A 46,246-nucleotide genomic window follows, 5' to 3' on the forward strand; every position below is an offset into this window, starting at 1 on the left:
CCCCGAACGACCCAGAAGATGGGTGCCGAAACCCCCCCCCAACCCCCACCCCCCCCCCCCCCCTCCCCCCCTCCCCCCCCCCCCCCCACACCCCCCCCCCCCCCCCCCCCCCCCCCCCCCCCCCGGCGCATTCCTTTACGGCTTCGCAATCCCCCCCATGTTTAGCTGAACCCGGCGCGACGGTTGCGACGGCCACGACGTACCCCCACGCACGCCGTACGCCCCACGCACGCCGTACGCGGCACGCGTGCCGTGCGGCCTGCGCCGGGAGAGCATCGCGGCCGACGTGGTGCACGGCGACCCGACCGCCGCCCTGAGCGGCTGAGGGCAACGACCGCTCGGGGCGCGGGAGTCGAAACCCCCGACGGGACGGGGAGTGCGCGCTACGCCAGCCGGGCCGGGAAGCCGCCGGTGGCGATGGGGCCCCACCGCTCCGGGGTGACGCGGATCAGGGACTTGCCCTGCCGCACCATCGCGGAGCGGTACTCGTCCCAGTCGGGGTGCTCGCCCGAGATGTTGCGGAAGTACTCGACCAGCGGCTCGACGGACTCGGGGCTGTCGATGACCTCGGCGGTGCCGTCGACCTGCACCCAGGGGCCGTTCCACTCGTCGGAGAGGATCACGACCGAGGCGCGCGGATCGCGGCGGGCGTTGCGCGTCTTGGCCCGCTCGGGGTAGGTCGACACGACGATCCGGCCGGAGTCGTCGACCCCGCAGGTGAGCGGGGACGCCTGCGGGCGGCCGTCGGAACGGGTGGTGAGCAGGATCGCGCGGTGCCGCGGGCGCACGAACTCCAGCAGCTCATCCAGCGTGACGGACGTATTCGTGGCGATGTTGGGAGCCATGCCAGCACCCTACGTCGGGCACCTGCGGATGCGGCCGCAGGCGCCTGCGGCCTTACGCCGAAACGGCGTCCGACGAGAGGGGGCGGGCCGCCGTGCCGTGACATCGGCTCCGGCGGCACGCCCTCCGTGCTGGGTCCCGGTGGACGGCCTCGGCCGTCCCCTGCTCCGGCCGTCCTCCGGGACCCGGTCCCGTCCGCCGCCCTGGACCTCTCCGCTGTGGGAACAGGACAGTCGGCCGGGAGTTCCTGCGGGCCGGGTGACCGGCCCTCCCGGTTACCGGGTCTGGTCGCCCGACCGGTCCCGGACGGCTTCCGCCTCGGGCGTACCCGTCTGGGTGGCGGCGATGTCCGCCGCGCCGGTCTCGGCCGCCGCCAGCTCCGCGACGGCGACTTCCGCCGCCCGGCCCGTACCCGCCTCAGCCTGCTGCAAACCGCTGCGGGTGCGCAGGGCGGTCTCCTTGACGAAGATCACCAGCAGGAAGGAGAGCAGGGCGAAGGGCGCGGCGTACAGGAAGACGTCGCCGATGCCGTGGCCGTACGCGCTCTCCACGATCCCCCTGACAGGGGCGGGCAGTTGCTCGACGTCCGGGATGCCGCCGCCGGTCCCGGCGCCGGTGATGTGGTGGTCGGCGAGGCCCGTGGTGACGAAGTGCGTGACGCGGTTGCCGAGCACCGCGCCGAGCGCGGTGACGCCGACCGCGCCGCCCAGCGAGCGGAAGAAGGTGACCAGGGAACTGGCCGAGCCGAGGTCCGCGACGGAGACCTGGTTCTGCACGGCGAGCACCAGATTCTGCATCATCATGCCGACGCCGAGGCCCAACAGGGCCATGTAGACGGCGACTTCCCAGTACGGGGTGTCGTTGCGGATCAGGCCGAGGGTCGCGGAGCCCGCGGTGAGCAGGACCGCGCCGGAGACCAGGAACGCCTTCCAGCGGCCGGTGCGTGTGATGATCTGGCCGGAGACGGTCGAGGCGATGAACAGGCCGCCGATCAGCGGGATCGTCATGATGCCGGACATCGTCGGGGTCTTGCCGCGGGCGAGCTGGAAGTACTGGCTCAGGAAGACCGTGCCGGCGAACATCGCGATACCGACGAAGAGGCTCGCGATCGAGGTGAGGGTGATCGTCTTGTTGCGGAACAGCCGCAGCGGGACGATCGGTTCGGCCGCACGGGTCTCGGTGTAGACGAACAGCGCGCCGAGCACGAGGGACAGCGGCACCATCACGTAGCTCTGCCAGGACACCCACGCGTAGCTCTCACCGGCGAGCGAGATCCACACCATGAGCAGCGAGACGGCCGCGGTGATCAGGAAGGCGCCGGTCCAGTCGATCCGCACCTTCCGCTTGACCACCGGCAGGTGCAGCGTCTTCTGGAGCACGACCAGCGCGGCGACGGCGAACGGCACACCGACGTAGAAGCACCAGCGCCAGCCGAGCGTGGAGTCGACGATGACACCGCCGATCAGCGGGCCGCCGACGGTCGCGATGGCGAAGGTCGCGCCGAGGTAGCCGCTGTAACGGCCGCGCTCCCGGGGCGAGATCATCGCGGCCATGATCACCTGCGACAGCGCGGACAGACCGCCCGCGCCGACGCCCTGGACCAGGCGGCAGGCGATCAGCATGCCGGGGTTGGTGGAGAAGCCGGCCACGATCGAGCCGACCACGTAGATCACCAGCGAGAGCTGGATCAGCAGCTTCTTGCTGAACAGGTCGGAGAGCTTGCCCCAGATCGGGGTGGTCGCGGTGACCGCGAGAAGCGAGGCGGTGACCACCCAGGTGTACGCGCTCTGCCCGCCGCCGATGTCGGCGAGTATGCGGGGCAGGGCGTTGGAGACGATCGTGGACGACAGGATCGCCACGAACAGGCCGAGCAGCAGCCCGGACAGCGCCTCCATGATCTGCCGGTGCGACATGGGCGCGGATTCCTGGCCGCCGTGGCCCGGTTCCGGTGCCTGCCCGTCCCGCTTGCCGGCCTGGGTTGTTGTTGCCATCTTCAGTCCTCTTCAGCCCGTCTGGGCGCGCGATATGTGGTGGGCGCCGCCGCGCGAGGCGGCGGAGCGGCAGTCGCCGAAGCTGTCACGCAGCCGGGCGAGCAGTTCGGAGAGCCGGGCCACGTCGGCGTCCGGCCAGTCGGCCAGATGGTCGGCGACCACGGCGGCGGCCCGGTCGGACGAGGACCGCAGTGTCCGCGTGCCGTGTTCGGTGAGCCGCAGCAGCCGTGAGCGGCGGTCCAGCGGGTCGGGGGCCCGGTCGATCCAGCCGCGCTCGACGCCGAAGGCGACATGACGGCTCGTCACGGACATGTCGACGTCGAGGAGTTCGGCGAGCCTGCTCATCCGCAGCTCGCCGTGGCGGTCGAGGGCGCCGAGCACCATGACCGCCGTGAGCGGGGTCTCGGGCGGCAGCCCCCGGGCGATCTCGCGGCTGACGACGAAGGTGGTGCGGAGCTGGTGTGCGAGTTCCACGCACTGCTCGCGGTCCGCCATGCGACGGTCACCTGTCCTTCCGCTGCGGGAGCTGCCTGTGAGTCCGCTGTGATCTTTGGTTGCCTGAAGCAACTGTAAAGTAGTTGGTTGTGCCAGACAAATTCTTTGCCCGGAATCGCGGCAAAGATTCAGCAAAGGAAACGCCTGTATCCGCCCAAGAGGTACGTGTCCGGGTTGCCTGAACGGCTCGGGCCGGAGGCCGTGTGGCCGCCGGGCGGGCCGGGGGTGCGGGCCCTTCCGTCGAGACGCTAGGGTCAGGCGGCATGTCGAACCCTGAGAACAACTACGACCCGGCCGGCAACACCCAGATGTTCCGTGCCTTCGTCGACGAGCAGCCGCCCGCCGCCGAGGTGCAGCGGGCGCAGGGCCGCAGCAAGGTCGGCCTGGTGATCGGTGTGATCGTGGCGGTGGCCGTGGTCATCGGAGTGGTCGCGCTCGCGATGCGCTGACCGCCCGGCCTGCCCGTCCCTACGCAGCAGGATGTGCCAACGGGGGCATATCGCCACGGATGTCCGTGGACAGGTCGGCAGGCAGGTCGGTGGGCAGGTCCGTGGACGGGTCTTGACGGGTCCGTTGTCGGGGCTGTCACGGGGTCCACGGGCGGATCGGGGGACAGGCCGGGACCCGGGTCGGCGCCAGGAGGCGCCGGTCAGGACAGCGTGACGTCCCTGGTCTCGATGTGCATGCCCAGCGGCACCCGCCAGGCGTCCACGCACAGGTCCCAGGAGGCGGTGCGCGACGCCCCGCCCGCCAGCGGCACCGGCACGGGCTTCGCCGTCTCCACGGTCGCCCAGTCGATGCCGAGCCCGCCGATGATGTGGGTGCCGAAGGTGACCGTGCCCGCCGTCACCGGCAGACCCCCGGCGTTGGTGAAGGTGACGGCGACCTTCTCGCACCAGCGGTCCGCGTCCGCCGTACGCGTGGGCGCGCTCACGGTGAGCCGCGCGGCCGTCGGCGGCGCCGTCGTGGCCCTGCCGGACCCGCCGCCCGAGCCCGTACCGCCCGGTCCCGTACCCCCTGAACTCGTACCCCCTGAACCCGTGCCGCCGCCCGTAGCCGAGCCCGGTCCCGTACCGGAGTCCGTGCCGCCGCCCGCTTGGGCCGTCGAGCCGCTGGCCGGTCCGCCGGGGGTCGTGGGGGTCCCGTGGGGCGAGGAGGGTGTCCGGGGCGCTCCGGAGGAGGGTGTACGCGGCCCCGTGCCGGTGTCCGTGCCCGAGGGCGTACGGGACGGCTTCGCGGCGCCGGGGGCCGGGCCGTCGAGCGGGACCAGGACCACGTCGCCGTCCGGGGGGGCGTCGTGGGGAGCGCTCGGGGAGGGGCCGACGCCGCCGATCGCGACATGGCCGGTGGTGCCGCCGCCCGCGCAGCCGGTGGCCATGACGAGCAGGCCCAGCGCGGCGAGCGCCGGAGCCGTGGTGCGCAGCAGTGCTTGGGTCTTCCTCAACGCGACGTACGAGACCAACGCGACCATCACGTCAGTTTACTGACGGGGTGTCAGGTCGTCACCACCCCGTCAGTGCCACCTCATGCCTCTGCGGTGAGGCCGTCACGGAGCTGTGCGAGGGTGCGGGTGAGCAGCCGGGAGACGTGCATCTGGGAGATGCCGACCTCCTCGCCGATCTGCGACTGCGTCATGTTCGCGAAGAACCGCAGCATGATGATCTGCCGTTCGCGCGGCGGCAGTTGGGCCAGCAGCGGCTTGAGCGACTCGCGGTACTCGACGCCTTCGAGCGCGGTGTCCTCGTAGCCGAGGCGGTCCGCGAGGGTGCCCTCGCCGCCGTCGTCCTCGGGCGGCGGGGAGTCCAGCGAGCTGGCGGTGTACGCGTTGCCCACCGCGAGGCCGTCGACGACGTCCTCCTCCGACACCCCGAGGCAGACCGCCAGTTCGGCGACCGTCGGCGACCTGTCCAGCTTCTGGGAGAGGTCGTCGCTGGCCTTGGTGAGCGCCAGCCGCAGTTCCTGGAGGCGGCGCGGGACCCGGACCGACCAGGAGGTGTCGCGGAAGAATCGCTTCACCTCACCGACGATCGTCGGCATCGCGAAGGTCGGGAACTCCACCCCGCGCTCGCAGTCGAAGCGGTCGATCGCCTTGATCAGGCCGATCGTGCCGACCTGGACGATGTCCTCCATCGGCTCGTTCCGACTGCGGAAGCGAGCGGCTGCGTACCGCACGAGTGGCAGATTCAGCTCGATGAGCGTGTCACGTACATAGGTGCGTTCCGGGCTGTCCACCGGCAGTTCCGCGAGGCGCAGGAACAGCGATCGGGACAGCGTGCGGGTGTCGATGGCCTCGCCGTGAAGAGCATCGTGCGGTGCGGTCGCCGTGTCGGGCTTGAGCACCTTGGGACTGCCCACCTGTACGGACATGCCACCCCCTTGAGGTCGCGGACGGGTGTCGCGAGCGACGGTTGTTCCTCCACTGGAATACCGGAGGCCGGCTCGCGACAAACGCGGTACCCGCAGAATGTCACATGTCGGCAACACGCTGTAGCGCCATGTCGACATATCCGTGCAGGTGACTTAATCCTCTTCAGCTACGCTTCGAGCTGGTTTGCGGACCTCAGCCGCGCGAAGCTCCGGGACAGCAGACGGGACACGTGCATCTGCGAAACCCCCAGTTCCGCACTGATCTGGGACTGCGTCAGGTTGCCGAAGTAGCGGAGCAACAGGATGCGCCGCTCCCGCTCGGGAAGCTGGACCAGAAGATGGCGGACGAGGTCGCGGTGCTCGACCCCGGACAGCGCCGGGTCCTCGTAGCCGAGCCGGTCGAGCAGCCCCGGCGCCCCGTCGCCCTCCTGCGCCGCCTCCAGTGAGGTCGCGTGGTAGGCGCGGCCCGCCTCCAGGCACGCCAGCACCTCCTCCTCGGCGAGCTTGAGCCGCTCGGCGATCTCGGCCGTCGTCGGCGACCTGCCGTGCAGCACGGTCAGGTCCTCGATCGCGCCGCTCACCTGGACCCACAGCTCGTGCAGGCGGCGCGGCACGTGCACGGTCCGCACGTTGTCCCTGAAGTAACGTTTGATCTCGCCGACGACGGTCGGCATCGCGAAGGTCGGGAACTGCACGCCGCGCTCCGGGTCGAACCGGTCGATTGCGTTGATCAGGCCGATCGTGCCGACCTGGACCACGTCCTCCATCGGTTCGTTGCGGCTCCTGAAGCGGGCCGCCGCGTAGCGCACCAGCGGCAGATTCACCTCGATCAGCGCGGCCCGCACCCGTGCGTGCTCGGGGGTGCCGGGCTCCAGCTTGGTGATCTGCTCGAAGAGCACCTGGGTGAGCGCTCTCGCGTCCGCCGCGTTGGCACTGGGCGTACGGGTTCTGCCTCGGGGATACGTTGTTGACGCCGTATGGGCCGACACCGGCACACCACACCCCTTATCGGTCCACTCATCCGGCAAAAGCGGTCATAGCATCACAATTCATGTCCGCTTTGTGCAAGCACCGCATATTGCCGTGTTGTACGAACCGGCGGCCCGGAAGTCCCCCGTCCGGCGGTGTGAATCCGGAGCGAAGGGTGCGCGGAGGTGGCGCGCGAGGGGGCTCAAAGGGCGCAAAAACGCCCCCCGCCGGTCGGCGGGGGGCGCGTGAACGCTCGTCGTGCGCTCGGCCGGGAGGTCAGATCTCCAGGTCCGCGATCACCCAGGTGGCGAACTCCGACCAGAGCGCGACGGCCGCCCGGTGCTCCGGGTGTTCGAGATACGCCGTCAGCGCCGCCGCGTCCGCGACGGTGGAATTGATGGCGAAGTCGTAGGCGATCGGGCGGTCCGTGATGTTCCAGCCGCACTCCCAGGAGAGCGTTTCCGGCACCTTCTCGCCGAGCTCGGCGAAGGCCCGCGCGCCCGCCTGGACACGCGGTTCGTCCTGCCGCACGCCCTCGTTGAGCCTGAACAGGACCAGATGCCGGATCATGGGACTCCCTCGCCGCCGGCATGCCGCCGCGTGCCGCTGGGTACTGGTGGTGCGCCGCCGGAGCGGCCGGGACGGCCCGCCGGTCAGTTGGCCAGGTCGTGCATGAACTTCCCGATGCTCTTCGCGGCGTTCGATATGCCCTGGAAGCCTACCTGGACGAGATCAGCGGCTCGGGCCGGCTGATTGATGATCGTGTAGAGGATGAAGATCACCAGTACGTACATGGTGATCTTCTTCGCCTGCGCCATGCGCCTTTGCCCTCCCCAGCCCGCAGCCCGCACCGACGGTCACAAGTGTGCAATCACGGAAGTCTATCCATCAGATGGCGTAATCAGACGGCCTGTTGTCCCAATCATCCTCTTAGAAGATGAAGGTCGGGCTCGGGTTCGTGGCAGGTCCGGAGCGTGGGATCGGCCTGTCGGCACCGCTTGCCGCCGCTTGCCGCGGCTTACCGCCCCTTGACCTCGCTTTGCCGTCGCTTTGTTTCCGCCCGCCCGCTGTCACGTCCTGCGGCGCCGGAGCAGCAGCAGCCATGTGCCGCCGGCCGCCGCCAGCAGCACCACCAGGGCGGACCCGCCGGCGATCTCCGTGCCGGTCAGCCGGGCACCCGGCCCCGAGGCGGCGGGCGCGCCCGTATCCGGTCCCGCCGTCGTGGCGTCCGCGGCCGACGCCGCGCCCCTGCTCGTACCGCTGCTCGTACCCGTGGTCGTACCGCTGCTGGTACCGCTACTGGTACCCGTGGTCGTACCGCTCGCCGTACCGCCCGACGCGCCTTCCGGGAGCGGGGTCCTGCGGCCGGGCGCCACTCGTACCGGCACGGTCTTCGCGACCGAGCCGTCCGCGTTCAGCAGCACCGCGCGCTGCTGGGGCCGGGCGAAGTCGAACATCGGGTCGAGCGGGTGCGCGGTCGCGTCGAAGGAGCCGTCGCCGATCCGGCCCGTACCCCAGTTGTCCTCGATGAAGCGCAGGACGGACGACTGGGTGGTCAGCGCGTGCTCGACGTGATCGCGCCGGGTGTAAGGGGACACGACCAGCAGCGGCAGCCGGGGTCCCGGACCGCAGCGGTCGAGGTAGCCGCCTGCCGCGGGCGGGCCGTCGGCGCACATCGCGGTGTCCGCGCCCGCGTCGGTGGAGCCGTTGGTGATCGCGGCGGCGACCTGGTCGTACCAGCCGTCGGAGTCGTCGTACGCCACGATCACCGCCGTGCTCGCCCACTGCGGCGACCGCTGGACCGCGTTGATCTCGCGGACCAGGAAGTGCTGCTCGTCCAGCGGGTCGGAGTAGCCCGCGTGCCCGTCCTGGTACTCGGCCGCCTTCAGGAACGACACCGCGGGCAGATTCCCGGCCGCGAGCGCCGTGTCGAAGTCGGTCAGGTCGTACTGGTGGTTGGCCCGGTCCTGGCGGCCGATCATCGCGGCGGACGTCGGCGGCAGGTGGTGCGGATTCGCCGTCGACTCGTAGTACTGGAACGGCTCGTGGTGCGGCGAGTAGTCCACCGACGCGTTGCCGCCGACATTGGCGTGGGTCGCGCCGCAGACCGCCGTGCCGCCCGGCGAGGACGTCGGCGCGAAGCCGCCCTGGAACCAGCCCCAGGTCACGCCCTTGTCGTTGAGCAGGTCCCCGACGTTGCGGCCGCGCATCGCGGTGAGCTGGCCGCTCGCGGTGTGGTTGTTGTCCGAGCAGTCGTCGTACGCCGGGTCCGGGTCGGTGACGACCGTGCCGACCCCGGTCGTCGGGTCGGGGCTGCGTACGGTCGTGGACCGCTCCACCGGGACCTGCTCGCCGGTCTTCGGGTCGATCGAGACGCCGCCGTGCGTCTGCCCGGAGACCAGGCCGAGCGCGCCGGGAGTGGACGGGCCGAAGACGTCGCCGAAGCTGTTGTCGCCCAGCGTGTAGTTCTGGGCGTAGTTCCACAGCGCGGTGACGGTGTTCCCGTCGAAGTAGTCCATCGTCAGGCCCGGACTCCCGTACAGCCCCGAGCACTTGTCGCTGCTCGTGTGCTGCACGAATTGGTCCATCGCGCCGCCGTCGTACGCCTGCTGCTCGGGCGTGTAGCTGTGGTTCTGGTCGCAGGTGAGCGCCTGTGACGGGCTCAGGCGGCGCGGCTGGTACTGGTTCGGGTTGTGCGTCAGCAGCCGGGAGCCGTCGCTGAGCAGATTCACCGGGGCCGGGGTGCCGGGGGCGGCCGTGAAGCGCGTGCCGTCGGTGTTCGCGGCCTGCGGATACGTACCGAAGTAGTGGTCGAAGGAGACGTTCTCGTCGAAGATGACCACGACGTGTTTGACCGGCGTGGCCGTCGCGGCCTCGGGTCCCGGAGCGCCGGACGCCCCCGGCGCCACGGCCAGCACGGCGGCGGCGGTCAGGGCCGTCGCGGCCAGCGCGATCCGCCCCCGGTGGGCGTGTCCGCGGTGCGCGTACCCCTGGTGTACGTACCCCTGGTGTGCGTGTCCCTGGTGTACGTGTCCGCGCCGGACCCGCCCTCGGCTCCTCGTCCGCTCAGCCAGGTCCATGCTCCCGATCCCACCTTCGCTCTCGTGCCGCCCACACCAGACATATCAGGACACACCGACCGGCGCGCCGTCTTCGTCGATCCGCCCTTCGGTGAACGCGACCCCGACTCCGTACGAACGTACGGAGTCCGCCCCCCAAGGGGAACGCCCCCGCCCGCCCCGGCCGCCCCCCGCGCGACGAGATCAGGCCACCCCGGCCAGCCCCGCGAGGTAGGTCGCGTTGAGGGACGGTTTGACGTATTGACGGGATGATGGTGTCATTGCGTCATGTTGTATGAAACGCCTGGCCTGGACGACGTGGATGAGCGGGTCCTCGGTGAGATCGAGGGGATGCGCGACCGGCTCCGGCTCCACCTGCGGACGCCGCGCCGTTGGGAGGGGCAGCTCCGCCGCAATCTGACAGCGCGGGCGATCGCCGGCTCGAACACGATCGAGGGATACGCGGCGAGCGTCGCCGATGTCGAAGACATCATGCTCGGCGAGGCGCCGATCGAGGCCGACCAGACGGTCTCCGCCGAGATCGAGGGCTACCGGCAGGCCATGACGTACATCCAGCGACTGACGGACGCCGGGCCGGACTTCGCCTACGGCAAGGGTCTGCTCAACGGTCTGCACTTCATGATGCAAGGCCACCACCTGCTCAAACGTCCGGGCTGGTGGAGGTCCGGTGCGGTGTACGTGACCTCACCCGAGGACCCGACCATCGCGGCCTACACCGCGCCTGACGCCGACTCGGTGCCGGATCTCATCGCGGAACTGGTCGTCTGGCTCAACGAGGGCGACCTGGAAGCGCCCGCTCTGGTGCGAGCCGCGATGGCGCACCTCAATCTCGTCGCGATCCACCCCTGGGCGGACGGAAACGGCCGGATGTCCCGCGCGCTCCAGACCTTGGTCCTGGCGCGGGAAGGGATCGTCGCGCCGGAGTTCTCCAGTATTGAGGAGTGGCTGGGCCGGGCCCGCAACACCTATCGCTACTACGACGTACTGGCGGAGGTCGGCGGCCCGGTCTGGACGCCGGACCGGGACACCCGCGCCTGGGTCCGGTTCTGCCTGCGCGCCCACCATCAACAGGCCCAGGCCGTACAGCGGCAGGTCGAGACCACCCGCACGGTGTGGTCCGCGCTTGAGGAGGCCGTCGAGCGACAAGGGCTGCCCGAGCGCACGCTGTACGCCCTGTACCCGGCCCTGATGGGAAACCGGGTCCGGCGGGCGACGTACCAGGCGGACGCGGAGTTGAGCGAGCAGCAGGCCCAACGTGACATCCGTGAACTCGTCAGGGCGGGATGGCTGTCGGCCCACGGTGAAGCGCAGGGGCGCTACTACGCACAGGGCCCCGGGGTGCCGGAGGAGATCGTTCGCGGAGTACGTGATCCGCGACCGCTCATCGAGCCGTACTCCGCGACGTGAGGCCCGCGAGGTAGGTCGTGATCGCTTCGGGGGGCCAGGTGTGGGCTTCGCGGAGGCCCGCGGCGAGGTGGGCGAGGTAGGCGGGGGACGGGGGGACCGGCCGGGCGTCGGGGGCGTGCCAGGGGGCGGTGAAGGTGAGGAGGGGGTGGGTTTCGAGGTCGCCGAGGTGGAGGAGGGTTTCGTAGCGGCCAGGGCCGAGGCGGTCGCGGCCCTCGGCGAGGACCCGGGTGAGGTCGAGGTCGTGGCCGGGGGCGGCGTACATCTCCTGGGCGGCGATGTCCGAGAACTGACCGAGGGTCAGGAGGTGGGCGCGGGCCCAGGCGCGGCCGGGGGCCAGCGGGTCGTAGAAGGCGCGTCCGCCGTGCCAGACCGGCGACCAGGTGGCGAAGTACACCGTCCCCGGCAGCTCGATCCCCACCGAGCGCTCCGGCATCCGCGGGTCGCGGCAACCGGGATACGTACGCCCGCCGCCGTCCGCGGTGTCCTGGGCCGTGCCGCCCGTCAGGTAGCAACGCAGGCGCGCCAGCGACATGTTGGAGCCGTACGACACGTACCAGACCAGGCGCTCCGAGGTGGCGGGCATCGGTTACGGGCGGGGGGTCGTCGGTTCCGTCGCGGGCAGGCCGCGCGGGAGGACGTCGGGGAAGAGGCCGAACCTCGGTTCGCCGTCGCCGGGTTCGAGGGCCTGGGGATTGCGCCGGTGCGGGCGCGAGGCGCGGGCCGCGTCACCCGGCACCGCGAGGAATTCGTCGTGCGTCGACCCCGCCGGCCACCGCGGCGCGCCTTCGCCGGTCGTGGCGTTCACGGGGGAGGGCATGGCTCCGATTCTACCGGGGAGCGGGCCGGGTTTATTGAGTAACCGCTGGTCACTGAAGAGGTGAGGCTCGGGAGCAGTGATGTCCCAGCTTCCTACTGCTGTTGTCGATGACTCCGTTCGCGGAAACGGGTTCCGACTCAATCGCCGCGCGCGGAGCTCAGCAGTGGTCCTCGACGTAGAGCATGCGGTGTCCCGGCTCGGCGCGGAACTCGTGAGCCAGGTAGCGGCCGGTCGACCATGTTCCGCCGGGGCCCATGTACTCGTCTTTGATCCGGTCCCAGAGCAGGGGACGTTCGGCCGCCGTCGTGAGCCGGGGGCTCATACCGCCCATGTCTCCCCAGAGGACAAGTGTGGTGGCGTCCTTGACCAGCCGACGGACGATGCGCAGGTCAAGCCGCTTGCGATGAAGAATCCAGCTCGTCCCTTCGTCGTCAAGGAGGGGCAGGGGTCCGCTCAGACTGTCGGGGCTGGCGGAAAAAGACTGCATACGTCGATTCTTCCATGCGCCTTCACCGCGGCGACGTCGGCGAAGGCCGCCAAGGCGTCTGGGGAGTCGAACCTGTCCAGGCTGCCACCGACGGCGGCGAGGAACTCGGCTCCGAGAGTCGTGCCGATGCCCGGGACGCTCAGCACGATGTCAGCGAGCTCGTGCTCGCGAAACCGGTCCTCGATGAGCTTGTCCAGCTCGACAACATGCTCGTTGAGGGCCATCGCCAGCCGAGTGACCCCGGCACGGCGGATCGCATGCGGAGTCTGGCAGCCCGTCAGCAGCCTGAGTGGACCGGTGTTGGCCGTGTCCAGGGCCCTCTCCAGGGCCGGGAACATGGACAGCGGGGTGCCGCGCAGGCGGTTGACCACGCGGGTGAGGACCTCCTGGCCGTGGCTGACCAGCAGCGCCAGCAGCAGCGCGGGCTCACCGCTGGTCACCCCTGGGCGACCCAACCCTACGAATGGCTCGATCAACCCGATCAAGAAGGTAGAGCCGTTTGGGGGGGCGACAGGCGCGCGGCGCGGCTTGGGAGCCATGCGCTCATGGATCGTTGTTCTTCGGCCGGTCCCGGAACGCCGCAGGCCGGGGCAAGTCCGCCTTGGCGATGGCCGCGGTGGCATGCAGACTCGCAGGAGCAACCGCGTCAGTCGGTTGCAGGCGCTTCACTGGCTCGGGTGCCGGTTGAACCCACCGTACGGAGGAGTCGTGACCGAAGCAGCGGACCCGCAGGTCTACGCACGTATGCGGAAGATCGCGGAGGAGCTCTGGCCGCTGGCGGACCGCATGCAAGGTGCCTGGGCGATCGAGATCGGAGCTGCCGGGGTCGTCGTGATGATGAGCCCGGTCAACCGCCACGAGGCCATCGCCACCCGCGTCGTCCGCCAGTTGAACGCTCAGCTCCCGGCCACGCATCCGGACCGTGACATCGTCGCCCAGTCAGGTGCCGAAGTGGAGCACCCGGCGGTGGGGCGGATGCGCCGACCGGACGCCGTCGTCCTCCCGCTCGACATCCTGGAAGAGCCGAAACCGACAGTCGACCCCGCTGACCTGCTCGCGGTGGTCGAGGTGGTCTCCGAGTCCAACCCGGACAACGACTACGTCGAGAAGGCCGCCGACTACCCCGCGATGGGCATCCCGCTCTACCTGCTCATCGACCCTCGCAAGGGTCTCGTCTTCACCTACGCCGACCCCGCCCCCGGCTCCAGCGGCCCGCACTACTCCACCGTGCTCCCCTACGTCTTCGGCGACCAGGTCCCCTTCGGCCCCTGGACCATCGACACCAGCGACTTCAAGCGCTACGACGACGAGTAACGGCCACGAAGGGTTCCCCGGCGAACGGCCCTCCGACGAACACGTTGAGGGGCCCGACCGCAGTGCGGTCGGGCCCCTCAACTTCGCTGTTCATGGCGGTAGCGGTGGGATTTGAACCCACGGAGGAGTTGCCCCCTCACACGCTTTCGAGGCGTGCTCCTTAGGCCGCTCGGACACGCTACCGAGAGAGATCCTAGCCCACGCGGGGGGGTGGTCAGAAATCGGTTGTACGGAAGAAGCGGGTGAGGAGGGCGGCGGAGGGGGTGGGGAGGACATCGGGGATGACTTCGGGGCGGTGGTTGAGGCGGCGGTCGCGGACCACGTCCCAGAGGGAACCGGCGGCGCCCGCCTTGTCGTCGGCGGCGCCGTAGACGACGCGGTCGAGCCGGGAGAGGACGATCGCGCCCGCGCACATGGTGCACGGTTCGAGGGTGACCGCGAGGGTGCAGCCGGTCAGGCGCCAGCCGCCGACGGAGGCGGCGGCGCGGCGGATGGCCAGGACCTCGGCGTGGGCGGTCGGATCGCCGGTGGCCTCGCGCTCGTTGCGGGCACGGGACAGCACCGTGCCGTCGGGGGCCAGCACGACCGCGCCCACCGGTACGTCACCGGTGAGCGGGGCCTGTGCCGCCTCTTCAAGGGCCAGCCGCATCGCGGCGACCCAGGGGTCCTTCAGAGGGTCTGTCAGCGGACCGCCTCCAGCACGTCCCCGCACCCCAGCGCGTCGGCGATCTCGCCGAGCGCCTCACCGGTCAGCGCGCCGTCACCGCTGAGCGCCAGCAGTTCCCTGGTGCTCATGCCGAGATCCGTGAGGATGTCGGTTTCGCCGAGCGGACCGGTCGGCACATGGTCTTCCGAGGGGCCCGCCACGGCGTCCTCGGTCTCGTCGTCCTCGCCGTCCTCGGTGCCGTCGAGGTCCACGAGTTCGTCCAGGTCCTCGGGGTCGCGGCCCAGCACTTCGTCGGTGAGCAGGATCTCCCCGTACGAACTGCGGGCGGCGGCAGCCGCGTCGGACACATAGATCCTGGGATCCTCTTCACCGTCCACACGGATGACGCCGAACCAGGCGTCCTCCTGTTCGATGAAGACCAGAACCGTTTCCTCCTCGTCGCCGGCCGCGCGGGCCAGATCGCTCAGATCGGCGAGGGTTTCCACATCGTCGAGATCGGGTTCGCTCGCTTGCCAACCGTCCTCGGTGCGCGCGAGCAGTGCGGCGAAGTACACCGTGACTCTCCCACAGGGTCTCAGGCCGTCCGGACCGGATGGGGGCCGCTTTCGACTTCCGTTGGCCCCACCCACTCGGCATCGTGGCAGAAACCGGGGCGTTGCGAAGGGTCTTCTGCACCGCGACGTGCCAGGTCTTCGTCACTTCTCTGGAAAGTCCGGCCATCGGGGGCCCGGAACGGTCACCCGTACGGTACTGATCCGTCACGCTGTGTACGCGGCGCGTACCCGGCGTATACGTGATCCGTACCCGGTCACCCGCGCGGCGCGGTCACCAACGGAAGGTGCGCATCCGCATTTGCTGACGGAGCCGGGCGACCCGGGCGCGTCGCGGCTGGACCCGCTCGCGCAGCTCCTTTGCCTCGTTCAGCTCCCGCAGGAACAGCGCGCGCTTGCGGCGCCGCTCGATGTCCGTGTCGCGGGCGGGGGAACGGCCGGGAGACCGGTCCGCGGACCGGTCAGCGGATCGGTCGGCAGTACGGTCCGCGGATCGGTCCTCAGATCGGTCCGCAGCGTCGGCGGGGGCGCCGTCGGTGGCGCGATCCGGAGTGCGGTCGGTGCGATCCGCGTCACGGTCGATGGCTCGGTCGGTTGCTCGCTCGGCTGCTCGGTCGGGCTCCGGCATCTCGGGCACCATCCCTGGGGCTCGCTTCACCCGGAAGGCACACCGGGCGTATCTGGCCAGTTTCCCTCGTTCGCGCCGTTTACCCCACGCCAGGCGCAGAAGGTGCGCGGAGCCGGGCTGCTCATCGCACTGGCGACGCACCCCCCACCCGGCGGATACAGTCATATTCATGCGTCTCCATGTTGTCGACCACCCGCTGGTCGCGCACAAGCTCACCACCCTGCGCGACGAGCGCACCGACTCGCCGACGTTCCGGCGGCTCGCCGACGAGCTGGTCACCCTGCTCGCCTACGAGGCCACCCGCGACGTGCGGACCGAGCAGGTCGACATCCGCACCCCGGTCGGCCCGACCACCGGGGTCAGGCTCTCCTACCCGCGCCCCCTGGTGGTGCCGATCCTGCGCGCCGGGCTCGGCATGCTCGACGGCATGGTGCGGCTGCTGCCCACCGCCGAAGTCGGCTTCCTCGGCATGGTCCGCGACGAGGAGACGCTGGAGGCGGCGACGTACGCCACCCGTATGCCGGAGGACCTGTCGGGACGGCAGGTGTACGTGGTCGACCCGATGCTGGCGACCGGCGGCACCCTGGTGGCGGCGATCGACCTGCTGATCGACCGCGGCGCCGACGACGTCACCGCGCTGTGCCTGCTGGCCGCGCCCGAGGGCGTCGAGTCGATGGAGCGCGCCCTGGCGGGCAAGCCGGTCACCGTGGTCACGGCCGCGGTCGACGAGCGGCTGAACGAGCGCGGCTACATCGTGCCCGGCCTCGGCGACGCGGGCGACCGGATGTACGGCACGGTGAGCTGACAATCGGCCCGGCCCGACCCGGCGTGTCGCGGACGCCCCGGAAGGGCTGAACGGTCCGGACAAGCGCCACCCGCGCCAAGCCACCCGCGCAAGCGCCACCCGCCAAGGCGCCACCCGCCGCGGCGGCTAGTGCTTCGCCGGCGCGCCCGCCTTCGTCGTGGCCCCCGTCTTGCCGGGGGCGCCCCCCGACGCGCTCGGGCTCGGCGTCACGCACACCGGCTTCGGCGGCGGCGGGTTCGCCGCCACGATCCGGGCCTTCGCCACGTCGGTCGGACCGGAAAGCGCCGTGAAGGCCGTGCCGATCATCACATCGACGGTCTTGTCGGTCCGCTTGGGGTCGATCTTCACGGTCGAGCCCGCCACCTGGGTGCCCGCCGTGCGGGCCGCCGCCTCGCCCGCGGGCCCGGCGACGATCAGCGCGGACTCGCCGACCTTCTTGTCGTACGGGTCGGGCGCGTTGCCGAATTTGTTGACCTTGAAGCCGCGCTTGGCCAGCTCGTCGGCCGTGGTCTTGGCCAGACCGCCCTTGGCGGTGGCGTTGAAGACGTTCAGCGTGACGCCCGCGGGCTGCGGCAGCGGGGCCGGTTTACCCGTGGGGGCGGTGGGGGCCACGGTGACGCAGGGGCGGTTCTGCGGTGCCGCGTTCGCCTTCGTGTCGCCGTTGTCGTCCCCGCGGAAGACATGGACGAGTTGCAGCGCCCCGTAACCGAAGAGGCCGAGCACGACGACCGAGGCGAGCACGGCGGTGACGACACGGCCGCGGCGGCGCGGGCGGCGCATCCTCGGGTACTGCTTGCCGGTGACCCGGTACTTCCCGCCCATACCGGAGGGGGTCAGCATGCTCATGAGCGCAGCGTAAGCGGATTGTCAGTCCATCTCCAGGACCCGGGCGTGGAGCACCTGGCGCTGCTGGAGCGCGGCGCGTACCGCCCGGTGGAGTCCGTCCTCGAGATAGAGGTCGCCCCGCCATTTCACAACATGGGCGAAGAGGTCGCCGTAAAAGGTGGAATCCTCGGCGAGAAGTGTCTCCAGGTCGAGCTGTCCCTTGGTGGTCACCAACTGGTCCAGCCGCACGGGACGTGGGGCGACGTCGGCCCACTCGCGCGTACTCACCCGGCCGTGGTCCGGGTACGGCCGCCCGTTTCCGATGCGCTTGAAGATCACACGGAAAGCCTACCGGCCCGGCTTGTCCGGGCGCAGCACCGCTGCCGGGGTGCGATGGTGGCAAAAGCCTCATCGTCGTATGAATCGGGAGCATGTGATGACCGATCCCCAGCCGAATAGTTCCGCCGGTGAGGCCGTCACGGGTGATGCGGCCGTGACACCGGGGTCGACTCCCGCACCGTCCGGGCCGACAGCCCCACCGTCCGGGACGACTCCCGCGCCGTCCGGGCCGACAGCCCCACTGTCCGGGCCATCAGCCCCACTGTCCGGGCCGACACTGCCGTCCCCCGCCGCCGACATCGCCCGCGGCTACGCCTTCACCGGCCCCGCGCTGGACCTCGGCGCGCTGCTCTGGGAGGGCGAGTGCCACCCCGACGCGCCGGTCCGCATCCCGCTCGGCATGCTCAACCGGCACGGCCTGGTGGCGGGCGCCACCGGGACCGGCAAGACCAAGACGCTCCAGCTCGTCGCGGAACAGCTCTCCGCGCAGGGCGTCCCGGTCTTCCTCGCGGACGTGAAAGGCGACATCTCCGGCGTGTCGGCGCCGGGCCAACCGGGTGAGAAGGTCCAGCGGCGGGCGGCGGAAGTCGGCCAGAACTGGACGGCCACCGGCTTCCCGGCCGAGTTCTACGCGCTGGGCGGCCTCGGCCCCGGCATCCCGGTACGGGCGACCGTCACCGCCTTCGGCCCCGTCCTGATGTCCAAGGTGCTCGGCCTGAACACCACGCAGGAGCAGTCGCTCGGCCTGATCTTCCACTACGCCGACACCAAGGGCCTCGAGCTGTACGACCTCAAGGACCTGCGGGCGGTCATCGCCTTCCTGACCTCCGACGCGGGCAAGCCGGAGCTGAAGGAGATCGGCGGGATCTCGTCGGCGACGGCCGGGGTGCTGATGCGGACCCTGACGGCCTTCGAGGCGCAGGGCGCCGCCGCGTTCTTCGGCGAGCCGGAATTCGACACGAGCGAGCTGCTGCGTACGGCGTCCGACGGGCGCGGGCTGGTCTCCGTGCTGGAGCTGCCCGCCGTGCAGGACAAGCCGCAGCTCTTCTCGACCTTCCTGATGTGGCTGCTCGCCGACCTCTTCCAGGACCTGCCCGAGGTCGGCGACCTCGACCGGCCGAAACTGGTCTTCTTCTTCGACGAGGCGCACCTGCTCTTCAACGGCGCCTCGAAGGCGTTCCTCGACGCGATCACCCAGACCGTACGGCTGATCCGCTCCAAGGGCGTCGGCGTCTTCTTCGTCACGCAGACGCCCAAGGACGTCCCCGGCGACGTGCTCGCCCAACTCGGCAACCGTGTCCAGCACGCCCTGCGCGCCTTCACGCCCGACGACGCCAAGGCGCTGCGCGCCACCGTCTCCACCTTCCCCAACTCCGCTTACGACCTGGGCGAGTCGCTCACCTCGCTCGGCACCGGCGAGGCCGTCGTCACCGTCCTCAGCGAGAACGGCGCGCCGACGCCGGTGGCCGCCACCCGGCTGCGCGCCCCCGAGTCGCTGATGGGTCCCGTGGACGCGGCCGTGCTCGACTCCGCCGTCAAGTCCTCGCCGCTGTACGGGCGGTACGCCGAGGCGGTCGACCGCGAGTCCGCCTACGAGAAGCTGGCCGCCGCCGAAGCGGCTTCCGCCGCGCGGGCCGAAGCCGCCGAGAGCGCGCCCAAGACCGCCCCGAAGAGCGGCCGTTCCTCCGCCAAGGGCGCCCCCGCCGACGCCGGAATCGTCGAACAGGTCGTCCACAGCGGCGCGTTCAAGTCCCTCGCCCGCTCCATGGGTACGCAGCTCGGCCGCGAGATCAGCCGCTCGCTGTTCGGCGTCCGCAAGCGGTAGCGACGCCAGGGGACATGGCGGCGGCGACGCTCACGGGCGCAGCGGGCGGCTCCATGCCTGGCGGGGGCCGTGGGTGTCGCCGAGGTAGGTCCACTCCCAGGCGCGCAGGGCGTGGACGGCGTCGGCGTCGGGCGCGGTGAGGACGGTGACGAGGGCCGCGTCGCTGCGCAGCAGGAGCTGGTCGAGCAGACCGGTCGCGATGCCCTGCCTGCGGTAGGCGGGCACGACCATCAGCTCGGCGAGCGCGAAGACCTGGCCCGAGGCGGTGAGCTCCTCGATGTCCGTGCCGTCGGGCCCCGCGCCGTCGGTGCCCGCGACCGTGAAGTCCCGCCACCAGCCGTCGGCGCGGTCGAGGACGTAGCCGTACGCGACCCCGGTCAGCCGCCGCTCGCTGGCCACGATCATGTCGAAGCCGGGCCGCTGCGTGGCCTCGGCGAAGCGCCCCAGGAAATCCTCCCGGTCGTGGAATTCCTGGCCCGGCACACCTCGGTACGCCTCGACGTAGACATCCGCGACGGCCTCGCGCTGCTGCTCCGCCTGCCATCTGGACATGCGGCGCGTGAAGACCTCGGCCACGTGTTCCCTCCCCCATCGGCCCCGTGTCCCGGCGGTCCGGAACGGTGACCTTCCATCATCGTCCCAGACACCCCGGACGGAGTAGGGTGAACGGACCGAGGGCATTCCGTACACCGGCACTCAAGTCGGCGTCGTTCGCGGTGAGCGACGGTGCCGGACCCGTTCCAGCGGGCCCGTGGACGGATTTGTTCCATGCTCTCCTCTCAGGATTCCGCACACCCCTCGGCGGTCCGTACGGTCCCGCGGCCCCCTCCCGCGCCCCCCGCGCCGCGGCTCTCGCTGTCGCCCGGCGTCAGCGCCCTGCGGATCGGTTCGGCCGAGCTCGGCCACGGACCGGGGCCGCTGGACGGTGCCTGGTGGCCCAAGTCCCGTGACCTCTCCCTCGAACTGCCGTCCCTGGTCGGCGCGTTGGACCTGTTGTGGGGACGGATCACCCGGGTCACCGTCAACCCCCTGTACTGGCCGACCGTGCCGAAGAAGGTGCCGGTCGCCGGGCACGTGGTGCATGTCGGCTGGTTCGTCGAGGAGCAGGACCCGCACAAGCTGCTGGTGCTCTCGTACCGTACGGGCCGCTGGGATCTGCTGATCGTCCCGCCGCAGACCCCGGCGGCGACGGCGGCCCGGCTGATGGCCGCGGCGGCGGATCCGGCCAATGTCCGTACCGCGAGCGAACTGATGGCCCAGGCCGACCCCGACCGCGGCGCGGACGCCGCATGGGAGGCCGAGGGCGGTCCCGCGGGGCTGGCCCGGCCGGAGCGGGCGGCCTGATGTCCCCGCGCGAGAACGAGTCGGGTGAGCCGCGCGCGGCCGGTGCGGGGACGGGGGCCGATCCGCGCATGGCGGGTACGGCCGGGCCGCCGCGGGGCCGTACCGGGGCCGGGCGCGACGACGCGGGGCGGGACGCGGCGGCGGCCACCGGCTCGGGCTCGGGCTCCGGCTCCGGCTCCGGCTCCGGCGGCGCGGAGCGGGCGCTGCCCGCGCCCGGCTTCGCCGAGGTCAGCATCGTGGCCGCGACCCCGGAGGCGGCCCGCAGGATCGCGCAGGTGCTGCGCTTCCGCTTCGCCGCGACCGAGCAGCCGCCCCCCGGCCGCCCGGTGGTGGACGAGGACGGCGGCACCCGGTTGCGGCTGACCGTGGACACCGTCCACTTCCCCGACGCGGGCCCCTTCCAGCTCCGCCTGGTCGGCGGCGAGGAGCGCGTACGGGACGGCACCGGGACGGCCGAGGTCACCGGCGTGACCGGCGTCACCGAGGCCGCCCAGGACGCGGACGCCACTCAGGACCCGGACGTCAGCCGAGGCACGGACGTCACCGAGGGGACCGCCGCCGACGACGTACCGCCGCCCGTACGTCCGCCGTCGCCGCCCCGCCCGCCGCGGCCCGCCCCGAACACGCGCTTGGCACCACCCACCACCCCGGACGAACCGTCCGGAGACAGGCCGACACCATGACGATCACCACCGCGACCGAGACACCGCCGCCGCTGCCCGCCTGCGCCCTGCCGGTCTGGGACGGGCCGCCCGCCCGGCTGTCCCTGATCCACCCGGGCGGCAGCCCCGTACGGATCGACGGCGCCTGGTGGCCGCGGACCCGTGACGTGACCAAGGAACTGCCGCCGCTGCTCGCCGCGTTGAACGGCCGCTGGGGCCGGATCACCGACATCACCCTCGACGCGGCGAACTGGCTCGACGGGCCCTCCGCCCTGCTGCTCGGCGGCCACACCCTCCGTATCCACCGCTCCACCACCACCGGCCACCGCGACTCGGTGTGCCTGCTCTGCCGGGGCGTCGGCCGCTGCGACCTGCTCGTCGTCCCGCCCGAGACCCCGGAGCGCCAGGCCCGTCAGCTCCTCACCACCTCGACGGTCCCCGTACGCGGCTGACCGGGCCCGCCCCTAGACCGCTCGCGCGTACCCGTCCAGCGCGTCCCGTACGTGGCGGGACATCGTGGCGCTGCCCTTGTGGCCCGCGTCGTCCACGACGGTGAGGGTGGCCTGCGGCCAGGCGGCGGCGAGGTGCCAGGCGGTGTCGAGCGGCGAGCTGAGGTCGAGGCGGCCGTGGAGCAGGGTGGCGGGGATGCCCCGCAGCAGGGGCGCGTCGCGCAGGAGGGCGCCCTCTTCGAGCCAGGCGCCGTGCGAGAAGTAGCGGGCGCAGATCCGGACCATGGCGAGCCGGGCGGCGGAGGGGCGGTCGCTGTACGGGCGGGCGGAGCCGCTGGGCTCCAGGGAGAGCACCGCGTCCTCCCACGCGCACCAGTCGGCGGTGGCCCTGGCCCGTACGGCCGGATCGGGGTCCTCGGTGAGGCGCGCGTACGCGGCGACGAGCCCGCCCGCGATGCCGCCCGCCGTATCGGACGCCATGCCGGTCGCTATGCCGGTCGCTGAGCCGGACGCCGTGCCGGTCGCTGAGCCGGTCGCTGAGCCGGGCGCCGTACGTGACCCCGTGCCGTCGGACGCCGGACCGGCCGCCGCGCGGAAGGCCGCCCACTGTTCGGGGAAGAAGCGGCCGACGCCCCGGTAGAGCCAGTCGATCTCGGCTCTGCGGGTGGTCGTGACGCCGTTGATGACGATCTCCGAGACCCGCTCGGGGTGCCGCTGCGCGTACGCCAGGATCAGCGTCGAGCCCCAGGAGCCGCCCGTCAGCAGCCAGCGGTCGATGCCGAGGTGGACGCGCAGGCGTTCCATGTCGGCGATCAGGTGGTCGGTGGTGTTGTGGGTGAGGTCGGTCGCCGGGTCGCTCGCGTGCGGCGTACTGCGCCCGCAGCCGCGCTGGTCGAACAGCACCGCCCGGTACCGCTCCGGGTCGAAGTCCTGCCGGTGCGACGGCCTGCACCCCGAGCCGGGGCCGCCGTGCACGACGAGCGCCGGCTTGCCCTCGGGGTTGCCGCAGGTCTCCCAGTACACGAGGTTCCCGTCGCCGACATCGAGCATGCCCCGGTCGTACGGCTCGATCGGCGGGTGGCTCCGCTGCGCCTCGGTCATGGCGGTCCGTTCCTCTCGACGGGCGCGACGCCTCAACCGTCGAAGCGCCGGGCGGCTAATCTAACAGCGCTGTTATATCAGCCCGCGCCCCGCGCCCCCGACCCCGCCGAGCCTCTCCGGACCCCGCGCCCCCGACCCCGCCGAGCCTCTCCGGACCCCGCGCCCCCGACCCCGCCGAGCCTCTCCGGACCCCGCGCCCCCGGCCCCGCCGAGCCTCTCCGGACCCCGAATCCCCGGACCCCCCGACCCCGTGGGTACGGCCGCCGTGCGGCCCCTCCGCCGTCCCGATTCGCGGCCCCGCCACCCTGCGTGCACTGTGGAACAGGTGAACGCGGATGAGTCGCTGTGGCGCGCGCTGCTGGAGGGGACGGCGGCGGGTGTCGCCGTACTCGGCCCCGACCTGCGCTACCGGTACGTCAATCCGGCGCTCGCCCGGATGAACGGCGTCGAAGCGGCCGCGCACATCGGCAGGACCATCGCCGAGACCGTGCCGGGCGTGGACGTGGGCGAGGGCGTCCTGCGGATGGTGCTCGCCGACGGCACACCGCGCGAGCTGCTCTCCAGCGGCCAGACCCGGGCCGATTCGCCGCACACCACGCGCTACTGGCAGTGCACGTACCACCGGCTCCAGGGCCGGGACGGCGGGGTGGGCGGGATCGGCGCGGTGATCATCGAGGTCAGTGAGGACCACGAGGCGCAGCGCGAGCTGGAACGGGCCAAGGAGCGGCTGCTGCTGCTCGACGCGGCGGCCGTCCGGATCGGCTCCACGCTGGAGATGGACCCGACCTGCCAGGAACTGGCCGACCTGCTGGTCGAGGTGATCGCGGACACCGCCACCGTCGAGGTGCTGGACAGCGGCCCGCGCGCCCGCCGCCGCCCCCCGCCGGACGGCGCGCTGCGGCTGCGCAGGGCCGCGATGGCCGCGCGGCCCGCGCTGCGCGAGCGGGTGCGGATCTTCGGGACGCCGGGGGAGTACGTGGTCTACCAGCGCGGCTCGGCGATCCCGACCTGCCTGGAGACCGGGCGTCCCGTGGTGCAGAATCTGCCGCGCGACGAGGAGATCGCCCACTCCGCGCCGAACGCCGAGCGGGTCGCCGCCTACCGCGCCGCGGGCATCCACTCCGTGCTGGTCGTGCCGCTGAGCGCCCGCGGCGACCGGATCGGCACGGTCACGCTGATCAGAGCCGGGACCTCGCCCGGCTTCGACGACGAGGACACCGCCATCGCCCGCGCGCTGGCCGACCGGGCCGCGATCAGCCTCGACAACGCCCGCCGCTACACCCGCGAGCACGGCATCGCGGTGGAGTTGCAGCGCGCCCTGCTGGCCACGCCCGGCGCCCCGCACCCCGGGGTCGAGGTGGCCACCCGCTATCTCCCGGCGGGCGCCACCGACCTGGTCGGCGGCGACTGGTTCGACACCCTGGCGCTGCCCGGCGGCGTGACGCTGCTGGCCATGGGCGACGTGATGGGGCACGGCGTCGAGGCGGCCGTCGAGATGAGCCACTACCGCTCGATGCTGCGCGTGGTCGCGGGCGAGGGCGACGCGCCGGACCGCGTCCTGCGCCGGATGGACGCGCTGCTGGCCGCCGCGGGCGCCCAGCGGCCGGGCACCTGCCTGCTGGGCCTCGCCGACCCGGCGCGCGGCGGCTGCTTCTTCGCCAGCGCGGGCCACCTCCCGCCCGCCGTCGTCACCCCCGACGGCCGTGTCCGGCTGCTCGCCGTACCGCCGGGACCGCCGCTCGGCGCGGACCTGCGGGGCACGTACGAGACGGTGTACGTGCCGTGGCGCGCGGGGGAGACGCTGCTGCTCTACACCGACGGGCTGGTGGAACGCCGTACCGAGGACATCGACGCCTCGCTCGCCCGGCTGGCCTCGCTCGTCCTCCCGCCCGACGGTGAACCGCTGGACGCGCTCCTGGCCCGGATCGTGCACCGCCTGGCGCCCTCCGCCGCCGAGGACGACGTCGCCCTGCTGGCCGCGCGGGCACGGCCGTAACCTGGTACGTACGCCACCCGCTGCGTGCGCCCACGTGAGGAGCGAGGTATGACCGACCGCAAACCCGCCGGTGTCTCCTTCGAGACGTGGGTGGACAAGCAGATCCGCGAGGCGGAGCAGCGCGGCGACTTCGCCGAACTGCCGGGCGCGGGAAAGCCGTTGGCCTCGCTGGACACCCCGTACGACGACTTGTGGTGGATCAAGGGCAAGATGCACCGCGAGGGCCTGTCCGCGCTGCCGCCGACGCTCGTGCTGCGCAAGGCGGCGGAGGACGCGACGGCCGCGATAGCGCGGGCGCGCTCCGAGCGGCAGGTACGGCAGATCCTCACCGAGATCAACGACCGCATCCGCGAGGCCCTGCGCCGCCCCCCGGAGGGACCGCCCCTCAACCTCGGCCTGTTCGACGTCGAGAAGGTCGTGGCGGACTGGCACGCGGCGCGGGCCGTCGGTACGGGCACGGACGACAGCGCGGATACGGATACGGGTAGGGCTACGGCCGCCGATAGCGATAGCGATACCGAAACCGATACCGATTCCGGCAGGGGCGGGCGGCGGACGGGGTTCGGACGGCTGTTCCGCAGGGACCGTTCCGCCTGATAGGGATGGGCCGTGCGCTTTGACTCCGTGCCGATGCCGCCGACCGTCGAGGTCAGGCCCCGCGACCCGCGCGGCTACCCGGTGCCCGCGATCACCCCGTGGCAGGACGACCAGCCGCAGTTCGCGCTGACCGACTACGACCGCAGCGCCAACTGCGCCCGGCAGCGGCTGTGTTCGGTGTGCGACACGCTGATGCCGCGCGGCCCGGTGTGGCGGGTGGTGGGCGGTTCCGAGAGCGCCGCGATCGGCGAGGCGCTGGCCGCCGGGCGCCCGTACCGCAATCTCGCGCCGACCCTCGAAGGGCCCGGCCACCGCGCCTGCATGCTCTACGCCTCGATGGTCTGCCCGTACCTGGCGCGGCCCAACGCGCGGCGCGGCCTGGACGCGCGGAACCCGGACGACATGACCGCTCATGTCGTCCGGGGCGCGGTGCGCGGCACGCTGGGCGCCGTCGTCGGTTTCGCCGACTACGAGTTCGCGGTCACCTCGTCACAGGTGCTGTTCCGCTTCGTCGACGTGGTGGAATTCCTGCCGCACGACACCGCCGACGCCCATCTGGACGCGCTGCGGGCCGAGTTGGCTCAGGCGCGGTAGGCCGGGAGCCCGACGTAGTCGGAGACCTTGACCGGCGCCTGCGAGCCGTCCACGGGCAGCCGCACGATGCCGTTGGGCGTACGGGCCACGACCGTCCTGCCGTTCGGCTCGAAGGCGGGCTCGGTGTAGTCGGTGGTCGCCTGCGGGGTCAGGTCCTTGTACACGGGCGCGCCGTCGTGGGGCGTCTCCAGGAACAGGTGGTCGTGGCCCCCGACGGACCGGACGAAGACGATGCCGTCGTCCTCGGTCGGCCCGATGGCGGGCTCGGACCCCGGGGTGAGCGCGTAGCCCTGCTGCCGCAGGTAGTCGTCGCGGATGTAGACGTTGCCGTCGCCGGTGTTGGCGTAGACGGCGGTGCCGTACTTCCCCGCCGAGCTGGGCCATACGTTGCCGGTCTGGGGCAGCGGCTTCACGTTCTCGTCCGACTCGTGGTTCAGGCTCAGCACCTTGGGCGTGCCGCCGTGCGCGGTGGCCGGGACGCCGTACAGCCGGGCGGTGCCGCCCCGGCGGCCGGCGAAGAGGATGTTGTCGAGGGCGGGAAGGCCGTTCTGCGGGTCCTTCGCGCGCACCTGCCAGGTCGGGTGCGACCAGTTCTGGTCGCCCGGGTTCCTGGCGACGATCACGCGCCCGCTGCCGTCGGGGTCGCTGACCGCCAGGTCGCCGTCGCCGTCGATGAAGGCGGCCTTCGCGCCGTTCGGCGACCAGGCCAGGTCGCGGACCTCGGTGCCGAAGTCCACCCGGGTGCCGTTCATGACGACATAGCGGGTGCCGTCGCTGATGGTCAGACCGGAGTGCGCGGTGCCGTTGAGCTTGGTGCTGCTGCCCACCGGGCTGGCCCCCGAGCCGTTGGCGCCGTCGTCCCCCGCGTTCCCCCCGGTGCCGCCGCTGCCGCCCTTCCCGCTGGGGGTGGGCTGACCGCTCGCGCCGCTCGTCGCCGAGGGCGCCGGGTCGGAGGCGGTGCCGTCCGCGGGGCCGCAGGCCGACAGGAGCAGGGCGGCACCCGCCGTGATCCCGGCGGTGAGCGCGATGGCGGCGGCGGTGCTGCGACGGCCACGGGCACGAACGGACATATCGGGTTCCCCCCAGGAACGGATGCGGTGCGGCGTTCTCCGGCCGCTCGCGGCGGTGTCCCGCTGTTCCGGCCGGCTCCGGCTGTTCGTGCCGGTGACACAAAGAGTGCTCCCGCAACGTCCGTCTCCTGTGCTGCCGTTGTCACGCCAGTGCAACAGCGGGGGCGCGCGCGGCGGGAGGGCCCGCGGTCCCGCGCCGACCAGGACCGGTACGGTCCGCGTGCCCTGCGGGCGGTTCGCGCGTTGTATCGATCATGAACGTAAGCCGAATCCTCACCACCGCCGCCGCCGGTTCCTTCCTGATCGCGGCGGGCGCCCCCGCCGCCATGGCCGCCGAGCAGTCCGCCGACCTGGGCTCCACCCTGAGCAGCACCGCGATCACCGCGAGCGCCGCGGGCGAGCAGGCCAAGGGCGCCACCGCCAGCGTGCTCGGCGACTACAAGGTCGACCAGAAGGTCCAGGACGTGAAGAACGTCGCCCAGGCGGGCACCGACGCGGTCACCGCCGCCAACGACCTGGTCCACTGACCCGAGCCAAACGCCGTACGCACGGGACGCGTGCGGGCGCGTAGGCACAGACCCACCACACGCAGGGGCGCCCCGCGGGACTTCTCCGGTCCGGCGGGGCGCCCCTGCGCGCGAGTGTCGGGCTCTAACCCTTGAGGGTGCCCACCGGCACCAGGCAGTGCGCGGCGGTGCCCAGGACGTCGGTGTCCCCGGCGAAGCCCTGGAGGGTCTCCTCGGTCACCGGGGTGCCCGGCTTGGCCTCGGGCCACGGGCGGGTGGCGAGGATGAAGTACACCGCGCCCCGGTCCTGCGCCGCGGCCACCCACTGCTCGGGCACCGGGCACGCGGCGTGCAGGTACGGCATCGTCAGCACGGCCTTGCCGCCCTCGACCAGCACCTTCACCGGGACGTTCGGCGCCTGCTTGACGTCGAGGATCGCGCCGCCGACCGGCAGCCCGACCTCCTCCGCGACGGCCAGCGCCGCCTCCTGCCCCGACTCCGGGCCGTCCGGCCCGTCACCGAGCGAATAGGCCATCAGGAACGGCATGTCGCGGCCGTCCTCATGGTGTTCACCGGCCCACGGAATCACCACGAGGGTGCCGAGTCGGCGCTGGAGGGCGGAATTCAGGGCGGTATTGGTCTGGCTCATGCGCCGGACCCTAACCGCCGGGAGAGCCCGGCCGGGGCGGATATCACCTCCGCGGGCGACCCGAGGCTCCCGGATTCCTCCGTTAGGGGAGAAGTCGGCCGCGCGTACGCACCCTAACGGCCCATCAGGGTGATGTGGATCGGCAGCGGTTGAAAACAGGAAATCCGCAGTTCACACAGTTCGCGCCGCCACCCTCGTGGGCGGCGGCCATTCTCAGCAGTTGCGGTAATACCGTCTGCTTTTCACGGTGGTGGCGTAGCTGTTCACCACCGAAGGGAACTGTTTTCCATGCGTACCCACCGGATCACCGGCGTGGTCGTCGCCTCCGCGCTCGTCGCCACCATCGCCGGCGGCGCGCTCACGACGACCGCCGCTGCCGCCACCCCCGCAGACACCAAGCCCGCGGGCACCGTGACGGCACCGGCCGCGCCGGACGCGACCGCGCTGCTCGCGCAGGCCAAGTCACTGGGAGACGTGGCAGGCGTGCTCACCCCGGTCACGAAACTGGTCCAGGACGTGCTCGCCAAGCCCGGCACCGTCAAGCCCGAGACCATCACCGCCGACGCCGCCGGGGCCAAGTCGGCGATCGACGCGGCGAAGGCCGCCGCGCCGGCCGTCCCCGCCGCTCCTGCCGCCCCTGCGGCTCCCGCTGCCCCTGCGGCTCCCGCGGCTCCGGCCGCGCCGGCCGCGCCGGCTCTTCCCGCCGCTCCCGCCGCCCCCGCGGTGCCGAGCCTCGGCAGCCCCTCGGGCAAGGTCGCCACGCAGCCGTCGGCCAAGCCGTCCGCCACGCGGGACCTGAAGGCCGACGCCCTCACCGCGCTCCAGACGGCCGTCGACAACCTGGTCAAGGCGTCCACGGCCGGTGACCCGGCGGGGCTGCTGACCGCCGCCACGGCCGTCGTCACCGGCCTGGTCAACGTCGTCGTCGCCACCGTCCTCGGCGGTGGCCTGCCGGCGCCGAACCTGCCCGGTCTGCCCGCCCTCCCGTCGCTGCCCGGCGGCCTCCCTTCGGCCCCCGGCCTGCCGCTCTGACCGAGCGCCGGGCGTAGCCGGAGCCGTGGTTCACAGGGTTCCTGAGCGGCGCTTCGAGCCGTGCTCCGGCCGGATGTGACACCCGAAGGGGTGAGCGCGAACAGCGCTCACCCCTTTGGCCTATTTTGATACGCCGTCACCGATTCAGCCCAACATGCGTGACTATTCGTGATCTCCCCCCGTTGCGCACAGCGTCAACGCCGCAGGTATTTGCGGTTGGGTTTCGTCTCAGGGAGATCTTGATGTCGCGTATCGCAAAGGCGGCGGCCGTCACCGCCGCGGCGGGTGCCGTTCTGGCCGCCGGCGCCGGTATGGCTGTTGCCGACTCCGGCGCGCAGGGTGCCGCTGTCGGTTCGCCGGGTGTGCTGTCCGGCAACCTCATCCAGGTGCCCGTGCACGTCCCGGTCAACGTCTGCGGTAACACCGTCGACGTCATCGGCCTGCTGAACCCGGCGTTCGGCAACCAGTGCGCCAACGTCTCCGGGCACGACGGCGGCGAGTGGTAATTCCGCGCCACCGCGGCCTCCCGTCACCTTGTGTGCGGGAGGCCGTTTTCTTTTCCCTCGGCCCGTCATCCTCGGCGCGTTTCCCTCCGCCTGTCACCCGCGGCCCGTCACCCGCGGCGCGAGCGCGTCAGCTCTCCTCGTAGCGGTAGAACGAGCGGTGGTCGAAGTAGTCCGACGGCTTCTCGTTCCACGGCGGCATCAGCTCGTTGCTGCTGATCACGCGGCCGTGCTCGGGGTCCTTGGCCGACAGCGGCATGGACGGCAGGTACGCGGACTTCGGGTGCAGCCGCTGCCAGCGGATCCACACCAGGTCGAGGAAGGCGTGGTGCATCCAGAACACCGGGTCGTTCGGCGAGGTGCCGCCGATCATGTGGCCGCCGACCCACTGGTGGACCCGGTTGTGCAGGTAGCCGCCCTTGGTGTCGCTGACCGTCCAGCCCTCGATCTTGTTCCTGAAGCCCTTGGTGGACGGGGCGGAGTTCCACGGCGCGACGTCGTAGACCGGCATCGCGAGCGCGTTGTCCAGCTCCGCCTTCGTCGGCAGCACGATCGGCCGGTCGGGCCGCCCCATGTTGCGGGTCAGGTACTTCTCCTGCGTGACCCCGTAATTGATCGGCCAGTCGCCGGTCTGGTACGCGAACGGGCCCGTCATCACCTGGCCGTCGCTGTCGCGGCCGTTGCCGCCCATGAAGTCCGGGCCCCACAGAGAAGAGCTCTGCGCGTTGTCGTACGTCCAGTCCCAGTACGGGATGGTGACGCCCGGGTCGAACATCTGGAGATCGGCCTCGAACTGGAGCAGGAACCGGCGGTGCCAGGGGAAGAAGGTCGGCGCCATGTGGGCGACCCGCAGCCCGCTCTCGCCGTCGGCGGCGAAGTACTTGCCGTGCGTGATGACGTACTTGTCGTAGCCGCCCACGCGCTTGAGCTCCAGCACGGCCTCGACGAACCGGGAGCGTTGGCTGCTGGTCAGATGCCGCTGATTCATTCGCGTGTACACAGGAACTGACCCCTCGGCGGTCGTACGGCGCTCAGCCGTCAGTGGTGGCGCGTGGTGCCGCGCTCAGTGGTGGCGCTCAGTGCGGGCGCCCGTGGACGGCGCTCAGTGGTGGTGCTCCGCGGTCGTGGACAGCTGGGCGCGGCCGAGCACGTCGACCGCGCCGCGGGCCGTGCCGAGGGCGGTGGGGAAGGGCTGGTAGTGGTTGGCCATGCTGATGAAGCTGCCGTCCACACGCCGCATCACGTGCAGCGGGCGCCCGTCGATCCGGATGTCGACGCCGCTGTCCCGCGCGGAGCTGAACCCCTGGATGCGGCGCCCGCGGTAGACCTCGTCGAAGAGGGCGGCCCCCGCGCCCGGCACGGGAGCGGGCTCGTACCCGGCGGCGGCGCTGTCGTACCCGGCGGCGGGCTCGGCGACCGCGGTGTCCGACTGCCTCGCGGCCAGCATCGGACGCAGCGCCGCGGTGGTCCCCGATACGGCGGCCACGGTCGTGATGCCGCGCCTGATCAACCGCCGTCGCGTCGCCACCCGGGGTCGTGAGTGTTTTCCGCTGCCGTTCTCGATGGCTTCGCTCATGTCCGACACACTCCTCTCCTCCGGCCGTTTCCGCGGCTCATCATGCCGCCGTAGGGGTGAGTCACCCGGATAATCGGTGGGCGATGCAAGGAATTTCATCCGCCCGAGTGATATCGCGATCGGCCCGGTGCCGGTATTGACGGACCGCCAGGTTGTTTGAGGCCGGGTAGGAACTGTCGTGGGAACCGCTTTTGGTCTACGTCAGGGGGCGCGCTTATTACTCATACGTTATGACTGATCGTTAGGAGTCCGATTTCCGTGCGGTCGCACGGCGGTCACCGCACCACGCACCACGCACAGCGGACAGCGAACGAGGAGTGACCATGGCCAACCGACGCCAGTGGCTGACGGGTGCGGGCGTCGGATTCGTGTCGGCCGCCTTGATCGTGTCAGGACTGTCCGGCATCGCGGGTGACCCGCCGGGCGCGGGCCGCCGCCTGGTCACCGCGCTCGCCGGTGCCGTCGGCGCGGAGGGCGCCACGGGACCGGGCGGCCCGGACGGCGTCAACGGATCGAGCGGCGCCAGCGGATCGAACGGCCCTGACGGCCCTGACGGCTCGAACGGTCCCGCCGGTGCTTCCGGGTCCACGCCCACGCCCCCGCCGCGCGCCTCGTACGCCCCCATGGGCGCCTTCACCGACTCCGGCGCCGAGGGCGTAGCACGGATCGGCGCCCTGGAATCCTGGCTCGGCGGTACGGAGGCGACGGTCGGCCATACGTATCTGCCCGGTGACGACTGGTCCGGCATCGAGGGCAGCGGCGGGCTGCTCCAGCCGTGGGCCGCCTGGAAACGCGCGAAGCCCGACCGGCTCTTCGTCCTCAACGTGCCGATGCAGGAGCACAACGAGGACCGCGTCCCCGACCGCGACGTACGCGAACTGATCCAGGAGGGCGCGCGCGGCGACTTCGACGGCCACTTCACCCGGCTCGCCCACCGGCTGGTCGACCTCGGCGTGCCCGACACCGTGATCGTCCTCGGCTGGGAGATGAACGGCACCACGTACACCCACCGCTGCGGGCCCGACCCGTCCGGCTGGAAGACGTACTGGAACCGGATCGTCAAGGCCATGCGCGCCGTCCCCGGCCAGCGCTTCCGCTTCGACTTCACGCCCAACCGCGGCCAGGACGCCATCGGCTGGACCGAGTGCTACCCCGGTGACGCGACCGTCGACATCGTCGGCATGGACTCCTACGACCAGCCGCCCGGCGAGACCTTCTACGACCAGGTCAACGAGGCGTACGGGCTCCAGGCGCAGGTCGACTTCGCCGACCTGCACGGCAAGGAGATCTCGTACCCGGAGTGGGGCCTGTTCAGGAACGGTGACAACCCCGACTACATGCGGCAGATGCTCCAGTGGATCAACGACCACCAGCCGGTGTACCAGACCATCACCGACTACTGCCCGCACGGCGTGTGGCAGTGCACGGAGAACCCGAAGTCCTCGAAGGTGTATCGCAACGCGCTGTTCGACCTGAAGCCGGCGCCTGCGCCTTCGGAGACGCCGACGCCCACGGAGACGCCCACGCCTTCGGAGACGCCGACACCGACGGAGACTCCGACGCCGACCGGCACTCCGACTCCCACGGACACGCCGACCGTCACGCCGACGCCCACGGTGACGCCCACGGATACGCCTACGGTGACGCCGACGCCCACGGATACGCCTTCGGGCACGCCTACGGATACGCCGACCCCCTCGGTCAGCCCGTCCGCGACGCCGACCGAGACCCCGACGCCTACGGACACGCCCACGGTGACGCCGACGCCGAGCGGCACGCTCACCCCGGAGCCGTCGCTGTCGCCGAGCCCGACTCCGACCGCGCCGACGACGCCCTCGGTGTCGCCGTCCCCCGACCTGTCGCCGAGCCCGGCGGTCAGCCCGAGCGCGAGCCCGACGCCCAGCGTGCTGCCGCCCGTGACGCCGACCCCGGCGCTCACACCCGTGGCCGTACCGACTCTGCTTCCGGCCGTCACGCCGGGCCCGACGCCGGTGCCGCAGGCCGGGCCCTCGCCGCTGCCGCCCGTGGTGGAGGCGTGCCTGCCGCTCCAGCTCAGCGAGGAGATGCAGAAGCAGTACGCCAGCGGTCAGGTCTGCATCAAGCTGCAACCGAAGGCGCCGGGGGAGCAGACGGCGACGCCGACGCCGAGCGCGTCGACACTCGGTTCGCCGACGCCTGGTTCGCCGACGCCGACCGCGCCGACGTCCGAGTCGCCGACGCCTGAGGCGCCGACTCCGGCCGTGCCGACGACACCGACACCCACGTTGCCGCCGACGGCCACGTCCGCCGTGAAGCCGGAGTCGGTGCAGGAGGCCGCGCCCGCGACGAGCCCGACGCCGCCGGCCGGGTAGCCGCAGGGCGGCTTACGCGCCCTGAGCCTTGCCGCCGCGCCTGGCGAGCCGGTCGTTCAGCCCGGCCCGCCAGGCGCGCAGCACCGGCAGGCGGCGCTTGGCGGTCGCGGCCAGGCGCGTGCGGGCGGCGGCCAGGGCGACGCGGCTGTGGAGGACGACGGCCAGCGGGCGGGTGGTCAGCAGCAGGCGGCGGTTGGCGAGGTGGTCGGGGCGCCAGTGGAATTTGTGCGGCTCCGCGCCGCGCAGCAGGCTGAGGGCGGCCCGGCCGCCGTCCTGGGTCTGCCGGACGCCGTGCCGCATCAGCAGCGTCGTGACGTCGACCTTGGTGGTGCGCAGGTCCGGGTGGGCGCCGTAGAGGTAGCCGCCGGCCAGGCTCGGGCAGAGCACGGTGAGATTCGCGGCCACCACCTCGCCGCCGAGGCTGAACTCGGTGACCGCCGCGTCGCCGTTCGCCACCATCAGCCGCGCGGCGCGGGTCAGGTGCTCGGCGAAGCGCGGGCGTACGTGCTCGGGGGTGACCCCTCGGCCCTGCCACTGGAGCAGGTGCAGCCGCAGCATCGTCTCGACGGCGGGCGCCACCTCGTGCGCGGGCACCGCGCGTTCCTCGACGCCCGCCGCGTCCAGCTTGCGCAACTGCGAGCGGATGCGCTGGCCGCGCGAACTGCCGACCCTCGCGATCAGGCCGTCCATCGGCAGGCCAGGCAGCTCCAGGCAGACCGAGTCCTCCAGGTCCTTGCGCGGTCCGCGCCACGCGCCGTACACCCGCTCGGCCGCCGCGCCCGGCCGTACCTCGCGCAGGTCGATCACCGCCGTCCGCGCCAACCGCCGCAGCGCCCCGGTCAACGCCGCCGCGTACGCCGGATCCGCGTCGTCCACCAGCACGTCCGCGTAGTCCGTGATCGCCCCGCCGAGCGCCACCAGCACCGGCACCGGCTGGTACGTCACCATCAACGGCGCCGCCGCGACCAACTCCTCGCCCCGCCGCACCACCACGACCCGCAGCCGCCCGCGCCTGCCGTACGACAGCCACCACGAATACAGCCACGCGTGACTCTGGAACGGCGTCGCCGCCCCGCACCGCCCGTACAACCGCCCCCACTGCGCGGCCATCCCCCCGAACGCCTCGCCGTCCCGGCACACCTCCACCCTGAGCCCGCCCCCGTCCCCGGCCGGAGCCCCGCCCCGGTCCGCGCGATCGGCGACTGCCCGCCGTGCCCGCGCCGACGCGGGCGGGGTTCCGCGCCCGTCCGGTGCGCCGATGTCGGCGCCGGGGGCGTTTCGCGGTTCGGATACGCGTCCGGCCGCGTTGCCGCCCGTGCTGCCGGTGGTCGCTCGCGGTGCCTGCGCTGGCGCGGGCGCAGCCATCGGGGTCGTCGCAGGCCCGGGGGCGGGCGGGGGCTTCGGGGGTGTCTCGGGCGTGGGCCGGGGGTGGGCGGAGGCGGGGGTGGTCATACGGATTCCCTGGGGATCGCTGTCGGGGCGTGGCCCGGGGTGGGGGCCGGGAGGGAGGCGCCGTAGGCGGGCTCGCGGCGGGAGCGGGGGCGGACCAGGAGGAAGAGGGCGCCGAGGAGGCCGCCCGCGCTCGCGCCGACCGCCGCGGACAGGGCGGTGGAGGGCGAGGAGGGAGAGGTGGGGGCGGTGGCGGGGGAGAAGACCAGCAGGCGGACGCCGGTGCTGCCGGCGTTGCGGTTGCCGGTCGCGGCAAGCGAATCGGCCACGGCGTTGGCGACCTTCGCGGCGGTCGCCCCGCGCCGGGCCGTCCCCGTGATCGAGATCATCGGCGCGTCGGGCGAGGTCGCGGCCTGCACGCTGCCCTTGAGGTCGTCCACCGCCATCCCGGACGCGGCCTGCGCTCCCGCGAGCACCGCGGAACCGGTGACGACCCGCCCGTACGCCTGCGCGAAACCGGTGGTGGTCGTCGCGTCGCCGTGCTGCGGCACCACGATGACGTAGCTGGTGGCGGCGTACTGCGGGGCCGCCGTCAGGCCGTAACCGAGGCCGCCCGCGAGGCCGATGCCCAGGCACAGGGGCAGCGGCAGCCAGCGCGGCGGCGTCCGCCACGAAGCGCGGCGCCCGCGCCCCTGCCTGCCCGCGGGGGCGCGGCCCTCGTCGCGGATCGCGGCCTTCTCCTGCACTGCGGTGTCCTGCATGAGCGGTCTCATTTCTTCTGTCCCGGCCCCACGCCGGTGGCGGATGCGGATGCGGATGTGGTTGCCGTTGCGTACAGCCGCATCACGCGGTCGGCGGTGTGGGCGATGTGGTAGCTGTCGACGGCGGCGGGCACCGGCAACCGCCGTACGCCCGCGCCCTGTTGGGCTTGGAGCGCAGAGACGAGGTCCCGCGGGCCGGTGCCGATCCGGCGGGCGCCGGGCGCGCTGTCCGGCGGCAGGTCCTCGATCGCGGGGCACGCGGTGTGCAGCACCGGCAGCCCGGCCGCCAGCGCCTCGACCATGGCGAGCCCGAAGGACTCCTCGCGCGACGCGGACACGAAGACGTCCATCGCGGCCAGCAGCGCGGGCATGTCGGGCATGACACCGCTGCCGTCCTCCCCGCCCGCCGCGCCCACCAGATGCACGCGCGGCGCGACGCCGGTCGAACGGGCCAGCCGCAGCAGGGCGTCGTGCTCGGGCCCGGTGCCCGCGACGAGGAGATGGGCGTCCGGGACACCGGCCAGCGCGCGGATGACGGTGTCGAAGTTCTTGCCCGGTACGAGCCTGCCGACCCCGCCGATGACGAACGCCCGCTCGGGCAGACCGAGTTGGGCCCGTGCGGCGGCGCGCACCGCCGGGTCGAAACGGAAGCGGGCCGGGTCGATGCCGTTGGGCACCAGGTGGATACGCGGGTCGGGCACGCCCCACTCGCGCAGCCTGCGCGCGACCGTCGAGGAGACGGCGACGGTGGCCACGCCCAGCCGTTCGGTGGCCCGGTACAGCGCGCGGGTGCCACGGGTGAGCGGGCGGCCCTCGATCTGGGAGTCGCCGAGCGAGTGCTCGGTGGCCACGACCGTACGCACCCCGGCCAGTCGCGCGGCGAGGCGGCCGTAGACGCAGGCGCGGTAGAGGTGGGTGTGCACGACGTCGTACCGGCCTGCCCTGATCTGCCGGGTGAGCCGGGGCAGCGCGGACAGGTCGCGGTTGCCGGTCATGCCCAGGTGCGTGACGCGTACGCCGTCGGCGCGCAGCGCGTCCGCGACCGGGCCGGGGTTGGTGAGGGTGATCACCTCGCTCTCGCAGGAGGCGGGCAGGTGGCGTACGAGCAGCCGCAGTTGCTGCTCCGCGCCGCCGATGCCCAGACCGGTGATGACGTGCAGGACCCTCACCTGGGCTCCTCCGGAGCGGCCGTCCCCCGGCCGGACCCCGGGCCGGACGGCGCGCCGTCCCGAACGCCGGACCGGCCGCCGTCCCGCCCGCTGGCCTGCCCGCCTGACTGCCCGCCGTCCCGCACGCCGGGCAGGACGCTGATCCCGTCTCCCGGCACGGGCGTCGGCGCGGGCGCGGCGGGCGGCCCTCCGGCGGCCGTCGCCGTCCGCAGCTTGTGCAGCAGCCGCTTGGCGTTCAGCCGCCCCGCCGCGTCCCGTTGGCCGACGTACGCGCGCGGCAGCGCGAACGTCCCGGCGAGCGGGCCGGGGTCGACCGAGCACGCGTAGCGGTAACCGGCGCTGCGGGCGGCGGCCACCGTGCGGGCGTCGGTCGCGCCGTACGGGTAGCAGAAGCCGTCGGGCTCGTGGCCGGTGATCTCCCGCAACAGCTCGCGGCTCTCGGTGAGTTCGACGGTCAGCTCGTCCTCGTCGACCGCGGTGAGGTCCAGGTGCAGCAGGCCGTGCGAGCCGACCTCCATCCCGGCCGCCGCCGCCGCGCGGATGCCGTCGGCGGTCAACAGCGGCTTGCGCGGGCCCTGTTCGTCCCAGGCGTTGACGCCGCCGAGCCTGCCGGGCAGCACGAAGACCGTCGCGGTGTGGCCGTACCGGAGCAGCAGCGGGACGGCGTACTCCAGGAAGTCGGCGTAGCCGTCGTCGAAGGTCAGCCCGACCATGCGGCTCGCGCGTCCGGCCGCGTGGGCGCGCATCAACTCGCCGACGCCGACGCCGGTCAGGCCCCTGCGGCGCAGCCACTCCAGTTGGCGGCCGAGCCTTTCGGGCGAGACGGTCACCAGATACGGGTCGTCCCGGCAGTCGCCCACCGAGTGGTACATCAGCGTCCACGGCAGCGCGGCCTGCCGCCTGCGGCTGCGCGCGGCGCTGTGCGCGCGGGCCCGGTCGGCGGCGCTGTCGGGCCGGGGACCTGGGACGGGTCCTGAGCCGGAGCGGGCGCCGGAGGCGCACACGGGCGACGGGCGGAACGCGGTCGTCCGCGCGCTGGTGCGTACCGAGGCCGGTCCGCTGGGGGACACGGGCGCGGATTCGGGGGCCGGGCCGGGGGACGGCCTGCGTACGGATCGGAGGACGGATTCCGGCACGGAGCCGGGCATGGCGTTCGAACTAGGCATGGGACAGCCTTCGTTTCGCTGTGGCGAGCAGGTGCGGAACCTCCGGCACCCGCACCGCGGCGGCCGCCGCGGCGAAGGTGACGGGCACGGCGATGCAGCACACCGCCGTCGCGGCCAGCGGATCGGGGATCAGGGATCCGAGGCCCCAGCCGGCGACGGTGGCCACCGCCGCGGCAAGCGTGATCCGGCCTACGCCGGTGAGGAGTTGGCGTGCGCCGATCGCGATGGTGTGCGCCGCGAGGCCGCGGACCAGCAGTCCGGCGGTCACGGTGATCCCGGCGGCGTTGCCCGCCGCGATGCCGTACGCGCCCCACGCGCCGACCGTCGCCGCGTCGGCGCCGATCGTGACGAGCAGGCCCGCGGACATGGCGGCGGCCGGGTACCAGGTCGGCCGGGCGGCCGAGAAGTACGGCCTGATGAGCGCGCCCACCAGGCTCTGGCCGAGCAGCCCGAGCGCGTACACCCGCATCACGGCGGCCGTCGCCGCGGTGTCGGAGGCGTCGAACGCGCCGCGCTGGAAGAGCACCTGGATGATCTGCGGGGCGCAGCCGATGATGAAGGCGGTGCCGAGCAGCACCACGACGCACACCACCGTCAGGTCGCGCTGCACCTGCCGTCTGGCCCGCTCCCGGTCGCCGCGGGCGAGCGCCTGCGAGACGACGGGGAAGGTGACCGTGCAGATCATCACCGACAGCACCATCGGCATCTGCGCCACTTTCTGGGCGTAGTTGAGGTGCGAGATCGCACCCGACGGCAGGGGCGCGGCGAAGAACCGCTCGATCAGCACCTGGGCCTGGCGGCTGACGGTGAAGAAGATGACGGGCGCGACCAGGGCGAGGCCGAGGCGGGACGCCTTGGGCCGCGTGGGGAGTTGGGGGCCGGTCCGGACGCGCGGGGCCCGGTGGGACCGGGCTCCGGCGCTCGCTCGGCCGCCTGCCGGGGCGGATTCGCGTGTCAGGGACGGCGCTTCGGGCCCGGACCGGCCCGCGTTCCTCAACTGTCCCTCGCGCTGCGGCTGTTCGGGAATGGCCGCGGTCTTCGCCGGTACGGTCTGCCGCCCGGTGCGCAACTCGGCCAGAAACGCGGGCAGTTGGATGAGCACCATCAGCAGGCCGCCGACCGCGACACCGGCCGCTGCGGCCCGCGCGCCCCAGCGGGCGTGCAGCGCGAACAGCGTGCCGATGATGCCGACGTTGTACGCCACGTAGATCGCGGCGGGCGGCAGGAAGCGGCGGTGGGCGCGCAGCGCGGCGCTCAGGTACCCGGCGAGGCCGAAGGTGAAGACCGTCACGGCGGTCAGCCGCGTGCAGTCCACCGCGAGGCGGTGGTCGGTCAGTCCGGGCGCCAGCACGTCGACCACGAGCGGCGCGGCCACCGCGATGGCGGCTCCGACGACGGCCAGCAGCAGCGTCAGCCGCGGCAAAGTGGCGGCCAGCAGGGCCCGTACGGGATCGCCCGTCCGCGCCGCCCGGCCGTCGGCCGCCCTTCCGTCCGCCCGCCTGCTGAGGGCGGCGGCGAAAGCCGGTACGAGCAGCAGCGCCATCGCGTCCTCGATCAGGACGGTCGCCGCCAGCTCCGGGACCGTCCACGACACGAGGAACGCGTCGCTGGCCGCCCCGGCTCCGAAGAGGTGGGCGATGGCCTGGTCGCGCACCAGCCCCAGCACGGAACCGGCCACCGACAGCACGGCGGTGACCAGGGCGGCCCGCGCGAGGCCCTTCGACCCCCGGTCGCCCCCGGAACCGGAGCCGGAGCCGGAGCCGGAGCTCGGGCCGGATTCGACGCCGGTGTCGACGCCGCTTCTGGCGCCGCTTCCGGTGCCGGTGCCGCTTCCGTTGGCGTTGGTGTTGGCGTCGCCGTCGCCAGGAGCCGGGTCCGGGACCCGGAGCGTACGGCCGGTCGGCGCGTCGTCCTCGTGGGCGGCGGTCGCCGCACTCGCGGTCATCGGCGGCGGCCGTCCGTGGCGTCGGCGCCGAGGTCCGCGTCGGCAGCGGCGTCCGCCGCGGGCGACAGCGCCCACCAGGCCGTCAGGCCGAGCAGCACCGCGGTCAGCACGGTGGAGGGCCCGCCGATGTCGGCGTAGAGGAAGTCGACGCACTGCCAGATCAGCAGCCCGACGGCGGCCAGTCCGCTCGCGGCGGCGCCCGGTGCGCGGTTGCCCGCGCGGCGGGCGCGCAGCAGACGGTCGGTGCCGCGGGTGAGGAAGGCGGCCCAGCCGCCGACGAGGAGAGCGAAGCCGATCAGACCCTGCTCGCTGAGCGCGAGCAGATACATGTTGTGCGGCGACAGCAGCGGTTCACGGGTGAAGCGCTGCCCGGCCCCCGCCGTGTCGCTGCCCGACGACAGCGCGAGCGAGGCGTGCCCGTCGCGCTCGTCGGGGAAGCGTTTGAGGCCGACGCCGGTCGCCGGGTGCTGGCGCCACATGCTGACGGCGGCGGCCCACAGCGTGTACCGGTCGGTGACCGAGGGGTCCGGGTCCGCGGTGACCTGCGTGATGCTGCTGACCCGCTGCCCGATCATCTGCGAGCCCACGCCGAGCCCGCCGACCAACAGCACGGCGGAGGCGGTCAGTACGCCGAAGACGCGCAGCGCCTGACGCCGTCCCGACAGCACGATCATCGCCGCGCACGTGACGGCCGTGGCGATCCACGTACCGCGGCTGAAGGACACCGCCAGCGGTACGAGCAGCGCCGCCGCGCAGGCCAGCGCGGCGGGACGCAGCCAGCGGGGCGCGCCCGCCGCGGCCGGTACGAGCGCGCAGCCGGTGGCGATGACCAGGCCGTACGCGACGACCGTCGCCATCCCCATGATGTCCGAGGGGCCGAAGGTGCCGACCGCCCTGATGTCCTCGCCCATGTAGGAGGCGCCGGTCGCGGTCGCGTACTGCCACACGCCGATCGCGCCCTGGACGAGGGCGACCGCGACGACGGCTCCCGCCACCACCGCGAAGTCCCGCCGGTCGCGCAGCAGCAGCACCAGCGAGGCGGGCACCAGGACGAACACCTGGGCGTAGCGCAGGAATCCGGCGAGTCCGGCCGCCGGGTCGACCGAGGTCATCGCGGACAGCGCGAAGCCGACGACGGGCGCGCCCAGCACCACCGCGGCGGTCGCGGTCAGCGGCCGTGCCCGGTCGCGCAGCAGCCGTACGGCGACGGTCAGGATGAGTACGGCGGAGGCGGCGTCGGCAGGGGTGACCTTGCCCGAGGTGCTGACGTCGCCCGTGCTGACCGGCGCCGCGAGCAGCAGCACGGTCGCCAGGGCGGGCAACAGCGGTGCCAGCCAGCGGTATCGGGCGAGGCCCGGGGGGATACGAGGGGTGCGTTCGGCTCGGTGCGCGGGCACCGTGTTTCGCGCGGGCGCGGGCGTGGCGATCGTGGCCATGATTCAGCTCCCACCGAACCGGAAGAGCGAAGTCGCCGTGCGGGCGAGGATTCTGACGTCCTGCCAGAGCGACCAGCTGTCGATGTAGTGGTTGTCGAACCGCGCGCGGTCGGCGATCGAGGTGTCGCCGCGCAGCCCGTGCACCTGGGCGAGCCCGGTGATGCCGACCGGCATCCGGTGCCGGTCCTGGTAGCCGGGGTGGGTCTGGCTGAACTGCTCCACGAAATAAGGGCGTTCGGGGCGCGGACCGACCAGGCTCATGTCGCCGCGCAGCACGTTCCAGAACTGCGGCAGCTCGTCGAGCGAGGTGCGCCGCAGCAGTCGGCCGACCGGGCTCACCCGGCGGTCGTGCGCGATGCTCCACCGCGTCGCGGACTCGCCGGGGTCGGCCGGCCGCAGCGTACGGAACTTCAGGAGGGTGAACGGCCGTCCGCCCAGGCCGATGCGCTCCTGCCGGAACAGCACACCGGGGCCGTCGGTCAGCCGTACCGCGAGGCCGCAGCCCGCGAGGACCGGCGCGAGCGCCAGCAGGGCGGCCGAGGCGAGCACGATGTCGAGGGCGCGCTTGCCCCAACGGCCGGGCGGCGCGGGCGGATACGGGTCGAGGCGGCGGCACGCGAAGCCCCACAGGTGGCCGGGGGCCGCCTGGCCGTCGCCGGGGCCGGGACCCGCGGTGACCTGCCAGACGCAGGCGCCCTGCGCGGCCAGCAGCCGTACCGTCGCGGTCGTACGCGCGTCGAGCGGCTGCGGTCCCGCGACGACCGCGTACCGCACCGAGTTCTGGATCACCGCGCGCGTGATGTCGCCGTGGCCGGTCAGCACCGGCAGCGGGAAGTCGTCGGGCGCGGTGCCGTGTCCGGGCCCCGGACCCTGCTCCTGCCCCGGCACCTGGCCGGTGGCCGCGATGCCCACCGGGTGCATCCCGTACTCGGGATGCGCGTGCAGCACGGCGGCGACCTCGCGTACGGACCCGTCGCCGCCCACGATCAGCGTCGATCCGGGGTGCAGCCGCGCGTACCGGCGCCGCGCGCCGTGCACGACCCCGCGCAGCACCCATTGGCCGAGCACGGTCAGCACGAGCGCCGTCAGCAACTCGCTCCATCCGAGGGCGCTTTCGGGCGCGGTCGCCGCGGCCGTCACGGCCACCAGGCCCCACGCCAGCGTCGCGCACAGCGCCAGCGCCGGCACCTCGTCCGACGCCGTCGGCGCGAACCCCGGCCGGTACAGCCGCGCCCTGCGCAGCGCCGGGACCAGGCACCCGAGCAGCGGCGCCAGCAGCAGCGGCCCCACATCCGCCCGCACCGCGAACGCGCCCATCAGCGCCGCCGCGCAGTCCGCCGCCACCAGCGGCCCCGCCACCCGCTGCCGAAACGCCCGGTGCCGCGGTCGGGACACCGTCGCGGGCGTCTGCCGCGGTGCCGACGCGGGCGTCTGCCGCGACGCCAACACGGGAGCCCGCCCTCCGCCGTCACCGCCCTGCCCCACGACCACCCCGAGCACCCGCCCGGCCGAGGACGCCTCAGCCGCCTGCCCGTTGCCCCGCCCGGCTGAGCCGGTCCCGGGCCCCGTGTCCAGCGCGACACCGACCCCCCGGTCGACGGCCCGCCCGGGCGCCGGGCCCGCAGCGGCTTCCGGCTCCTGGCCGCGCGTGACGGCGCGGGGGCGTTCCGGGGCGCGGGTGGCAGTCGCGGGGGTCGTGGACTCGGGGCGTGGGCCGAGGGTGAAGCGGAGGCTGCGGTCGCCGCCCCACCTCGGGGGTGTGCTGGACGCGGTGTCGGAGGCCGGGGCGAGCGCGAAGCTGAGCCTGCGGCCGGCGGCGCGCGCGGGCGCCGGTTCTGGCCCGCCCCCTTGGGCGCGGTCACCGCCCTGGCCGGGCGTCGCCGTGGTGTTCTCCGCAGCCTGGCCGACGACGCCTAGCACGCGCTCGCCACGGCCCCCGCTCGCGGGTGCGCGGTCGGCCGTACGGGCCGCGGGTGCGGCTGCACGGTCGGACGTACGGGCCCCGGGTGCGGGTGCGCGGTCGGCGGGGCGGCTTCCCGACGCGGGCGCGCGGTCGGCCGTACCGCCTCCGGAAGCGGGTTCGCGGTCGGCCGTACGGGCCCCGGGTGTGGCTGCACGGCCTCCGGACGTGGGTGCGCGGTCGGCCGTACCGCCTCCGGACGCGGGTTCGCGGTCGGGCGTACGGCCCCCCGGCGCGGGTGCGCGGTCGGCGGGGCGGCCTCCTGAGGGGAGGGGGCGGCCGGTGGGGGTGGGCGGCGGCACGCGCGCGCTCTCCCACGTCATCGGGTGACCCTCTCGGTGGGGCGGCCCGGCTGGGGCAGCGCGAGGACGTCGCGGTAGAGGTCGGCGACGGCGGCAGCGGTTCTTCGTACGTCGTGCCGTTCGCGGACGTGCGCGAGCGCGCGGCGACCGGCGTCGGCGCGCCGTACCGGATCGGTGAGGAGCCTCAGCAAGGCGTCGGCGAGGGCGCGTTCGTCCTCGACCGGGACGACGGAACCGGCGGCGTCGGCGGGCGGCACGCTCTCGCGGGCGCCGCTGACGTCGGTCTGGACGACCGGCCGTCCGCAGGCCATCGCCTCCAGGGGCGCGAGCGCCATCCCCTCCCAGCGGGACGGCAGGACGACGACGTCGGCCGCGCGGTACCAGGGCGCGGTGTCCACGGTGCTCCCGGCGAACAGCACACCGGGCGGCGCGTCCCGCAGCAGCGGCCGCAGCGCCGGGCCTTCGCCGACGAGCACGAGACGGGCGTCCGGCAGCCGCTCGCTGACCCGGGGCCACGCCCTGAGCAGCACGTCCTGGCCCTTCTGCGTGCAGAGCCTGCCGACGCACACGACCAGCGGGGTGTCGGGCCCGAGGTCCGACAGCGCGGGCAGCGCGGCCCGCGCCGAACCGACGTCCGCCGAGGGCGTGAAGTGCGTGAGATCCACGCCGTTCGGCACGACCGCCCACGTACCCCGTACCCCCGCGTCCTGTCCCGCGCGCCGCTCCGCGTCGCTGACGCACAGCACCCGGTCGGCCCAGCGGGCGGCGTACCGCTCCCAGCGCAGCGCGGCCCGCGCGGTCGGTCCCGTGACGGCGTCGAACGACCAGGCGTGCGGCTGGAAGACGGTCGGCAGGCCGCCGCGTACGGCCAGCCGTACCGCGAGCCCGGCCTTGGCGCTGTGGACGTGCAGCAGGTCGGGGCGGACGGCACGGATCAGCCGGGCGACGGTACGGACCTCGCGCGGCAGGCCGGGCCCCGGCGAGCGGCCGGCCGGCCACCGTACGACGTGGCCGCCGGCCGCCGTGACGGCTTCGGGGAGCGCGCCGTGCGGCGGACAGGCCACCACCGCGCGCGTACCGCCGTCGAGCTGGGCCCGGACCAGGTCCGTGACGACGCGGGCGACTCCGCCCTCGACGGGCTGGGTCACATGGAGCACCGTCAGCCCGGCGAGTTCGTACTGGTGTTGCGGCATCGCGCGCCGTCTCTCTGTCCGTGACCATCTCCGTGACCGTCTCCGGTGGACCGACCGGGGCCGAGGAGAAGCCGATGGGTTTGCTGCGTGTCATGTGCGCGCCCGCGCGTTCGAGCGGGCTGCGTGGAGTCAACGAATCCCGTGCCTGTCAGGTAATCCTCGTGAAACAGGAATGCACGGTCGCAGACCTCGGCGCACGATTCACGTAAGGCGCGCGGCCCGCCGAGCAGGACGAATGTCTTATGACGATCACATGACCGGTGTTGACGAGACGTCAACCCACGTCACCGCCGTCACCCTTCCGATACGCCCTGGCGCCCGGCCTCCGGGGGTTCTATCCATTCGGGTGAAACATCATTACTAATCGCCTGGGAGCCGGTTGGTCAGTGCGACCCATGTAGACCCATGTACAGGGCAATCTCACCCAAGAAGGACCAACCGTGATCAAGAAGTTCCTCGCCACGGCCGCCGTCGCCGTCTCCATCGCGGGCGTCTCGGCGTCGGTGGCCCCCTCCGCGATGGCCATCGGTGACGACCACGGAACCACCACCGCCAACGGCAACGGTTCCGAGCAGAGCTACGGCAACACGTACACCAGCGGTTACATGAGCCCGTCGTTCGCGCTGGTCCAGGGCTCGCTCAACAAGCCCTGCCTCGCGCTGCCGCTCAAGGGCAACGTCGGCTCGCTGGTCGGCGTCGTGCCGGTCACCGTCCAGGACATCAACGTCCTGTCGTCGCCGCAGAACCAGCAGTGCACCGAGAACTCCACCCAGGCCAAGGGCGACGAGCCGCTGTCGCACATCCTGGACAACATCCCGGTGCTGTCCGGCAACGGTGCCGCCAACCACTGAGCCATTCCCCTGGCTCCGTACGGCCCCGGGGGGGGGGGGGGGGGGGGGGGGGGGGGGGGGGGGGGGGGTGTGTGGGGGGGGGGGGGGGGGGGGGGGGGGGGGGGGGGGGGGGGGGGGGGGGGGTCCCCCCCCCCCCCCCCCCGCTGCCGCGAACGCTAGGAATCAGCGGTGACGTTCCGGTGAGGCGGGTGTGAGGGAGTGCTGAGAAACAGGGTGCCGCGATGAGCCGGGGAT

General features: G+C 72.8%; 45 protein-coding genes, 1 tRNA gene and 3 pseudogenes. 16 read left to right on the plus strand and 33 right to left on the minus strand.

Annotated features, from left to right (window positions below):
- Window positions 1-383: 383 nt before the first annotated feature.
- The 3 genes from ACZ37P_RS37235 to ACZ37P_RS37245 form a co-directional block, all read right to left on the minus strand.
- Window positions 384-845, minus strand: coding sequence for a PPOX class F420-dependent oxidoreductase (locus ACZ37P_RS37235; RefSeq protein ID WP_391042297.1), 462 nt, complete (start codon window positions 843-845; stop codon window positions 384-386).
- 273 nt (window positions 846-1,118) lie between these two features.
- Window positions 1,119-2,756, minus strand: a complete 1,638-nt coding sequence (locus tag ACZ37P_RS37240; RefSeq protein ID WP_467350924.1) for an MDR family MFS transporter — start codon at window positions 2,754-2,756, stop codon at window positions 1,119-1,121.
- 90 nt (window positions 2,757-2,846) lie between these two features.
- Window positions 2,847-3,329, minus strand: coding sequence for a MarR family winged helix-turn-helix transcriptional regulator (locus tag ACZ37P_RS37245; RefSeq protein ID WP_355336535.1), 483 nt, complete (start codon window positions 3,327-3,329; stop codon window positions 2,847-2,849).
- A 263-nt stretch (window positions 3,330-3,592) separates the two neighbouring features.
- On the opposite strand from ACZ37P_RS37245, the gene ACZ37P_RS37250 reads away from it, so the two are divergent.
- On the plus strand, window positions 3,593-3,778 hold the full coding sequence (locus ACZ37P_RS37250) for a hypothetical protein (RefSeq protein ID WP_355336534.1): 186 nt from the start codon (window positions 3,593-3,595) through the stop codon (window positions 3,776-3,778).
- 200 nt (window positions 3,779-3,978) lie between these two features.
- Here ACZ37P_RS37250 and ACZ37P_RS37255 read toward each other — a convergent pair whose 3' ends face one another.
- The 6 genes from ACZ37P_RS37255 to ACZ37P_RS37280 form a co-directional block, all read right to left on the minus strand.
- Window positions 3,979-4,800, minus strand: a complete 822-nt coding sequence (locus ACZ37P_RS37255; protein WP_467350894.1) for a hypothetical protein — start codon at window positions 4,798-4,800, stop codon at window positions 3,979-3,981.
- 53 nt (window positions 4,801-4,853) lie between these two features.
- The gene (locus tag ACZ37P_RS37260; RefSeq protein ID WP_093712083.1) at window positions 4,854-5,696 is read right to left on the minus strand and encodes an RNA polymerase sigma factor SigF; all 843 of its coding nucleotides are present in this window, start codon (window positions 5,694-5,696) and stop codon (window positions 4,854-4,856) included.
- Between the two features lie 167 nt (window positions 5,697-5,863).
- Window positions 5,864-6,685, minus strand: a complete 822-nt coding sequence (locus ACZ37P_RS37265) for an RNA polymerase sigma factor SigF (protein WP_391042301.1) — start codon at window positions 6,683-6,685, stop codon at window positions 5,864-5,866.
- A 256-nt stretch (window positions 6,686-6,941) separates the two neighbouring features.
- Window positions 6,942-7,235: a Dabb family protein gene (locus ACZ37P_RS37270; protein WP_355336532.1), complete on the minus strand. Its 294-nt coding sequence runs from the start codon at window positions 7,233-7,235 to the stop codon at window positions 6,942-6,944.
- An 83-nt stretch (window positions 7,236-7,318) separates the two neighbouring features.
- Window positions 7,319-7,483 carry a hypothetical protein gene (locus tag ACZ37P_RS37275; protein ID WP_188284483.1) on the minus strand — a complete coding sequence of 55 codons (165 nt, stop codon included), beginning with the start codon at window positions 7,481-7,483 and terminating at the stop codon, window positions 7,319-7,321.
- A 252-nt stretch (window positions 7,484-7,735) separates the two neighbouring features.
- Window positions 7,736-9,745: a phospholipase C gene (locus ACZ37P_RS37280; RefSeq protein ID WP_467350897.1), complete on the minus strand. Its 2,010-nt coding sequence runs from the start codon at window positions 9,743-9,745 to the stop codon at window positions 7,736-7,738.
- Window positions 9,746-10,012: 267 nt separating this feature from the next.
- Between ACZ37P_RS37280 and ACZ37P_RS37285 the strand changes: the two genes are divergently transcribed.
- Window positions 10,013-11,152, plus strand: coding sequence for a Fic family protein (locus ACZ37P_RS37285; protein WP_355336530.1), 1,140 nt, complete (start codon window positions 10,013-10,015; stop codon window positions 11,150-11,152).
- Here the strand turns inward: ACZ37P_RS37285 and ACZ37P_RS37290 are convergent.
- From ACZ37P_RS37290 to ACZ37P_RS37305, 4 genes and pseudogenes are all read right to left on the minus strand, one after another.
- Window positions 11,127-11,735 carry a histone deacetylase gene (locus ACZ37P_RS37290; RefSeq protein WP_401718204.1) on the minus strand — a complete coding sequence of 203 codons (609 nt, stop codon included), beginning with the start codon at window positions 11,733-11,735 and terminating at the stop codon, window positions 11,127-11,129. The two genes, ACZ37P_RS37285 and ACZ37P_RS37290, sit on opposite strands and share 26 nt — an antisense overlap.
- Before the next feature lie 3 nt (window positions 11,736-11,738).
- Window positions 11,739-11,969: a hypothetical protein gene (locus ACZ37P_RS37295; protein WP_401851117.1), complete on the minus strand. Its 231-nt coding sequence runs from the start codon at window positions 11,967-11,969 to the stop codon at window positions 11,739-11,741.
- 157 nt (window positions 11,970-12,126) lie between these two features.
- Window positions 12,127-12,456, minus strand: a complete 330-nt coding sequence (locus ACZ37P_RS37300; protein ID WP_467350900.1) for a hypothetical protein — start codon at window positions 12,454-12,456, stop codon at window positions 12,127-12,129.
- 29 nt (window positions 12,457-12,485) lie between these two features.
- Window positions 12,486-12,896: pseudogene (locus ACZ37P_RS37305) on the minus strand (transposase); the annotation flags it as partial.
- A 268-nt stretch (window positions 12,897-13,164) separates the two neighbouring features.
- On the opposite strand from ACZ37P_RS37305, the gene ACZ37P_RS37310 reads away from it, so the two are divergent.
- Window positions 13,165-13,770: a Uma2 family endonuclease gene (locus tag ACZ37P_RS37310; RefSeq protein WP_391042308.1), complete on the plus strand. Its 606-nt coding sequence runs from the start codon at window positions 13,165-13,167 to the stop codon at window positions 13,768-13,770.
- 93 nt (window positions 13,771-13,863) lie between these two features.
- On the opposite strand, the gene ACZ37P_RS37315 is transcribed toward ACZ37P_RS37310, so the two are convergent.
- The 4 genes from ACZ37P_RS37315 to ACZ37P_RS37330 form a co-directional block, all read right to left on the minus strand.
- Window positions 13,864-13,953, minus strand: a tRNA-Ser gene (locus ACZ37P_RS37315).
- 31 nt (window positions 13,954-13,984) lie between these two features.
- Complete coding sequence (locus ACZ37P_RS37320; protein WP_355336525.1) at window positions 13,985-14,419, minus strand: nucleoside deaminase; 435 nt, start codon at window positions 14,417-14,419, stop codon at window positions 13,985-13,987.
- Between the two features lie 32 nt (window positions 14,420-14,451).
- Window positions 14,452-14,991: a tRNA adenosine deaminase-associated protein gene (locus ACZ37P_RS37325; protein ID WP_355336524.1), complete on the minus strand. Its 540-nt coding sequence runs from the start codon at window positions 14,989-14,991 to the stop codon at window positions 14,452-14,454.
- Window positions 14,992-15,262: 271 nt separating this feature from the next.
- Entirely contained in the window at window positions 15,263-15,571 is a 309-nt protein-coding gene (locus ACZ37P_RS37330; RefSeq protein ID WP_467350925.1) for a hypothetical protein, read from the minus strand.
- Between the two features lie 214 nt (window positions 15,572-15,785).
- Here ACZ37P_RS37330 and upp point away from each other — a divergent pair, with 214 nt between their 5' ends.
- A complete protein-coding gene (gene upp, locus ACZ37P_RS37335; RefSeq protein ID WP_355336522.1) occupies window positions 15,786-16,421 on the plus strand; it encodes a uracil phosphoribosyltransferase in 636 nt (211 codons plus the stop codon).
- 126 nt (window positions 16,422-16,547) lie between these two features.
- On the opposite strand, the gene ACZ37P_RS37340 is transcribed toward upp, so the two are convergent.
- Both ACZ37P_RS37340 and ACZ37P_RS37345 read right to left on the minus strand, forming a co-directional pair.
- Window positions 16,548-17,267, minus strand: a complete 720-nt coding sequence (locus ACZ37P_RS37340; RefSeq protein ID WP_391042312.1) for a LytR C-terminal domain-containing protein — start codon at window positions 17,265-17,267, stop codon at window positions 16,548-16,550.
- A gap of 21 nt (window positions 17,268-17,288) precedes the next feature.
- Window positions 17,289-17,585 (minus strand): type II toxin-antitoxin system VapB family antitoxin, encoded by a 297-nt coding sequence (locus ACZ37P_RS37345; RefSeq protein WP_188284476.1) that lies wholly within the window; start codon window positions 17,583-17,585, stop codon window positions 17,289-17,291.
- Window positions 17,586-17,682: 97 nt separating this feature from the next.
- Here ACZ37P_RS37345 and ACZ37P_RS37350 point away from each other — a divergent pair, with 97 nt between their 5' ends.
- A complete protein-coding gene (locus tag ACZ37P_RS37350) occupies window positions 17,683-19,410 on the plus strand; it encodes a helicase HerA-like domain-containing protein (RefSeq protein ID WP_467350904.1) in 1,728 nt (575 codons plus the stop codon).
- A gap of 30 nt (window positions 19,411-19,440) precedes the next feature.
- Here the strand turns inward: ACZ37P_RS37350 and ACZ37P_RS37355 are convergent, their stop codons facing one another.
- Window positions 19,441-19,962, minus strand: coding sequence for a GNAT family N-acetyltransferase (locus ACZ37P_RS37355; RefSeq protein WP_355336519.1), 522 nt, complete (start codon window positions 19,960-19,962; stop codon window positions 19,441-19,443).
- A gap of 216 nt (window positions 19,963-20,178) precedes the next feature.
- Between ACZ37P_RS37355 and ACZ37P_RS37360 the strand changes: the two genes are divergently transcribed.
- Genes ACZ37P_RS37360 through ACZ37P_RS37370 form a run of 3 tightly spaced genes read left to right on the plus strand, consistent with a single transcriptional unit; the run spans window position 20,179 to window position 21,868 of the window.
- The gene (locus ACZ37P_RS37360) at window positions 20,179-20,754 is read left to right on the plus strand and encodes a DUF5994 family protein (protein ID WP_355336518.1); all 576 of its coding nucleotides are present in this window, start codon (window positions 20,179-20,181) and stop codon (window positions 20,752-20,754) included.
- Window positions 20,754-21,437 (plus strand): hypothetical protein, encoded by a 684-nt coding sequence (locus ACZ37P_RS37365; RefSeq protein ID WP_467350907.1) that lies wholly within the window; start codon window positions 20,754-20,756, stop codon window positions 21,435-21,437. Before ACZ37P_RS37360 ends, ACZ37P_RS37365 begins: the two co-directional genes overlap by 1 nt.
- Window positions 21,434-21,868 carry a DUF5994 family protein gene (locus tag ACZ37P_RS37370; protein ID WP_355336516.1) on the plus strand — a complete coding sequence of 145 codons (435 nt, stop codon included), beginning with the start codon at window positions 21,434-21,436 and terminating at the stop codon, window positions 21,866-21,868. The genes ACZ37P_RS37365 and ACZ37P_RS37370 overlap by 4 nt, the downstream gene beginning before the upstream one ends.
- A 12-nt stretch (window positions 21,869-21,880) precedes the next feature.
- Here the strand turns inward: ACZ37P_RS37370 and ACZ37P_RS37375 are convergent, their stop codons facing one another.
- A complete protein-coding gene (locus tag ACZ37P_RS37375; protein WP_467350909.1) occupies window positions 21,881-22,966 on the minus strand; it encodes an alpha/beta fold hydrolase in 1,086 nt (361 codons plus the stop codon).
- A gap of 325 nt (window positions 22,967-23,291) precedes the next feature.
- Here ACZ37P_RS37375 and ACZ37P_RS37380 point away from each other — a divergent pair, with 325 nt between their 5' ends.
- The 3 genes and pseudogenes from ACZ37P_RS37380 to ACZ37P_RS37390 all read left to right on the plus strand — a co-directional run bounded on the left by ACZ37P_RS37380 (window position 23,292) and on the right by ACZ37P_RS37390 (window position 26,153).
- A complete protein-coding gene (locus ACZ37P_RS37380; RefSeq protein WP_355336514.1) occupies window positions 23,292-24,962 on the plus strand; it encodes a SpoIIE family protein phosphatase in 1,671 nt (556 codons plus the stop codon).
- Between the two features lie 48 nt (window positions 24,963-25,010).
- Window positions 25,011-25,403: pseudogene (locus ACZ37P_RS37385) on the plus strand (DnaJ family domain-containing protein); the annotation flags it as partial.
- A gap of 168 nt (window positions 25,404-25,571) precedes the next feature.
- Complete coding sequence (locus ACZ37P_RS37390) at window positions 25,572-26,153, plus strand: hypothetical protein (RefSeq protein ID WP_391126729.1); 582 nt, start codon at window positions 25,572-25,574, stop codon at window positions 26,151-26,153.
- Here ACZ37P_RS37390 and ACZ37P_RS37395 read toward each other — a convergent pair.
- Complete coding sequence (locus ACZ37P_RS37395) at window positions 26,141-27,223, minus strand: TolB-like translocation protein (RefSeq protein ID WP_467350912.1); 1,083 nt, start codon at window positions 27,221-27,223, stop codon at window positions 26,141-26,143. The genes ACZ37P_RS37390 and ACZ37P_RS37395 overlap by 13 nt on opposite strands.
- 254 nt (window positions 27,224-27,477) lie before the next feature.
- Here ACZ37P_RS37395 and ACZ37P_RS37400 point away from each other — a divergent pair, with 254 nt between their 5' ends.
- On the plus strand, window positions 27,478-27,750 hold the full coding sequence (locus tag ACZ37P_RS37400) for a hypothetical protein (RefSeq protein ID WP_188284469.1): 273 nt from the start codon (window positions 27,478-27,480) through the stop codon (window positions 27,748-27,750).
- Window positions 27,751-27,874: 124 nt separating this feature from the next.
- On the opposite strand, the gene ACZ37P_RS37405 is transcribed toward ACZ37P_RS37400, so the two are convergent.
- Window positions 27,875-28,378, minus strand: a complete 504-nt coding sequence (locus tag ACZ37P_RS37405) for a DUF5949 family protein (RefSeq protein WP_355336511.1) — start codon at window positions 28,376-28,378, stop codon at window positions 27,875-27,877.
- Window positions 28,379-28,666: 288 nt separating this feature from the next.
- Between ACZ37P_RS37405 and ACZ37P_RS37410 the strand changes: the two genes are divergently transcribed.
- A complete protein-coding gene (locus ACZ37P_RS37410; RefSeq protein WP_467350914.1) occupies window positions 28,667-29,410 on the plus strand; it encodes a hypothetical protein in 744 nt (247 codons plus the stop codon).
- Window positions 29,411-29,652: 242 nt separating this feature from the next.
- Entirely contained in the window at window positions 29,653-29,916 is a 264-nt protein-coding gene (locus tag ACZ37P_RS37415) for a chaplin (RefSeq protein WP_188284466.1), read from the plus strand.
- A 127-nt stretch (window positions 29,917-30,043) separates the two neighbouring features.
- Here ACZ37P_RS37415 and ACZ37P_RS37420 read toward each other — a convergent pair whose 3' ends face one another.
- Entirely contained in the window at window positions 30,044-30,913 is an 870-nt protein-coding gene (locus tag ACZ37P_RS37420) for a tyrosinase family protein (protein ID WP_355336509.1), read from the minus strand.
- A gap of 102 nt (window positions 30,914-31,015) precedes the next feature.
- Window positions 31,016-31,489 carry a tyrosinase family oxidase copper chaperone gene (locus tag ACZ37P_RS37425; RefSeq protein ID WP_355336508.1) on the minus strand — a complete coding sequence of 158 codons (474 nt, stop codon included), beginning with the start codon at window positions 31,487-31,489 and terminating at the stop codon, window positions 31,016-31,018.
- A 323-nt stretch (window positions 31,490-31,812) separates the two neighbouring features.
- Between ACZ37P_RS37425 and ACZ37P_RS37430 the strand changes: the two genes are divergently transcribed.
- Window positions 31,813-33,840, plus strand: a complete 2,028-nt coding sequence (locus ACZ37P_RS37430) for a glycoside hydrolase family 26 protein (protein ID WP_467350916.1) — start codon at window positions 31,813-31,815, stop codon at window positions 33,838-33,840.
- A gap of 12 nt (window positions 33,841-33,852) precedes the next feature.
- Here ACZ37P_RS37430 and ACZ37P_RS37435 read toward each other — a convergent pair whose 3' ends face one another.
- The 8 genes and pseudogenes from ACZ37P_RS37435 to ACZ37P_RS37470 all read right to left on the minus strand — a co-directional run bounded on the left by ACZ37P_RS37435 (window position 33,853) and on the right by ACZ37P_RS37470 (window position 45,161).
- Window positions 33,853-34,950 (minus strand): GNAT family N-acetyltransferase, encoded by a 1,098-nt coding sequence (locus ACZ37P_RS37435; protein ID WP_467350917.1) that lies wholly within the window; start codon window positions 34,948-34,950, stop codon window positions 33,853-33,855.
- A gap of 338 nt (window positions 34,951-35,288) precedes the next feature.
- A complete protein-coding gene (locus tag ACZ37P_RS37440; RefSeq protein WP_355336506.1) occupies window positions 35,289-35,990 on the minus strand; it encodes a YveK family protein in 702 nt (233 codons plus the stop codon).
- A gap of 8 nt (window positions 35,991-35,998) precedes the next feature.
- Window positions 35,999-37,159 (minus strand): glycosyltransferase, encoded by a 1,161-nt coding sequence (locus ACZ37P_RS37445; protein ID WP_355336505.1) that lies wholly within the window; start codon window positions 37,157-37,159, stop codon window positions 35,999-36,001.
- A gap of 188 nt (window positions 37,160-37,347) precedes the next feature.
- A pseudogene (locus ACZ37P_RS37450) lies at window positions 37,348-38,031 on the minus strand (polysaccharide deacetylase family protein); the annotation flags it as partial.
- 286 nt (window positions 38,032-38,317) lie between these two features.
- Window positions 38,318-40,270, minus strand: coding sequence for a murein biosynthesis integral membrane protein MurJ (murJ, locus tag ACZ37P_RS37455; protein WP_467350919.1), 1,953 nt, complete (start codon window positions 40,268-40,270; stop codon window positions 38,318-38,320).
- Entirely contained in the window at window positions 40,267-41,706 is a 1,440-nt protein-coding gene (locus tag ACZ37P_RS37460) for an O-antigen ligase family protein (protein ID WP_467350920.1), read from the minus strand. Before ACZ37P_RS37460 ends, murJ begins: the two co-directional genes overlap by 4 nt.
- A 3-nt stretch (window positions 41,707-41,709) precedes the next feature.
- On the minus strand, window positions 41,710-43,626 hold the full coding sequence (locus ACZ37P_RS37465) for an exopolysaccharide biosynthesis polyprenyl glycosylphosphotransferase (RefSeq protein WP_467350921.1): 1,917 nt from the start codon (window positions 43,624-43,626) through the stop codon (window positions 41,710-41,712).
- 359 nt (window positions 43,627-43,985) lie between these two features.
- On the minus strand, window positions 43,986-45,161 hold the full coding sequence (locus tag ACZ37P_RS37470) for a glycosyltransferase (RefSeq protein WP_467350923.1): 1,176 nt from the start codon (window positions 45,159-45,161) through the stop codon (window positions 43,986-43,988).
- Between the two features lie 440 nt (window positions 45,162-45,601).
- Between ACZ37P_RS37470 and ACZ37P_RS37475 the strand changes: the two genes are divergently transcribed.
- Window positions 45,602-46,012, plus strand: a complete 411-nt coding sequence (locus ACZ37P_RS37475; RefSeq protein ID WP_355336500.1) for a rodlin — start codon at window positions 45,602-45,604, stop codon at window positions 46,010-46,012.
- Window positions 46,013-46,246 lie beyond the last annotated feature (234 nt).

This window comes from Streptomyces sp. NPDC024632 (assembly GCF_055559175.1).

Excerpts from the sequence above, each read along its gene's own strand:
- ACZ37P_RS37365 (WP_467350907.1), top strand. The coding sequence starts at position 20,754 with ATGTCCCCGCGCGAGAACGAGTCGGGTGAGCCGCGCGCGGCCGGTGCG.
- ACZ37P_RS37460 (WP_467350920.1), bottom strand. The coding sequence starts at position 41,706 with ATGGCCACGATCGCCACGCCCGCGCCCGCGCGAAACACGGTGCCCGCG.
- ACZ37P_RS37470 (WP_467350923.1), bottom strand. The coding sequence starts at position 45,161 with ATGCCGCAACACCAGTACGAACTCGCCGGGCTGACGGTGCTCCATGTG.
- ACZ37P_RS37235 (WP_391042297.1), bottom strand. The coding sequence starts at position 845 with ATGGCTCCCAACATCGCCACGAATACGTCCGTCACGCTGGATGAGCTG.
- ACZ37P_RS37440 (WP_355336506.1), bottom strand. The coding sequence starts at position 35,990 with ATGCAGGACACCGCAGTGCAGGAGAAGGCCGCGATCCGCGACGAGGGC.
- ACZ37P_RS37270 (WP_355336532.1), bottom strand. The coding sequence starts at position 7,235 with ATGATCCGGCATCTGGTCCTGTTCAGGCTCAACGAGGGCGTGCGGCAG.
- ACZ37P_RS37280 (WP_467350897.1), bottom strand. The coding sequence starts at position 9,745 with ATGGACCTGGCTGAGCGGACGAGGAGCCGAGGGCGGGTCCGGCGCGGA.
- ACZ37P_RS37275 (WP_188284483.1), bottom strand. The coding sequence starts at position 7,483 with ATGGCGCAGGCGAAGAAGATCACCATGTACGTACTGGTGATCTTCATC.
- ACZ37P_RS37340 (WP_391042312.1), bottom strand. The coding sequence starts at position 17,267 with ATGAGCATGCTGACCCCCTCCGGTATGGGCGGGAAGTACCGGGTCACC.
- ACZ37P_RS37415 (WP_188284466.1), top strand. The coding sequence starts at position 29,653 with ATGTCGCGTATCGCAAAGGCGGCGGCCGTCACCGCCGCGGCGGGTGCC.
- ACZ37P_RS37370 (WP_355336516.1), top strand. The coding sequence starts at position 21,434 with ATGACGATCACCACCGCGACCGAGACACCGCCGCCGCTGCCCGCCTGC.
- ACZ37P_RS37285 (WP_355336530.1), top strand. The coding sequence starts at position 10,013 with ATGTTGTATGAAACGCCTGGCCTGGACGACGTGGATGAGCGGGTCCTC.
- ACZ37P_RS37250 (WP_355336534.1), top strand. The coding sequence starts at position 3,593 with ATGTCGAACCCTGAGAACAACTACGACCCGGCCGGCAACACCCAGATG.
- ACZ37P_RS37300 (WP_467350900.1), bottom strand. The coding sequence starts at position 12,456 with ATGCAGTCTTTTTCCGCCAGCCCCGACAGTCTGAGCGGACCCCTGCCC.
- ACZ37P_RS37425 (WP_355336508.1), bottom strand. The coding sequence starts at position 31,489 with ATGAGCGAAGCCATCGAGAACGGCAGCGGAAAACACTCACGACCCCGG.
- ACZ37P_RS37255 (WP_467350894.1), bottom strand. The coding sequence starts at position 4,800 with ATGGTCGCGTTGGTCTCGTACGTCGCGTTGAGGAAGACCCAAGCACTG.
- ACZ37P_RS37430 (WP_467350916.1), top strand. The coding sequence starts at position 31,813 with ATGGCCAACCGACGCCAGTGGCTGACGGGTGCGGGCGTCGGATTCGTG.
- upp (WP_355336522.1), top strand. The coding sequence starts at position 15,786 with ATGCGTCTCCATGTTGTCGACCACCCGCTGGTCGCGCACAAGCTCACC.
- murJ (WP_467350919.1), bottom strand. The coding sequence starts at position 40,270 with ATGACCGCGAGTGCGGCGACCGCCGCCCACGAGGACGACGCGCCGACC.
- ACZ37P_RS37410 (WP_467350914.1), top strand. The coding sequence starts at position 28,667 with ATGCGTACCCACCGGATCACCGGCGTGGTCGTCGCCTCCGCGCTCGTC.
- ACZ37P_RS37435 (WP_467350917.1), bottom strand. The coding sequence starts at position 34,950 with ATGGCCGCGCAGTGGGGGCGGTTGTACGGGCGGTGCGGGGCGGCGACG.
- ACZ37P_RS37355 (WP_355336519.1), bottom strand. The coding sequence starts at position 19,962 with ATGTCCAGATGGCAGGCGGAGCAGCAGCGCGAGGCCGTCGCGGATGTC.
- ACZ37P_RS37360 (WP_355336518.1), top strand. The coding sequence starts at position 20,179 with ATGCTCTCCTCTCAGGATTCCGCACACCCCTCGGCGGTCCGTACGGTC.
- ACZ37P_RS37405 (WP_355336511.1), bottom strand. The coding sequence starts at position 28,378 with ATGAGCCAGACCAATACCGCCCTGAATTCCGCCCTCCAGCGCCGACTC.
- ACZ37P_RS37290 (WP_401718204.1), bottom strand. The coding sequence starts at position 11,735 with ATGCCCGCCACCTCGGAGCGCCTGGTCTGGTACGTGTCGTACGGCTCC.
- ACZ37P_RS37395 (WP_467350912.1), bottom strand. The coding sequence starts at position 27,223 with ATGTCCGTTCGTGCCCGTGGCCGTCGCAGCACCGCCGCCGCCATCGCG.
- ACZ37P_RS37350 (WP_467350904.1), top strand. The coding sequence starts at position 17,683 with ATGACCGATCCCCAGCCGAATAGTTCCGCCGGTGAGGCCGTCACGGGT.
- ACZ37P_RS37260 (WP_093712083.1), bottom strand. The coding sequence starts at position 5,696 with ATGTCCGTACAGGTGGGCAGTCCCAAGGTGCTCAAGCCCGACACGGCG.
- ACZ37P_RS37320 (WP_355336525.1), bottom strand. The coding sequence starts at position 14,419 with ATGCGGCTGGCCCTTGAAGAGGCGGCACAGGCCCCGCTCACCGGTGAC.
- ACZ37P_RS37375 (WP_467350909.1), bottom strand. The coding sequence starts at position 22,966 with ATGACCGAGGCGCAGCGGAGCCACCCGCCGATCGAGCCGTACGACCGG.
- ACZ37P_RS37400 (WP_188284469.1), top strand. The coding sequence starts at position 27,478 with ATGAACGTAAGCCGAATCCTCACCACCGCCGCCGCCGGTTCCTTCCTG.
- ACZ37P_RS37240 (WP_467350924.1), bottom strand. The coding sequence starts at position 2,756 with ATGTCGCACCGGCAGATCATGGAGGCGCTGTCCGGGCTGCTGCTCGGC.
- ACZ37P_RS37295 (WP_401851117.1), bottom strand. The coding sequence starts at position 11,969 with ATGCCCTCCCCCGTGAACGCCACGACCGGCGAAGGCGCGCCGCGGTGG.
- ACZ37P_RS37245 (WP_355336535.1), bottom strand. The coding sequence starts at position 3,329 with ATGGCGGACCGCGAGCAGTGCGTGGAACTCGCACACCAGCTCCGCACC.